Source organism: Methyloglobulus sp. (assembly GCF_040079455.1).
Lineage (GTDB): Bacteria > Pseudomonadota > Gammaproteobacteria > Methylococcales > Methylomonadaceae > Methyloglobulus.
In genome coordinates, this window is record NZ_JBEBKJ010000011.1 from 1 (window position 1) to 57,671 (window position 57,671).

The 57,671-nt window shown below is 44.6% G+C and carries 57 protein-coding genes, 1 tRNA gene and 1 pseudogene (1 of these 59 running past the window's edge); 25 read left to right on the plus strand and 34 right to left on the minus strand.

The window, feature by feature from the left end; translation table 11 throughout:
- Nucleotides 1-493: Tn3 family transposase (locus ABL924_RS04205; protein WP_349025817.1), on the plus strand; the 493-nt coding region annotated here is incomplete at its 5' end.
- 118 nt (nt 494-611) lie between these two features.
- On the opposite strand, the gene pth is transcribed toward ABL924_RS04205, so the two are convergent.
- The 7 genes from pth to ABL924_RS04240 form a co-directional block, all read right to left on the minus strand.
- A complete protein-coding gene (gene pth / locus ABL924_RS04210) occupies nt 612-1,178 on the minus strand; it encodes an aminoacyl-tRNA hydrolase (RefSeq protein WP_349025876.1) in 567 nt (188 codons plus the stop codon).
- Between the two features lie 16 nt (nt 1,179-1,194).
- Nucleotides 1,195-1,827: a 50S ribosomal protein L25/general stress protein Ctc gene (locus tag ABL924_RS04215; RefSeq protein ID WP_349025818.1), complete on the minus strand. Its 633-nt coding sequence runs from the start codon at nt 1,825-1,827 to the stop codon at nt 1,195-1,197.
- A 72-nt stretch (nt 1,828-1,899) separates the two neighbouring features.
- Nucleotides 1,900-2,838 (minus strand): ribose-phosphate diphosphokinase, encoded by a 939-nt coding sequence (locus tag ABL924_RS04220; protein WP_349025877.1) that lies wholly within the window; start codon nt 2,836-2,838, stop codon nt 1,900-1,902.
- Nucleotides 2,839-2,893: 55 nt separating this feature from the next.
- Nucleotides 2,894-2,968, minus strand: a tRNA-Gln gene (locus tag ABL924_RS04225).
- Entirely contained in the window at nt 2,969-3,847 is an 879-nt protein-coding gene (gene ispE, locus ABL924_RS04230; RefSeq protein WP_349025878.1) for a 4-(cytidine 5'-diphospho)-2-C-methyl-D-erythritol kinase, read from the minus strand.
- Nucleotides 3,837-4,430, minus strand: a complete 594-nt coding sequence (lolB, locus tag ABL924_RS04235; protein WP_349025819.1) for a lipoprotein insertase outer membrane protein LolB — start codon at nt 4,428-4,430, stop codon at nt 3,837-3,839. The genes ispE and lolB overlap by 11 nt, the downstream gene beginning before the upstream one ends.
- A gap of 1 nt (nt 4,431) precedes the next feature.
- Nucleotides 4,432-6,183 (minus strand): tetratricopeptide repeat protein, encoded by a 1,752-nt coding sequence (locus ABL924_RS04240; RefSeq protein ID WP_349025820.1) that lies wholly within the window; start codon nt 6,181-6,183, stop codon nt 4,432-4,434.
- Between the two features lie 302 nt (nt 6,184-6,485).
- Here ABL924_RS04240 and hemA point away from each other — a divergent pair, with 302 nt between their 5' ends.
- The 8 genes from hemA (at nt 6,486) to ABL924_RS04280 (ending at nt 13,325) form a co-directional block, all read left to right on the plus strand.
- Nucleotides 6,486-7,742 (plus strand): glutamyl-tRNA reductase, encoded by a 1,257-nt coding sequence (gene hemA, locus ABL924_RS04245; RefSeq protein ID WP_349025821.1) that lies wholly within the window; start codon nt 6,486-6,488, stop codon nt 7,740-7,742.
- An 83-nt stretch (nt 7,743-7,825) separates the two neighbouring features.
- Nucleotides 7,826-8,911: a peptide chain release factor 1 gene (gene prfA, locus ABL924_RS04250; RefSeq protein WP_349025822.1), complete on the plus strand. Its 1,086-nt coding sequence runs from the start codon at nt 7,826-7,828 to the stop codon at nt 8,909-8,911.
- Between the two features lie 5 nt (nt 8,912-8,916).
- The gene (gene prmC / locus ABL924_RS04255; protein WP_349025823.1) at nt 8,917-9,765 is read left to right on the plus strand and encodes a peptide chain release factor N(5)-glutamine methyltransferase; all 849 of its coding nucleotides are present in this window, start codon (nt 8,917-8,919) and stop codon (nt 9,763-9,765) included.
- Nucleotides 9,766-9,838: 73 nt separating this feature from the next.
- Complete coding sequence (locus ABL924_RS04260; RefSeq protein ID WP_349025824.1) at nt 9,839-10,261, plus strand: M67 family metallopeptidase; 423 nt, start codon at nt 9,839-9,841, stop codon at nt 10,259-10,261.
- A gap of 100 nt (nt 10,262-10,361) precedes the next feature.
- Nucleotides 10,362-11,528 carry an ATP-binding protein gene (locus ABL924_RS04265; protein WP_349025825.1) on the plus strand — a complete coding sequence of 389 codons (1,167 nt, stop codon included), beginning with the start codon at nt 10,362-10,364 and terminating at the stop codon, nt 11,526-11,528.
- On the plus strand, nt 11,521-12,219 hold the full coding sequence (locus ABL924_RS04270) for a hypothetical protein (protein ID WP_349025826.1): 699 nt from the start codon (nt 11,521-11,523) through the stop codon (nt 12,217-12,219). Before ABL924_RS04265 ends, ABL924_RS04270 begins: the two co-directional genes overlap by 8 nt.
- A 117-nt stretch (nt 12,220-12,336) precedes the next feature.
- Nucleotides 12,337-12,858 carry a lipocalin family protein gene (locus ABL924_RS04275; protein ID WP_349025827.1) on the plus strand — a complete coding sequence of 174 codons (522 nt, stop codon included), beginning with the start codon at nt 12,337-12,339 and terminating at the stop codon, nt 12,856-12,858.
- An 11-nt stretch (nt 12,859-12,869) separates the two neighbouring features.
- Entirely contained in the window at nt 12,870-13,325 is a 456-nt protein-coding gene (locus ABL924_RS04280; RefSeq protein ID WP_349025828.1) for an SRPBCC family protein, read from the plus strand.
- 13 nt (nt 13,326-13,338) lie between these two features.
- Here ABL924_RS04280 and ABL924_RS04285 read toward each other — a convergent pair whose 3' ends face one another.
- The 3 genes from ABL924_RS04285 to ABL924_RS04295 all read right to left on the minus strand — a co-directional run bounded on the left by ABL924_RS04285 (nt 13,339) and on the right by ABL924_RS04295 (nt 14,645).
- Complete coding sequence (locus tag ABL924_RS04285; RefSeq protein ID WP_349025829.1) at nt 13,339-13,566, minus strand: hypothetical protein; 228 nt, start codon at nt 13,564-13,566, stop codon at nt 13,339-13,341.
- Nucleotides 13,567-13,603: 37 nt separating this feature from the next.
- Nucleotides 13,604-13,918 carry an H-NS histone family protein gene (locus ABL924_RS04290; RefSeq protein ID WP_349025830.1) on the minus strand — a complete coding sequence of 105 codons (315 nt, stop codon included), beginning with the start codon at nt 13,916-13,918 and terminating at the stop codon, nt 13,604-13,606.
- 103 nt (nt 13,919-14,021) lie between these two features.
- Nucleotides 14,022-14,645, minus strand: coding sequence for a DUF2914 domain-containing protein (locus ABL924_RS04295; RefSeq protein ID WP_349025831.1), 624 nt, complete (start codon nt 14,643-14,645; stop codon nt 14,022-14,024).
- Nucleotides 14,646-14,967: 322 nt separating this feature from the next.
- On the opposite strand from ABL924_RS04295, the gene ABL924_RS04300 reads away from it, so the two are divergent.
- The 3 genes from ABL924_RS04300 to ABL924_RS04310 are packed head-to-tail and all read left to right on the plus strand — an operon-like array spanning nt 14,968 to nt 20,437.
- Nucleotides 14,968-17,796 carry a 2-oxoglutarate dehydrogenase E1 component gene (locus ABL924_RS04300; protein ID WP_349025879.1) on the plus strand — a complete coding sequence of 943 codons (2,829 nt, stop codon included), beginning with the start codon at nt 14,968-14,970 and terminating at the stop codon, nt 17,794-17,796.
- A 1-nt stretch (nt 17,797) separates the two neighbouring features.
- Nucleotides 17,798-19,012: a 2-oxoglutarate dehydrogenase complex dihydrolipoyllysine-residue succinyltransferase gene (gene odhB / locus ABL924_RS04305; protein WP_349025832.1), complete on the plus strand. Its 1,215-nt coding sequence runs from the start codon at nt 17,798-17,800 to the stop codon at nt 19,010-19,012.
- Nucleotides 19,013-19,015: 3 nt separating this feature from the next.
- On the plus strand, nt 19,016-20,437 hold the full coding sequence (locus ABL924_RS04310; RefSeq protein WP_349025833.1) for an FAD-dependent oxidoreductase: 1,422 nt from the start codon (nt 19,016-19,018) through the stop codon (nt 20,435-20,437).
- Nucleotides 20,438-20,813: 376 nt separating this feature from the next.
- On the opposite strand, the gene amoB is transcribed toward ABL924_RS04310, so the two are convergent.
- The 3 genes from amoB to amoC all read right to left on the minus strand — a co-directional run bounded on the left by amoB (nt 20,814) and on the right by amoC (nt 23,790).
- Entirely contained in the window at nt 20,814-22,058 is a 1,245-nt protein-coding gene (gene amoB, locus ABL924_RS04315) for a bacterial ammonia monooxygenase, subunit AmoB (protein ID WP_349025834.1), read from the minus strand.
- Nucleotides 22,059-22,167: 109 nt separating this feature from the next.
- A complete protein-coding gene (amoA, locus tag ABL924_RS04320; RefSeq protein ID WP_349025835.1) occupies nt 22,168-22,911 on the minus strand; it encodes a bacterial ammonia monooxygenase, subunit AmoA in 744 nt (247 codons plus the stop codon).
- Between the two features lie 126 nt (nt 22,912-23,037).
- The gene (gene amoC / locus ABL924_RS04325) at nt 23,038-23,790 is read right to left on the minus strand and encodes a bacterial ammonia monooxygenase, subunit AmoC (protein WP_349025836.1); all 753 of its coding nucleotides are present in this window, start codon (nt 23,788-23,790) and stop codon (nt 23,038-23,040) included.
- A gap of 302 nt (nt 23,791-24,092) precedes the next feature.
- Here amoC and ABL924_RS04330 point away from each other — a divergent pair, with 302 nt between their 5' ends.
- The gene (locus tag ABL924_RS04330) at nt 24,093-24,518 is read left to right on the plus strand and encodes a hypothetical protein (protein WP_349025837.1); all 426 of its coding nucleotides are present in this window, start codon (nt 24,093-24,095) and stop codon (nt 24,516-24,518) included.
- Between the two features lie 6 nt (nt 24,519-24,524).
- Here the strand turns inward: ABL924_RS04330 and ABL924_RS04335 are convergent.
- From ABL924_RS04335 to ABL924_RS04365, 7 genes and pseudogenes are all read right to left on the minus strand, one after another.
- Nucleotides 24,525-24,868 (minus strand): annotated as a pseudogene (locus ABL924_RS04335) (transposase); the annotation flags it as partial.
- Nucleotides 24,869-25,499: 631 nt separating this feature from the next.
- Nucleotides 25,500-25,871, minus strand: a complete 372-nt coding sequence (locus ABL924_RS04340) for a PilZ domain-containing protein (protein ID WP_349025838.1) — start codon at nt 25,869-25,871, stop codon at nt 25,500-25,502.
- 247 nt (nt 25,872-26,118) lie between these two features.
- Complete coding sequence (gene ylqF, locus ABL924_RS04345) at nt 26,119-27,051, minus strand: ribosome biogenesis GTPase YlqF (protein ID WP_349025839.1); 933 nt, start codon at nt 27,049-27,051, stop codon at nt 26,119-26,121.
- A 290-nt stretch (nt 27,052-27,341) separates the two neighbouring features.
- Nucleotides 27,342-29,084 carry a DUF6880 family protein gene (locus ABL924_RS04350; RefSeq protein ID WP_349025840.1) on the minus strand — a complete coding sequence of 581 codons (1,743 nt, stop codon included), beginning with the start codon at nt 29,082-29,084 and terminating at the stop codon, nt 27,342-27,344.
- 141 nt (nt 29,085-29,225) lie between these two features.
- Nucleotides 29,226-29,942, minus strand: a complete 717-nt coding sequence (locus tag ABL924_RS04355; RefSeq protein ID WP_349025841.1) for a nuclease-related domain-containing protein — start codon at nt 29,940-29,942, stop codon at nt 29,226-29,228.
- Between the two features lie 234 nt (nt 29,943-30,176).
- On the minus strand, nt 30,177-31,016 hold the full coding sequence (cysE, locus tag ABL924_RS04360; RefSeq protein WP_349025842.1) for a serine O-acetyltransferase: 840 nt from the start codon (nt 31,014-31,016) through the stop codon (nt 30,177-30,179).
- Complete coding sequence (locus ABL924_RS04365; RefSeq protein ID WP_349025843.1) at nt 31,016-31,765, minus strand: RNA methyltransferase; 750 nt, start codon at nt 31,763-31,765, stop codon at nt 31,016-31,018. Before ABL924_RS04365 ends, cysE begins: the two co-directional genes overlap by 1 nt.
- A gap of 78 nt (nt 31,766-31,843) precedes the next feature.
- Between ABL924_RS04365 and ABL924_RS04370 the strand changes: the two genes are divergently transcribed.
- On the plus strand, nt 31,844-32,638 hold the full coding sequence (locus ABL924_RS04370) for an inositol monophosphatase family protein (protein WP_349025844.1): 795 nt from the start codon (nt 31,844-31,846) through the stop codon (nt 32,636-32,638).
- Nucleotides 32,639-32,885: 247 nt separating this feature from the next.
- On the opposite strand, the gene ABL924_RS04375 is transcribed toward ABL924_RS04370, so the two are convergent.
- From ABL924_RS04375 to ABL924_RS04410, 8 genes are all read right to left on the minus strand, one after another.
- On the minus strand, nt 32,886-33,554 hold the full coding sequence (locus ABL924_RS04375) for a hypothetical protein (RefSeq protein ID WP_349025845.1): 669 nt from the start codon (nt 33,552-33,554) through the stop codon (nt 32,886-32,888).
- A 9-nt stretch (nt 33,555-33,563) separates the two neighbouring features.
- Entirely contained in the window at nt 33,564-33,755 is a 192-nt protein-coding gene (locus ABL924_RS04380) for a succinate dehydrogenase assembly factor 2 (protein WP_349025846.1), read from the minus strand.
- 15 nt (nt 33,756-33,770) lie between these two features.
- Nucleotides 33,771-34,550, minus strand: a complete 780-nt coding sequence (locus ABL924_RS04385; RefSeq protein WP_349025847.1) for a succinate dehydrogenase iron-sulfur subunit — start codon at nt 34,548-34,550, stop codon at nt 33,771-33,773.
- Complete coding sequence (gene sdhA, locus ABL924_RS04390) at nt 34,550-36,334, minus strand: succinate dehydrogenase flavoprotein subunit (RefSeq protein ID WP_349025848.1); 1,785 nt, start codon at nt 36,332-36,334, stop codon at nt 34,550-34,552. The genes ABL924_RS04385 and sdhA overlap by 1 nt, the downstream gene beginning before the upstream one ends.
- 25 nt (nt 36,335-36,359) lie before the next feature.
- Complete coding sequence (sdhD, locus tag ABL924_RS04395; RefSeq protein WP_349025849.1) at nt 36,360-36,722, minus strand: succinate dehydrogenase, hydrophobic membrane anchor protein; 363 nt, start codon at nt 36,720-36,722, stop codon at nt 36,360-36,362.
- Nucleotides 36,723-36,725: 3 nt separating this feature from the next.
- A complete protein-coding gene (sdhC, locus tag ABL924_RS04400; protein ID WP_349025850.1) occupies nt 36,726-37,103 on the minus strand; it encodes a succinate dehydrogenase, cytochrome b556 subunit in 378 nt (125 codons plus the stop codon).
- Between the two features lie 514 nt (nt 37,104-37,617).
- On the minus strand, nt 37,618-39,363 hold the full coding sequence (locus tag ABL924_RS04405) for a hydrogenase maturation protein (RefSeq protein WP_349025851.1): 1,746 nt from the start codon (nt 39,361-39,363) through the stop codon (nt 37,618-37,620).
- A gap of 208 nt (nt 39,364-39,571) precedes the next feature.
- Nucleotides 39,572-40,588: a GlxA family transcriptional regulator gene (locus ABL924_RS04410; protein ID WP_349025852.1), complete on the minus strand. Its 1,017-nt coding sequence runs from the start codon at nt 40,586-40,588 to the stop codon at nt 39,572-39,574.
- Between the two features lie 471 nt (nt 40,589-41,059).
- Between ABL924_RS04410 and hslV the strand changes: the two genes are divergently transcribed.
- The 3 genes from hslV to ABL924_RS04425 are packed head-to-tail and all read left to right on the plus strand — an operon-like array spanning nt 41,060 to nt 43,231.
- Complete coding sequence (gene hslV, locus ABL924_RS04415; RefSeq protein WP_349025853.1) at nt 41,060-41,605, plus strand: ATP-dependent protease subunit HslV; 546 nt, start codon at nt 41,060-41,062, stop codon at nt 41,603-41,605.
- 4 nt (nt 41,606-41,609) lie between these two features.
- Nucleotides 41,610-42,932 (plus strand): ATP-dependent protease ATPase subunit HslU, encoded by a 1,323-nt coding sequence (gene hslU, locus ABL924_RS04420; RefSeq protein ID WP_349025854.1) that lies wholly within the window; start codon nt 41,610-41,612, stop codon nt 42,930-42,932.
- Nucleotides 42,933-42,949: 17 nt separating this feature from the next.
- Complete coding sequence (locus tag ABL924_RS04425; protein WP_349025855.1) at nt 42,950-43,231, plus strand: antibiotic biosynthesis monooxygenase; 282 nt, start codon at nt 42,950-42,952, stop codon at nt 43,229-43,231.
- Between the two features lie 113 nt (nt 43,232-43,344).
- Here ABL924_RS04425 and ABL924_RS04430 read toward each other — a convergent pair whose 3' ends face one another.
- Nucleotides 43,345-43,659: a hypothetical protein gene (locus tag ABL924_RS04430; protein WP_349025856.1), complete on the minus strand. Its 315-nt coding sequence runs from the start codon at nt 43,657-43,659 to the stop codon at nt 43,345-43,347.
- 374 nt (nt 43,660-44,033) lie between these two features.
- Here ABL924_RS04430 and ABL924_RS04435 point away from each other — a divergent pair, with 374 nt between their 5' ends.
- The 3 genes from ABL924_RS04435 (at nt 44,034) to ABL924_RS04445 (ending at nt 46,082) form a co-directional block, all read left to right on the plus strand.
- Nucleotides 44,034-44,471, plus strand: a complete 438-nt coding sequence (locus ABL924_RS04435) for a GNAT family N-acetyltransferase (protein ID WP_349025857.1) — start codon at nt 44,034-44,036, stop codon at nt 44,469-44,471.
- 108 nt (nt 44,472-44,579) lie between these two features.
- Nucleotides 44,580-45,128, plus strand: coding sequence for a formaldehyde-activating enzyme (fae, locus tag ABL924_RS04440; protein ID WP_349025858.1), 549 nt, complete (start codon nt 44,580-44,582; stop codon nt 45,126-45,128).
- Between the two features lie 57 nt (nt 45,129-45,185).
- Nucleotides 45,186-46,082: a class I SAM-dependent methyltransferase gene (locus tag ABL924_RS04445; RefSeq protein ID WP_349025859.1), complete on the plus strand. Its 897-nt coding sequence runs from the start codon at nt 45,186-45,188 to the stop codon at nt 46,080-46,082.
- 54 nt (nt 46,083-46,136) lie between these two features.
- Here the strand turns inward: ABL924_RS04445 and recQ are convergent, their stop codons facing one another.
- Nucleotides 46,137-48,275 (minus strand): DNA helicase RecQ, encoded by a 2,139-nt coding sequence (gene recQ, locus ABL924_RS04450; protein WP_349025860.1) that lies wholly within the window; start codon nt 48,273-48,275, stop codon nt 46,137-46,139.
- A gap of 89 nt (nt 48,276-48,364) precedes the next feature.
- On the opposite strand from recQ, the gene gshA reads away from it, so the two are divergent.
- From gshA to ABL924_RS04465, 3 genes are all read left to right on the plus strand, one after another.
- Nucleotides 48,365-49,957, plus strand: coding sequence for a glutamate--cysteine ligase (gene gshA, locus ABL924_RS04455; RefSeq protein ID WP_349025861.1), 1,593 nt, complete (start codon nt 48,365-48,367; stop codon nt 49,955-49,957).
- Nucleotides 49,947-50,672, plus strand: coding sequence for a phosphoadenylyl-sulfate reductase (locus ABL924_RS04460; protein ID WP_349025862.1), 726 nt, complete (start codon nt 49,947-49,949; stop codon nt 50,670-50,672). Before gshA ends, ABL924_RS04460 begins: the two co-directional genes overlap by 11 nt.
- 221 nt (nt 50,673-50,893) lie before the next feature.
- A complete protein-coding gene (locus tag ABL924_RS04465; RefSeq protein ID WP_349025863.1) occupies nt 50,894-51,838 on the plus strand; it encodes a GGDEF domain-containing protein in 945 nt (314 codons plus the stop codon).
- On the opposite strand, the gene ABL924_RS04470 is transcribed toward ABL924_RS04465, so the two are convergent.
- The 4 genes from ABL924_RS04470 to hslO all read right to left on the minus strand — a co-directional run bounded on the left by ABL924_RS04470 (nt 51,835) and on the right by hslO (nt 55,695).
- The gene (locus ABL924_RS04470) at nt 51,835-52,476 is read right to left on the minus strand and encodes a response regulator transcription factor (protein WP_349025864.1); all 642 of its coding nucleotides are present in this window, start codon (nt 52,474-52,476) and stop codon (nt 51,835-51,837) included. The genes ABL924_RS04465 and ABL924_RS04470 overlap by 4 nt on opposite strands.
- Nucleotides 52,473-53,798: a histidine kinase gene (locus ABL924_RS04475; protein ID WP_349025865.1), complete on the minus strand. Its 1,326-nt coding sequence runs from the start codon at nt 53,796-53,798 to the stop codon at nt 52,473-52,475. The genes ABL924_RS04470 and ABL924_RS04475 overlap by 4 nt, the downstream gene beginning before the upstream one ends.
- A gap of 209 nt (nt 53,799-54,007) precedes the next feature.
- On the minus strand, nt 54,008-54,766 hold the full coding sequence (locus tag ABL924_RS04480; protein WP_349025866.1) for a hypothetical protein: 759 nt from the start codon (nt 54,764-54,766) through the stop codon (nt 54,008-54,010).
- Between the two features lie 56 nt (nt 54,767-54,822).
- Nucleotides 54,823-55,695: an Hsp33 family molecular chaperone HslO gene (gene hslO / locus ABL924_RS04485; RefSeq protein ID WP_349025867.1), complete on the minus strand. Its 873-nt coding sequence runs from the start codon at nt 55,693-55,695 to the stop codon at nt 54,823-54,825.
- An 87-nt stretch (nt 55,696-55,782) separates the two neighbouring features.
- On the opposite strand from hslO, the gene msrA reads away from it, so the two are divergent.
- Together msrA and ABL924_RS04495 are read left to right on the plus strand one after the other, a co-directional pair.
- Entirely contained in the window at nt 55,783-56,415 is a 633-nt protein-coding gene (msrA, locus tag ABL924_RS04490) for a peptide-methionine (S)-S-oxide reductase MsrA (protein WP_349025868.1), read from the plus strand.
- Nucleotides 56,416-56,876: 461 nt separating this feature from the next.
- Nucleotides 56,877-57,671 carry the 5' portion of an ATP-binding protein gene (locus tag ABL924_RS04495; protein WP_349025869.1) on the plus strand. It continues 585 nt past the right edge of the window, so the window shows 795 of its 1,380 coding nt (coding positions 1-795); its start codon is at nt 56,877-56,879; the stop codon falls past the right edge of the window.

Here is a 57,671-nt window from a genome sequence, read left to right on the forward strand (position 1 = left end):
TTTCAGCCGAATACCGCCCATTAAGGTGAATGCCAATTCAAAAAAATCGGCTTTTGACCAGTCAGCCGGAGTTTCTGCTGTTTGTGCAAAGGTCTCAGACGATATTTCGTTGAGACAAAATGTTCAACGGGCACTCAACCGGGGCGAAGCGTATCACCAATTGCAAAGGGCAATCACCCATCCAAATGGCGGACGGTTTAAAGGCACAACCGAATACGAAATTGCCATTGAAAGCGACTGTAGCCGCCTCATTGCGAACGCGATCATTTATTACAATGCCAAGATGCTTTCCGTGCTATTGGCCCGTTTGGAATCAGAGGGAAAAGAAGATGAGGCGGCGCTAGTAAAACGCCTATCGCCAGTCGCATGGCGGCATATCAATCTGTTTGGTAGATATGAGTTCAATGGTGATCTGCAACTGCCAGATATTGACGAAATTATCCGTCATATTCACTTAAAGAAGAAATCCAGTCCGGTCACAGTAGATATATAGCTACAACCTTGACAGCGGCTACGAACTCAGGCTACTGGTACTTTTGGAGGCGTTTCACACAAAACCCCTTCATGTGCTTTGTTTATGGGAAGCTCAAAAGATAATTAAACCGCCTTATTTAGCTATTGAGCTTATTCATCACTGCCGCTATGTCGCCAGCAATTATTTGATCGATAAACTCTTTGCCTTGGTCTATCGCTGAGAGCATAAGCTGACCTTCATTTTTGGACGGAGCGGATAATACGTAATCCGCAACGACCACTCTAGCAGGAGGACGACCTATTCCTATGCGCAAACGGTAAAAATCCTTAGCTCCCAGGTGCGCGATAATATCTCTCAAGCCATTATGTCCGGCGTGACCACCATCTTTCTTAAGCCTCACAACGCCAGCATCAAAATCCAGCTCATCATGGGCAACGAGAATCTCTTCTGGCGCAATTTTGTAATACCGCGCCACCTTACCTACCGACTGCCCACTGCGGTTCATAAAAGCCTGGGGCTTAAGCAACAAGACTTTTCCATGGGCAATAGTGCATTCCGCCATTAGCCCTTGAAACGCAGGTTTATTTGACCAAACACCCGACCGTTCCGAAGCCAGGCTGTCTAAAAACAAAAACCCGGCATTGTGCCGGGTTTTTTCGTATTGTTGCCCTGGATTCCCCAGGCCAACGATAAGCTTTATCATGCCTGAACTTAACGCATTACTCGGATTCTTTGTCAGCGGCATCTGCATCATCAACAGCGTCTTCTTTACTGGCTTTTGATGCCATCATAGAAACCACTGGCAAATCGTGATCAGCACCTTGATTCAAGGCAACAATTTCGACACCCTTCGGCAAAACCAAATCGGTTAGATGCAGCGTTTCGCCAATATCAAGCTTTGCCAGATCAACCTCTATATACTCAGGTAAAGCAGCAGGTAAGCAGGTAACTTCAACATCAACCATGGAGTGGGTAGAAATACCACCTTTCTTACCGCCGATAGAGCTATCTTCGTTAATAAAGTGTAACGGAACATGCACTTTAATCGCTTCTTTCATGCTGACACGTAAAAAATCCAAATGCAGGATCTGGAATTTTGCAGGATTACGCTGTACGCCCTTCAAAATGGCCTTTTCTTTTTTGCCGTCAACGGTGACATCCAGGACGTGCGAATATACCGCCTCATGCTCAAGGTGTTTCACGACCTCGTTATGGCTTAGCATTAGCATTTTTGGCTTGGCATGGCCACCATAAATCACCGCCGGCACTTTACCTTGACGGCGCACATTTCGCGCCGCGCTCGTTCCTGACTGCCCACGACTTTCAGCGACAAATTCAAATACGTTTGACATTTCAACTCAACCTCGCGCCTCAAGCGCTCTATAAACTCTAAATTACTTCAACAACTTTAAGCAGCCGCGAGATCAGTCAACGTAAAGCGAACTCACCGACTCACCTGCTGCAATGCGCCTTATGGTTTCTGCCAGCATTTCTGCAACGCTTAACTGCCTTATTTTTTCCGACCTGCTGCCTTCTACGTTAAGCGGGATAGTGTCGGTTACCACCAACTCATCTAGCACTGAGCCGTTAATATTTTTTAGCGCGCCACCTGACAACACGGCGTGGGTGCAATAAGCAACCACTTTAATCGCACCATCTGCTTTCAAAGCCTTGGCTGCGTGGCATAAGGTGCCGGCAGTATCTACCAAGTCATCAATCAACACACAGGTACGACCTTCGACATCACCAATAATGTGCATAATTTCGGACACATTGGCTTTTGGCCTGCGCTTGTCGATAATAGCAAGGTCAGCATCGTCCAAACGCTTGGCAAGCGCCCTAGCTCGAACCACACCGCCCACATCCGGCGAAACTACGATTAAATCTTTATACTGCTGCCGCCATACATCGCCCAATAACAGCGGTGATGCGTAGACATTATCAACAGGAATATCAAAAAATCCCTGGATTTGGTCAGCATGTAAATCTACTGTCAACACTCGATCTGCACCAGCTTGCTCTATCATCTGAGCAACTAGTTTGGCGGTTATCGGCACCCTTGCTGACCTTGAGCGCCTATCTTGCCTGGCATAGCCATAATAAGGCAACACTGCGGTAATTCTGGCTGCGGAGGCACGCTTAAGCGCATCCATCATCACCAGCAACTCCATCAAATTTTCGTTAGTGGGCGAACACGTTGGCTGTATGACAAAAACATCCTTACCACGGACATTTTCTTCAATTTCTACAGCAACCTCACCATCACTAAAGCGCCCAACATCCGCCATACCCAAGCGCATGTTTAGCTTTTTAACTATACCCTCGGACAAAGCCAAGTTAGCATTTCCCGAAAACACCATCATTGCGGTGTCGTTCATCCGAGCTCTCCTAAATCTTTCTTAGTCCATACGGAAATAGTGGCTGGGTCGCTAGGATTCGAACCTAGGTATGCGGAGATCAAAACCCCGTGCCTTACCGCTTGGCGACGACCCATCAATTCACGATATTAGTATGATAAACATTAAGCTTTGTAAACAAAGGCGATTCATTGACACCTTTTGCCAAATAAACAGTCCACTTGCTTTTCAGCTTGCGGTAAGCATCGGCGGCTGCATCATATGAATCAAACTGTGCAAACACACATGCACCTGTCCCCGTGAGCCTTGCTTCCGAAAACTCCGACAAGTCTTGCAACACTTCTTTAACGAGCGGATAACGCTCACAAACCACTTGAAGACAGTCGTTTTGATGATCGCCCCCAATAAAGCCCATCATTGTGATGGATTTACTATTACGTGTCAAATCTTTAGCGGAAAAAATTTCCCGTGTTTCCACATGGCAATCTGGTTTTATGATTACAAGCCATTGCTCAGGAATGCTTATTTCACTAAGCCTCTCCCCAACACCTTCGGCCCAGGCGGAATGCCCGTAAATAAACACGGGGACATCAGCCCCTAAAGACAAACCCATCATGAGCAATTTTTCTTTGGGAAGGTGCAATCCCCAAAGTTCGTTCAACACCAGTAAAGTGGTCGCGGCATCTGAGCTACCACCACCTAAACCACCACCCATAGGGAGGTTCTTTTCCACTTCGATTCGCACACCCAAATCGCAACCCGTCTCGGCTTTGAGCAGCTTTGCAGCGCATACCGTCAAATCATCCGCTTCTGCTACCCCAGGAATAGTCTTTAGCAGCCGGACTTCACCATTATCAACCGGATGAAATATCAACCAGTCGCATAAATCCACAAACTGGAACACGGTCTGCAGAAGGTGATAACCATCTTCTCGCTGCCCAATAATACGTAACATCAAATTCAATTTTGCAGGTGCAGGCCATCTTTCTGCCCAAACGGCCTGTTTACTTAGCATTTCCGCCATTCAAATCCCATTGATCGACAATCAGTTTCAATCTCGCATGACCATCCGAAACTGCCATTTTATATGGCATGGTCTCATTACCTGTTTTCAGCATTTCTTTATAAGAGATCAACCATCCGTTTTGCACAAAACCATCGACAGTTTCCTGAAAGGAATTTTCTGACTCCGGCAAGCCCACCGCCCAAAAACGCAATGACTGCAACGGCACAAATAACCCTAATTGCTGATTGATAAACTGCTCTGGCCGACTCGATGTCTGTATATTACCTCCACCTCGGTCTATTTTGACGACATCTCCAGTTAACTCAATAACCACAGCACCTTGACCTAAAGGCCCGGACAGTTTTATTTTTTCGGAATTAGGCAGATGACTCCACTCAATATTTGCCGACCATGAATCTTTTGGCGACGTTATTGCTACCCGTCCGTCCAGACGCCATTCCTGCATACCATATAGATGCACCCTGGCAGCATGAGAATATGCGCCACTCGGTACGGTCGATACGCTGGCGCATGCAGGCAGCAACAGCACAAAACAAGCTGCGCCTAGCTGTTTTGATAGTTGGAGAAACACTTTATTTGCTGGAATCTAATTTCAGGAATTTATTTTTAAATCCAAGTAGATAAGGGTCATCAGGTGAGTTACCTAAGGCATCCGCAATTAGTTTTTGGGCTTCTTCTTTTTTACCTGAAACCCATAAAACTTCCGCAAGATGTGCGGCAATCTCATTTTCGGGCTGCTTATCGTATGCCTTTTGCAGAAAGCCCAAGGCGGCTTGCCGATTGCCCATTTTGTACTTTAACCAACCATAACTGTCCAAGATTACCGCCTCGTCGGGCTTAACCTTTAAAGCATGAACCAGATAGGTTTCCGCTTCCGCATAACGCGTAGTTTTATCCGCCAAACTGTAACCCAATGCGTTTAAGGCCTCCACATTATCTGGAGCCTTGGTCAATATCCTCTTTAAATCGTCTTCCATGACATCAAGCTTACCCATCCGGTCAGCTATCAGTGCTCTGGAATAAAGCAATTCTTCTTGGTCTGGATAATTTCTCAACTCCCCAGTCAAGTAGTTGAACGCTTTTTCATGCTGCTTTTGTTGACTGTACAATTCCGCTTGAATCAACACTATACGCAGCTTTTGTTTTGGAAATTTACTCGGCAGAGTTTTTAATCGTTGCTCAGCCTTGTCAAACTGATTGTCTTTAGCCAGCAAGGAAATAGCCGTTACCGCCGCTTCAAACTGGAATGGCCCATCAGTGACTTTATCAAACCAAGCCACAGCATTTACTGTGTTATCACGCTTTTCTTCTATCTTTCCCAGATAAAAATTCGCTTGATTGTGCCATTCGGCTTGCCCAAGCAACTGCTTGAAAATATCTTCTGCTTTGTCGTCGCGGTCTAATTGCAAATGCACCAAGCCTAGAGAAAATTGGCTTTCATAATCTTTGGGATCATTGGAAATGAGCGTTTCGTATACCTCACCTGCTTCTTCATATTTAGCCGACTTGATAAGCACTTGCGCCAACATTTTTTTGAATTTTTGATTATCGGGATACTTAAGTGCGGCATTTCTCAGCAAAGTTTCAGCACGTTTAAAATCTTCTGCGTAGACAGCCATCTGCGCTTGCAGCATCAGTGCTTTATCCCAATCTGGCTGTAATTTTAAGGCGCGTTCAATTTTTCTATCAGCCAATCCTTTGTTTTTCATATCCGAAGCCAACAAGGATTGGATAAAAAAAACCGACGCTTGATCGGGATGCTTTACCGACAAGGTTTCCATCACTTCGTAGATAAATGGGACGCTGCCGTCTTTTTGTAACGCACCGGCCAATTCAAATAAGGTTTTTTCAAAACCAGCAGGATCTTGCTTTAAAAGCCCGTCCAACTGCTCGACAGACTGTTGTTTATCTTCAGATTTTAGCGCCGAAAGTGCGGCAATTTTTCTGGCAGAAAGATTTTTTGGATCTTGTTTCAACCATAAGGAAACGGCTTCATTGGTCTTATTGCCGTCTTTCATGTACATGGCGATCATTGCTGCGCGTTCAGTCAGCCGTGGATCGTGGACGCGCTTTGCGGCTTCCAGATAGCCTTCCAAGGCAACATCATACTGGCCTCGTTGTCCGGCGATTTCCGCCGTCATCAACATAAACAGCACGTCAGGATCAATGGAGGCTTTATCTTCCTTATGTTCACTTTTACTCTGGGGTTTGGCCAACCCAATCGGTTTTACAGCCGCTTTAGGTGTAACAGCCTGTTCCGGTGCAGTCGCACAAGCAGTAAGAAAAACGAGGGAAATAACTGAAAACAATCTTAAAATTGACACAGACGATCCTATCTTTAATTCACAAAATATCTCGCATAGATTAGCAGAAATCCCAATTGGTTCAGACTGTTAATTTATTTTTACACTATTGTACAGTTAATCAGATAGTTACTAAATATTTAAAATACTACTGCCGTACATAAGCAATAATTTTATCTTAAGTAGATCATCGTATACTTTTTCGATTAAGCAATACCTTTTTGTACAATAGTTTGCTGATAACACTAGCCCTATTGGAGTCCAACTCAATCCTCTTTTTCAAATCTGTTACAATTTGCATAACCCGTTCATTTTTTTAGCTCATGACACTTTTAGCCGTCGGAATAAATTATAACACCGCGCCAGTTGCGATTCGTGAGCGCCTGTCATTCCCTGCTGACACCTTATTTACGTCCTTAAAAGAATTACGGCAAGTCCGTGAAATCAGCGAAGCCGCCATTCTTTCGACCTGCAACCGCACTGAATTCTACTGCACGACCACGACCGCCAATGAGCAATTCCTGATTGATTGGGTTGCAGAAACCAAAAACATTGATGTCGCTAGTTTTAAGCCCTATCTGTACACCCATGCCGATAATCAGCTAATCCGGCACATGTTTCGCGTCGCCTGCGGCCTGGATTCCATGATCTTGGGCGAGCCGCAAATACTCGGCCAGATGAAATCGGCTTACCAATCAGCCTGTGAAGCGGGTACTTTAGGAAAACATTTAGGCAGACTTTTCCAGCAAACTTTTACTGCTGCTAAGAAAGTCCGCACCGATACCGCAATCGGCTCCAGCCCAGTTTCGGTTGCATTTGCCGCAGTCCAACTTGCACAGCAGATCAATGACAACCTTAAAGAACAAACCGCATTATTAATCGGTGCTGGCGAAACTATCGAGCTTACTGCGAGACATTTACGCCAACAAGGCATAGGCCGCATTATTATCGCCAACCGAACCCTTGCCAAGGCACAAGCCTTAGCAGAACAATTTAACGGGGCAGCGATCACCTTAGCTGACATCCCTTTGCATTTGGTAGAAGCGGACATCGTCATTTCATCCACGGCCAGCCAATTGCCCATTTTGGGCAAAGGCAGCGTCGAAAGTGCTTTGAAAAAACGCAGGTACAAACCGATATTCATGGTGGACCTTGCCGTTCCACGGGACATTGAAGCTGAAGTCGAGCAGCTTAGAGACGTGTATCTTTATACCGTCGATGATTTGCAAAACACCATCGACCAAAATATGGATTCGCGCCGTCGTGCCGCCGAGCAAGCCGAAGAGATTATCGACACCCAAGTCGATTATTTTTTGACCTGGTTACGCGCCGAGAACGCACAAACGACGATACGCGACTACCGCTTGCAATCCGAACAACTCCGCGACGAAGCCTTGCAGAAAGCACTGGCCTTATTAAAAAACGGCAGTACGCCCGAAGAAGCACTGACACGTCTCGCTTACGGTCTGACTAATAAACTGATCCACACCCCCAGCACCCAAATTCGTGATGCTGCTGCTAATGAAAGACATGATGTGATTGCAGCTGCACACGAAATTTTTAAACTGAACAAAAAGTAAGCCGCAAGGCTAAAGGCACAAAACAGCAAAAAAACCTTGCGCCTTTAGCCTTGGGTCTACCTACAACACAATGATTTATTACAATGAAGCCTTCGATACAACTCAAATTAGAAAGCCTTTGCGAACGCTACGATGAAATAGCGGCGTTATTATCCGAGCCAAGCATTCAAAATAACCAGAACAAATTTCGTGCCTTAAGCCAGGAATACGCGCAAATTACACCACTGGTTGAAGTTTACAAAAAACGTGTCGAAGCCCTAACCCAGAAGGCTTCTGCCGTTGAAATGGCTAATGATAGTGATTCAGAGCTACGAGAATTAGCTAAGGAAGAAGTTGCCGAAGCAGAGCAAACCATTAGCGACCTTGAACATGAGCTGCAAGTCCTGCTGTTACCTAAAGATCCTAACGATACCCGTAACATATTCCTTGAAATCCGTGCGGGAACGGGCGGTGACGAAGCCGCGATCTTCTCCGGCGACTTGTCCCGCATGTACCAACGCTATGCGGAAAGAAAAGGCTGGCAGACTGAAATTATCAGTGAAAACCAAGGTGAGCACGGCGGTTATAAGGAAGTTATCCTGCGTGTTTCTGGGCGTGACGTGTACTCCCAACTAAAGTTTGAATCCGGCACTCACCGCGTGCAGCGCGTACCAGAAACCGAATCACAAGGCCGTATCCACACCTCGGCTTGTACCGTTGCCATCATGCCAGAAGTCGAGGAAGTCGATGCCATCGACATTAATCCAGCCGATCTCAAGGTGGATACTTACCGTTCATCAGGCGCGGGCGGCCAACACGTCAACAAGACCGAATCTGCCATCCGCATCACCCATATACCAAGTGGCGTGGTGGTCGAATGCCAGGATGAACGCTCCCAACACAAAAACCGCGCACGGGCAATGTCCCTGTTGGCTTCCCGATTGCTGTCTGCCGAGCAAGAAAAACATCACGCCGAACAATCCCTCACGCGCAAGCTGCAAGTCGGCAGCGGCGACCGTTCTGAACGCATTCGCACTTATAATTACCCACAAGGCCGCTTGACTGACCACCGCATCAATTTGACCTTATACAAGCTGGAAGATATCATGCAAGGCGGCCTGGAGCATGTGGTTCAACCTTTGGTCAGCGAACATCAGGCAGAACTCCTCACGCAACTGGGTGATGAATAAACGCCGTGCAGAGCATCAAAACAGTTCTAGCAGACGCTGTAAAGTCGCTAGAAATAGTATCAGATTCAGCACTACTGGATGCGGAAATCCTGCTTTGCAATGCATTGGGTAAAGAACGAACCTATTTACGCGCTTGGCTGGATAAAGACCTTCACCCTGAGCAGATAGCCGCTTTTAATCTCTTATTGCAGCAAAGACAACAAGGCAAACCCATTGCTTATATCACTGGCAAGCGAGAATTTTGGTCGCGGGATTTTCAAGTGACACCGGATGTGCTGATTCCAAGGCCTGATACCGAATTGCTCATCGAACTCAGCTTGGCACTGATACCGGCAAGCCAGCCTTACAAAATCATTGACTTAGGCACAGGATCCGGCATTATCGCCGTCACGCTTGCCGCAGAACGGCCTCATGCCCACATCAGAGCAACGGATATTAGCGCAGCCGCCTTAGCTTGTGCGAAGGCCAATGCAGCTAAACATAACGTCGAACATATCAAGTTTCACCAAAGCAGCTGGTTCGATAGCATTCCCGATGGCAAATTTAACCTCATTATTAGCAACCCGCCTTACGTGACTGAGGACGACGAACACTTACAACAAGGTAACTTGCGTTTTGAACCGCTTACAGCCCTCATTTCTGCTCAGCAGGGCTTAAGCGATATAAAAACGATTGCCGAAACTGCCTGCAATCGACTCGAAAACGGCGGTTATTTACTAGTCGAACATGGCTATAATCAACGCGAAGACGTACAAAATATTTTTAGAGCGCTCGGTTATCAACAGGTACAAACCCATACCGATTTATCAGGACAACCGCGTGTAACTTCTGGACAATACCTATCGCAGCCTTGAAAAGGCTTTTACAATGCTATCCCTAACCTTGTCCCCAAGAGAGAAAGTTACGTTTGCAAAATAAGGAATCGAAATGACCCAAACCACAGAAACCCAAATACCCCGCAAACTAACCAACCAGTTATTGCATCTGGCGCAATTATCGCCTGACCTTGAAGTTTGCGGACTTGTTGGCAGCAAAAACGGTATTCCCCGCACTTGCTACCCCATAACCAACACAGCCGAACATCCCCAACAACGATTCTTACTTGATGCCAAACAGCAAATTACCGCGATGGCAGACATGCGTAATCAGGGTGAAGAGCTGTTCGCCATTTACCACTCACACCCGAAAGCACCTGCCCAACCCTCCATTTACGACCTGGAAGCCGCCGCTTACCCTGATGCGCTGTATCTTATTATCTCGTTGAACATCAAAGGCGTATTGGAAATGCGCGGATTTAAAATTAACCAGCAAAAAGCGCAGGAAGTTGCGTTGTCGTTGTTGGAAAAATGATCTTACCTAGGCAATAATAGTGGTCACACAACGCCAAACTCTTCAATCTTCCTTATTTGAGGAAGACTATTTGCTTCGCGAACTTGGTCAGGTGGCGCACGTGCCGCAAGTTGCTTTGACTGAACTAGTTGCCAACGCTTGGGATGCCGGGGCATCCAGTGTTGACCTGCGACTTCCAACTGAAATTGGCGGAATGTTAACTGTGTCTGATGACGGTCATGGTATGACACCAAACCAATTTATCAAGCGTTGGATGACATTGCGCTATGACCGATTAAAACACCAAGGGTCTAATGTGGAGTTCCCTCATGGAAGAGTCGCACACCAACGTAAAGCCTATGGTCGTAATGGTGTCGGACGACATGGTTTATTATGTTTTGGTGACGAATACCGTGTAGAAACTTGGCGCGATGATAAGCTAGCGACCTTCGTAGTCAGTACGGAATCCGGACCAAGCCCCTTCGTGCTTCGCCAACAAGAAATCGGTGTCCGCAAAGGGAGCGGAACCCAACTGACTGTAAAAGTCGAGCGTCATCTCCCAGAAGCTGATGAAATCTTGACTGTGCTGTCGGCTCGTTTTATTCATGATCCCGAATTTGTTATTCGCGTTAACGGTGTTTCACGTACTTTCAGTGAAATTGAGGGAAAAGTCAGTGAAACTCCGCTCGAATTAACTAAAGGTTATATGGCAACTGTTATTGTCATCGATTCAACCCGCGTTAATCACTCTGCCTTACACCAAGGTGTGGCATTCTGGGCAGGTCGTCGTTTGGTTGGCAACCCTTCTTGGGCTATCGGGCAGGTCGCTAATTTTGATGGACGGACGCGATTCGCCCGCCGTTACAAAGTGATCGTCGACACCCAAGGATATGAAGACGAAATTGATCAGGATTGGACTGGATTCAAAAGCTCGGATCTGGTGCGCGAACTATACCAAAAGACCGCCGAACTCATCCGCGAAGTTGCACAGACTCTTGCCGCCGAGATTGTTGAGGAATCTTCTGCAGATGCTTTGTCTCAGAACCGTTCGGAACTCGCCACCCTTGGGCAGGGTGCACAACGCGAGGTGGCTGAATTTACAAAAGCAATTGCTCAGGCACACCCAACCATCTCTCCAGAATTCTTAGTTACTGCTGTAAACGCAGTCATTAACTTAGAAAAGTCCAAAAGTGGTGCGGCCTTATTGCAGAAATTATCTTCCCTTCCAAGAGATGATATTGAAGGATTGGATATGCTACTGGCCGAATGGACGGTAAAAGATGCTTAGAGTACTCGATGAAATCGACAGTCGACTCAGCGTCGTTGAGACGATCAGAAGAATCGCAGACGACCCTGCTACCGATGAACTACATACGCTGCACCCACTGATTCTTCGTTCACGTTGGCTCTTTGGACCTGAATTTGAATCTGAAGAGTACTGTTCCAATGTAACTCTACAAACGGTGGCGCGGGAATTGTTCAAAAAGCAAGATGCTCAATTTATCAATGACAAGCATCGACCAGACATCGTAGTGCTTCCCGACACAACCACAGTACAACTGACTGGAATCGAATCGTTTGACCGTACTGATTCAACTTTGCTTCGGCTAGAACACATTCTTCTGATTGAGCTGAAAAAAGGAGGCTTCAAGATCACCCGTTCCGAGGTTAATCAAGCAGATGGTTACGTTCAAGACATAGCTTCATCGGGCGCTATATCTGGAACACCTTACATTTGTGCGTGGGTCGTTGGGCAGAGCGTCGCCTCTGGGGTAGCAAGCGATAAAGAAGTTGGCGATCAGAACCGAAAGTATGGTCGTGTCCGGGCAACCACATTCGGCACGCTAGTTGCCACTGCAAATCGGCGGCTGTTAAAACTCAGAGATCGTTTATCAACACGTTATGGAAAGATTCCTACTGATGTTCTTTTAGAACGGGTACTATCTAAACCTCAGCAGGATGATGTTCCATTTCGTTAAAGCTAGGTTATGAAGTAGGCTATGCGTACCATTAAACCAAGCCTTAAACCCTGCCTTTACCTCCCTACCTGTTACATTTAAGGTCAACTCTAATCATGAAAAAACACCCATAAACCAATGAAATACATAACCTTACTAATATTTACCTTCCTCACCGCCTGCGTCGGAATCCCCGAAGGCATTAAACCCATCAGCAACTTTGATGTTAACCGATACATCGGTGTGTGGTATGAGATCGCCAGGCTGGACAACCGTTTTGAACGGGGTTTGAGCCAGATTTCGGCAGAATACCGCTTAAGGGACGATGGCGGATTAACCGTCATCAACAGTGGTTATAATATCGAATCAGGCAAACGTGAGTACGCTGAGGGCAAGGCTTATTTTACTGGCAACCCCGATGTCGGCAGCCTAAAAGTGTCTTTTTTCGGACCGTTTTATGGCGGCTATCACATTATCGAGTTGGATAGGGAAAATTACAGCTATGTGATGATTGCGGGTTCTGACCGCGACTATTTATGGATTCTTTCGCGCACACCCAAGCTGGACGAGATAGTTTTAAACGGCCTGATAGCTAAAGCGAAAACCTTGGGCTTTAAAACCGAGCAATTGATTTTTCCCGAGCAATTACCCACCAATTGATCTCGCTTTCTATGAAAATCTACCAGTTGTATCACCGTCAAGCGTTAAGTTTGCCGATACAGGAGGCGTGGGCTTTTTTCTCGTCACCTTACAATCTTAACGACATTACGCCGGATTTTTTTCATGTTACCGTCACCTCCAAAGTACCGGAAAAAATTTACAGCGGCTTAATGATTAGTTATGAGATGAAAGCAGTCTTTGGTATTTCAATGGCTTGGCTGTCAGAAATCAGCCACTGCGATGAACCCAAACGCTTCGTCTACGAACAACGCATCGGCCCGTTTAGACTCTGGAGTCATGAGGTCTGCTTAACTGAACAAGACGGCAGTATCGTGATGGAAGACATTGTTTTTTATGCGATGCCGCTGGGGCTTATCGGTCAATTACTCAATAAGTTTTTGATCGCCGATAAGCTAGACAGGATATTTACTGTTCGGCATAATTACTTGGAGGCGCGTTGGGGTTAAGGGGCGAAAAGCCTTAAAGGCCAGTGACTGGGCTGGAAGTAATGGCCTTTAGGTGCTTACCTAGCAGCAAACCTTTGCAACGCCCATACCCTTGCACATTCAAGTGGCACACATAGCCATAATCGTTTTCGGTAAGCTCCAAGGCTTGCCTGCGCCATGCCTCCCCAAAATCATTAGATCTCCTGCTGCTGTTCTGTAGAAAATAACTGCATTGGCTTGGGCAAGATTGGGTTTTTGGCAATCTAATGTGTTCGTTTTTCCATGTGTTGTAGCTTTAATTACACCTTAAACTCAGAGCGGTCATGTCCTTTATCGAGTAAGGCTCGCATCCACTTAGGTGTCATCCCTCGCCCTGTCCAGGTTTTTTCAGCATCTTGGGGGTGGCGGTATTTAATAGCGACTTTAGAAACAGTGCGAGGGGATTTTTTCCCATTCTCATGTATTTCCACAGTAGCATCGATAGATGCGGCCAACTCTTTAATCTTGGCAATAATTTCTTTTCGCTTATTAACTTGCTTGTTTTTTAACGCAACTTCCGCCCGTTCAATAACTGCTTTCAGCTCATTTTCTGAAAGATTTTGATAATCACTCATTTTGCTATTCCTGGATAAATATAAATCGACAACGTCCTATCATTCCCTTTTTAAGAGATATCGCAATAGTTATTTATTACTAATAGATTACCGTAAGCTAAACTTATTTTAACTCCAGATTAAAGCTTTGCTCAGCCAGTTTATTTCTTGATTCGTCGACCACTCTGACTATCCAATCATTATTTGTCGTATAAGTAATGACTTGTTTACTTGCAGTACGCCAGGGATCAGCAGATATATTCACTTTTTTTCGTGATATAAGCTCACCATTTAACCACCATTCATGGAAGACGGCTTTACCTTTCATGCCTTTTAATTCAATAAAATAATGAATCCATAAGGTTTCTTTTTTGTCTATTTTTAGTGGTAAGGCTATAGTATCAACAGGTTCGCTTTTCTTGATTTCACGAGTTAATTGAGCCCTAACGACTAGATTACTATTATCTACTTTAGGGTTTTCTGCAGCGTTAATAACCGTATCGGGCTGGCTTTTAGTTTCAGGCGCTTGCTTTGGCAAAGCTAACTGTGCGCTGCCATCACTCTTTTTGTCATCACTGTCGGTAAAATAAAATATCGATAAAAGCACCATCAGGACACTACCTAACGCCAATCCTATTCGTTTAAGATTCCATTCCGTTGTTATCCCTGAAGCCGAAAGTGACTTTCCTGATGTTTTCCCAGCTGCGGGGTACTTAACTTTGATGACGATATTTTTGTTTTCTGGCATAAATATACTGACCCTATCAGGTGAACCCAAACGATAATGCTTTAAAATCAAACTATAGCATAGTTTTTGTCGAATAAAATGTTATACCTTGTTAATATACCAGCATAGGTTTAGCTAGTGAAAGTTTGTTAGGAATAGTCTTTATCTGCTTAAATGGGCAAGACTTTTTCTGCTAGTCTCAGAATCATAAGAATGGATTTGAGACTATTTAAACTGACATAATCTGTTAGCCAAGTCTTTCCGTATGTTAAAAACATTAAAAGGAACTTTTTTGGTTTTTTGAAGTTCTTTTCGTAAGTAGCTTTCGCAGAATTATGTGGATATTTTAATGTCACTACTTAAATTTTTTCAAGACTCCTCTTCCCTTAACGGTGGTAATGCCACTTTTATTGAAAACCTCTATGAGCGATTTCTGGAAGATCCAGAATCAGTTGAGCCGGGCTGGCGAGCACAATTCCGCGAAATACATAACGGAGCTAATTATGAGATTGCACATAGCCCCATCGTGGAACGTTTTGGGCAACTGGCATTAAAACCGCAAAGCCGAATTGCACAACTCCAAGGCTTTACTGAAGTAAGCGTAAAAAAACAGTCAGCCGTCGCACGGTTGATTAATCATTACCGCGTTCGTGGTCATCAAATTGCCAGCAATAACCCACTTGGCTCTGACATTCCATACCCTACTGACATGGATTCCGCTTATTATGGGCTGTCCGAACTGGATATGGACACTTTGTTTGACACTGGCGCACTCTATGGCGCTGACCGACTGCCATTACGAGAAATTATCAGCCGTCTCCAGGAAATTTATTGCGGTAGCATTGGCTCTGAGTACATGCACATTGTCGATACCAATATTAGACGCTGGGTGATTACTCGTATTGAAAGCTACACGGCTGATTTAAAAATAGAGTCAGAAAAAAAACTGTGGCTTTTACAATTACTAACTGCTGCGGAAGGCATTGAACATTATCTACAGAATAAATTTGTGGGTCAGAAACGTTTCTCACTTGAGGGTGGCGAATCACTGATCCCGATTTTAGATGAACTTATTCAAAACTCCGGCACTAAAGGGGTAAAGGAAATCGTTATGGGTATGGCGCATCGTGGCCGCCTTAACGTTTTGACTAACATCTTAGGCAAAAGCCCTTCCAGCTTGTTCAACGAATTTGCCGGAACAACTTCACCCTCACCCGGCGTTAGCTCGGGTGATGTGAAATACCATATGGGCTTTTCATCTGATATTGATACTCCGGGGGGCGCTGTTCATTTAACGTTGGCATTTAATCCATCACACTTGGAAATCATCAATCCGGTGGTCGAAGGTTCGGTAAAAGCCCGCCAGGATCGTGCAGGAAAAGACGGTAAAAACACGGTAATCCCAGTGCTAATTCATGGTGATGCTGCATTTTCTGGGCAAGGCATCATCATGGAAACATTAAATATGTCGCAAACCCGTGCGTTTAACACGGGCGGCACTGTCCATATTGTCATCAATAACCAGATCGGTTTTACAACCAGCAATCCACTCGATGCACGTTCAACCCTTTATTGCACCGACGTAGCCAGTATGATCCAGGCACCGGTTTTTCATGTCAACGGCGATGATCCAGAAGCAGTCATGTTTGTAACCAAGCTAGCACTTGATTTCAGGATGACCTTTAACAAAGATGTCGTGATAGATCTTATTTGCTATCGCCGCTTGGGTCATAATGAGGCGGACGAACCAGCTACTACCCAGCCGTTAATGTACAAAAAAATCCGCAGTCACAAAACCACCCGTAGGATTTATGCTGAAAAGCTAATCAAGGAAAATACGATTACGGATAAACAATCAACCAGCATGGAATTGGCTTATCAACAACAGCTTGAGGCCGGCGTTATTGTTTCGAGACCCGTCCTTGACAGCAATATTTATTCATATAGTGCCCAATGGAATAACTTCCTGAATCAAGATTGGGACGCTCCAGCACATACGGCGGTTTCTATTGACCACTTACGTTTTTGTAATGACCGAATGCTGCGTTTACCGACAGGTTTTGAATTGCATCCAAGAGTTGCTAAGGTGATGGATAATCGCCGCAAAATGGCAGCAGGCGGAATGCCTTTAGACTGGGGTTTTGCTGAAAATATGGCGTATGCTACTTTGCTCATGGACAAATTTCATATTCGGCTGACCGGACAGGATGTTGGACGCGGAACTTTTGTTCACCGTCATGCTGTACTACACAACCAAATAAATAATAAAACTTATAAGCCACTTAAACATCTTGATAAAGATCAGGGGCGCGCACAAATTTATGACTCATTGCTTTCTGAAGCAGGTGTTTTGGGTTTTGAATACGGTTACAGCACGACAATGCCCAACACGTTGGTAGTCTGGGAAGCTCAATTCGGTGATTTTGCCAATGGCGCTCAAGTCGTGATCGACCAGTTTATCAGCTCTGGTGAAACCAAATGGGGACGTTTATGTGGACTTGTGATGTTGCTACCCCACGGCTTTGAAGGCCAAGGCCCGGAACATTCTTCGGCTAGACTGGAACGTTATTTACAACTATGCGCTGAACATAACATCCAGGTGTGTAGTCCGACTACGCCAGCGCAAATTTTTCACCTATTACGCCGTCAACTCATTCGTGTATACAGAAAGCCGATTATAGTGATGAGTCCAAAAAGCTTATTACGTCATAAACTAGCGATCTCAACACTTGAGGATCTGACCAACGGAGAATTTCTACCTGTTATCGGCGAACAGGACGCTATTGATTCTAAGGAGATTACGCGCTTAGTATTTTGTGCCGGCAAGGTTTATTATGATTTACTAGAAACGCGGAGGCAAGATGGGTTAAAAAATGTCGCTATTGCGCGTATCGAACAGCTGTATCCTTTTCCGGCAGAACTTTTTAAGACGGAAATTGCAAGATACCCAAATTTGAAAGATTTTATTTGGTGTCAGGAAGAGCCTCAAAACCAAGGCGCTTGGTATCAATCAAAGCATCATTTTACCGACAATCTGGAATTCCATATCAGTGTAACCTATGTTGGGCGGGAGGCATCGGCATCACCGGCTGTGGGGCATTTTCATGTCCATATAGAACAACAAAAAACTGTCGTACAAACTGCCTTATACGGAAAACCTTCAGGAAAATAACATGAGCATTTCAGTCATAACCCCTAATTTACCGGAGTCTGTTTCAGATGCAACTGTGGTTGTCTGGCATAAACAGCCTGGCGATAACGTCCAGAAAAATGAAAATCTTGTCGACTTAGAAACGGATAAAGTTGTCCTGGAAGTGCCTGCACCTGAAACGGGCATCCTATCAACCATTCTCAAGGAAAGTGGCTCGATTGTAACTGGCGGTGAACTCTTGGCTACCATTGAACTGCAAGCAAGTAAGGCTAGCACTGCTGAGAAAATAATACCCACCACACAAAGCACGGCAATCCCACTAAGTCCTTCCGTACGTCGGATAGTCCATGAAAATACACTCGATCCAGCTTTAATCAAAGGCAGTGGCAAAGATGGTCGCCTTACTAAAGGGGATGTTTTAGATCATCTTAATAAGCAACAACCTGCAGAAACAAAAGTATCTGAATTAGCAACGTCTGAAGTCAAACAAAAGCCTATAGAAACCATTGAGCCAATCATTACAATTTCTACAGGTCATCGCCCTGAACAGCGCGTTGCAATGACTCGATTAAGGGCAAAAATTGCCGAACGACTACTTCAGGCGCAACAAAATGCAGCGATGCTGACAACTTTCAATGAGGTCAATATGCAAAATATTATTGATCTTCGCAACCAATACAAAGCTCGATTTGAACAGAAACATAATGCAAAACTTGGCTTTATGTCATTTTTTGTCAAAGCGTCAATCGAAGCCTTAAAACGTTTCCCTGCAATCAATGCTTCGATTGATAATACTGACATTATCTATCACGGTTATTATGATATTGGCATTGCCATCAGCACACCTCGTGGATTAATTGTCCCTGTCTTACGAGATGCAGATCAGCTCGATTTTGCAGGCATTGAAAAAGGTATTGTTGATTTTGGCGAAAAAGCCCGCTCAGGTGCTTTAAGTTTTGATGACTTGAAAGGAGGAACTTTCACAATCACAAACGGTGGGGTATTTGGTTCCATGCTTTCAACTCCGATACTTAATCCACCTCAGTGTGCAATTTTAGGTATGCACGCCATTAAAGATCGAGCAGTTGTAGAAAATAGCCAAATAATTATAAGGCCTATCATGTACTTAGCTTTATCGTATGATCACCGTCTTGTTGATGGTCGCGAAGCCGTGCAATTTTTAGTCACTATAAAAGAGTGTCTTGAAGCACCAGCCCATTTGCTTTTAAACATATAGCGCATGTCTAAAATCAAAGCTAAATATGATGTCATCATTATAGGTGCCGGTTCTTCTGCTTATGCCTGTTCAATTAGATGCGCCCAACTTGGTTTAAAGACGCTTTGTGTTGATAACTTAGACACTAACACCTCAAGCGGTGCGTTTTGCAATGCCGGAAATGTTGGCATGATAACCTTATTAGAGTCTGCAAAACTTTATGATACGTTGCTGAACGACATCGATTCACACGGGATTTTTGCTGAAAACGTATCACTTAATTTGCCTAAAATGATACTTCACAAAAATAAAATACTCGATGAAATAAACCACAATGTTATAAAAATATTTGCAGAATACAAAATAGATTTCATCAATTCAAAAGCATCGTTAATCGCACCAAAAATAATAGAATTGTCTTCAGCCCATTCCCCAAGCCAACAAATTCATGCAAAATATATTATATTAGCAACAGAATCCATTCCAATAACTATACCTTGCACACCGATCGACAATGAATTTATTCTCGATTCTACGGCTGCTTTAAATCTTACTAAATTACCAAAACGTCTGGCAATACTTGGAGCTGGCGTGATTGGGCTTGAATTAGCTGCAATTTGGAACAGGCTCGGTGCAGAGACTACATTATTAGAAGCACAAGAGACATTTTTAGGCTTATCAGATAATCAAATATCTCGCCAAGCCTATCAAATTTTTACAGAACAGGGCTTAGAGCTGCGCTTGGGAGCGCGTGTTATTTCAACAAAAATAATCAATAAAAAAGTACTAATTGAATATCAGGATGCTGATGGAACACATGCTATTCGCGTCGATAAACTTATCGTTGCGTCTGGTCGTAAGCCAAACTCAGAAAGCCTTTCTGCCCCCGAAGCTGATTTATTGCTTGATGAGAACGGCTACGTCCACGTCAATGAAAATTGCAAGACTAATTTACCGGGTGTCTATGCCATTGGCGATTTGACCTTGCATGGGCCAATGCTATCTCATAAAGGCATGGCGGAAGGAGTTTTTGTTGCTGAACACATAGCGGGTATTGGTAGTTCGTCCATAAACTATAACATTATTCCGAATGTTATTTATACCGAACCTGAGATTGCTTGGATTGGCCAAACTGAACAAGCGCTTAAGGCAATAGGAGATCGAATTAACATTGGAATTTTCCCGCTAAGTATTAATCACCAACCTAAATCTGTAATTAATGCAAATGGAATGGTTAAGGTTATTGCTTGCGCTAATACTGACACCATACTTGGTGTCCATATCATCGGCTGCCATGCGTCCGAATTGATAGCTCAAGCTGTTCTTGCCATGGAATTTTCAGCGAGTAGCGAAGATATCGCAAGAATCATTCATTCACACCCTAGTTCTGCTGAGGCTCTTCGTGAAGCCGCTTTAGTTATAAAAAACAAAGGATTGAATTCCTAATTAGAATTTTATTTTGTTAAAATGGTTTTCTTCACTTTTTTCCCTCCAAATAAAGGGTTTTTATTAACCAATGATTAACTGGCTATTTCAGCATCACCTTTACTAATCTCAATTCTATCAATTGTTGTTAAATATTAACATTCACATTGATTTAATACTCATCAGATAGGCAATACCAATCCCAATAAGTTCTCATTGATACCTTCTCCAAAGGGAGAAGAGGATGAGGGGATTTTATATAACAACTTATTGGGATTGGTATAACTATTTATCAAATAGATCCTAAGATTTATGCAATAAAAAAACCCCCATCACCTTGCGATGATGAGGGTTTCAACCCAAATATGTAACAAGCTTACCTGCTACATATTATTTATTAGATAAATGATGGGATTAATGGAGCATCGATGGTAACCATTTGACGGTTGCCAGCTTCATCAGTGAAGAACAGTAAGCCAGCAAAACGGCTATCTGGGTCATAGATTAAGTCAGCTAAACGGTATACTTCCCATGCTGCATCAGAAGCAGTTACTTCAACCGTTCTTGTTTGGCCTGGAGCAAGCGGGCTGTTATCGCTAACAGTCAAACCTTCTTCAGCCAACAAGTCATCTGGGTAACCTGTATCGTCTTCATGTACAGCTGGATCCAAGAAGCGGACTGAAGCTGTCATGAATTCACCTAAGCGTACTGATGAATCACCATTGTTAGTGATAGTCAGTGTCATTTGCATGGCACGACCCGGCACACGATATGTTGCGCTATCTACCTTAACAGCAACTGTTCTTGCTGGCATTTCAATAGGTTTCATACCACGTAACAAACCAGCCTGTAATGGCGTTGTAATTGGATACGCAGCATTTGTGGTTTCCATACTAACAGCAACAATTGCCAAAGTAGCTACCATGAAGCCAATACCAACTTTCTTGTCCATTGGAGAGATCAGTGTGTCTGCTTTTCCAGCATCCATAGCAATCAAACGTGGAACAAACACTGGTTTACGCGCCCAATAGGCAATATAGGCAATACCAAAAGCATACCAGAAAGCATGCCAGAAATAGATGTTGCCTAAATTCCAATTTTCAAGGTCGATAGTTTGACCTGTCAAAGTGGTGATTGGGTTGGTGAATTGACTCATAGAGCCAGTAATGGTTACCCATTTGCCTGGACCAATGATTGGACCACCGTCTTTCACGTTCATCATAGAGTGAACGTGCCAGTCACCAGGGCGACGAGCTTTCAACAATACTTTAAACTCGTATGTTTCGCCCAGTTCCAGAGACACAGAACGTGGCACCAATTGACCGCCAATCCATGAACCAGCACGGATAAATACAGGACCTGGAATACCAATGTTTAAGAATGATATTTCTGGTTTTGCAACGGTTTCTGGCCATCCAGCGAATACGTGGAATTTACCGGTTACAGTCATTGTATCGTTTACAGGGACTATATCTTTTGACCAATTAAGATCATACCAGTGAATTGTACGCATACGCATGAACGCAGCCTGTGACTTCTCACCATGAGCAGACGCAGTTGGAGCATAAAACATCGCCGCTGTTACAGTAACCAGCAGTGCGACAAAGGATAATTTCGCTATCCCGTCTTTTATTAATTTCATATATCCTCCTCTATAATAGAGAATCTATAGTTTTTGAGTATCTAGCGACGACAGAACTACACCTATCGCAACCAGCTTTTTTTTATTATTTATTCTAGAACAATTCTTCTTAAGAACCTTTTGTGAAGGCGGTTTGTCCAAACCATCTTCCGAAGAAATGCCACAAGAAGTAAACGATGATACTCACGAAACCAGAGAAGAACGCTGATACTGGAGCAACGTCTTTACCGAAAGTTCTCAGTGTACCTTTTTCAACCATACGGATGTATTCGGGCATGCCGGTTCTCACATAGTGATAACCTGATAAGTCAGCCAAAGTCATCATCATACCGTTGTATTCAACAGGCAAATGCAATGGAGCCATAACAGGCCAATTACCAGGGTAGAACAACAAGCCAAACCCTAAACCACCAATTACCGCTGTCAGCTGCATGCTGTTAGACACCAACAATACAACGTCCAGAACGATAGCACCTGGAACTAATTGTGATGGGAATACGAAATTAATTGGGAAGTATGTCCAGCCCCAAAAATTGAAGTATCTATTTACCCATTCACCAAACAAAAGACCTAGCACACAAAGAGTTGCACCGAACGCTATACGATAACGCCACCACAAAACTGCTTGAACTGCTGCTGGAAAAGTAATACCCATAATAGGTAAAACAGTAACCCACAACCGCCTATCTTTCCAGTCTGTCCAGAAATCCCAGTCACCCGCAACTAACATAAAGTGAACGTGATAACCGCCCAGAATAACAAAAAACAATGTGAACATAATTAGCCAATCGAACGTACGCGAAACTTTTACTGCTTCGGCGCGTGAACGTACAGCTGATTGAGATGCGCTCATTAGCTTACCTCCTAAAGGATTTAAATTATTTTTATATTAACTACTATCTATTCCTAAGACTGCTTCGCTCCAAAAGCAAGAACAAAGCAGTCAAGGAGATAGTAATTACAACCAAACTTTAGCTTATTACGCCAAGTCTTTTTTCAGCAACTTAGCAAGTGCTGCGATTTCGATGTTCAATACACCTAACACACCCAAAGCTGACCATCCGAAGAATACGAAGCCGTAGTGTAAAGGAGCAACAAACAATTCTTCCATAAACCAGAATGTATGACCCCATTCATTTAAGCCAACATTTGGCAAAATCATGAATGGACCAACGGTGGCAACCATATACATGATTGAGTTACCTTGTTGGTAAGTCGGCAATCTAGTCTTTGCGTACAAGAAAGCAGCACCACCCGTAATGATATAAATCGGGTAGCTCAAATAGAACTCGATAACATGACTTGGTGTAAAGTCAGTATCGCGAACGATTGTTTGATGCCATGTGCCATCTTGCTCTGTGAAGTAGCTAGCACCGAAATAGATCGCTGTACCGTAGCACACCAACCATGTCCAATGTGTGAAGTGTCTTCTCAACTCTTCTCTTGGTGTGATTGACATAACCTTACGGTCACGAGATTTCCAGAGATAACCCCACAGAATACCTGCAGTACTTACTTCTAAAACGAACTCGATGTAAAGAAAGTTCATCCAATATGTTTCGAATTCAGGTGCGAATGAGTCCATACCGGCTGACCAGCCATAAACACCTTCGTACCAACGAACCCACGCATAAAACACGCAATACAACGCAACACCGAGAAACAAATTTCTTTTGTTCAACAACGGTGCTTCCGCAGCATCAGCTTTTACTGATTCAGTTGTAGCTGCCATTTCTACCTCCTAAAAATTATCAAATCCCCAGATCCTAATTAAAGAACTGGGAGTCAATTGTCACCATCCATCTGCTCACCCCTAATAAAAATCTAGTGATGCCACTAGATCCATCCAGTGAGTTCTAAGTCTACCAGTTCGAATAAACGTGTCAAGTCTAAATTAGGCTCAATCATACCAATTTCAGAACTTTAAACTTGCATGGATAACTGCCTTCGCTAAAAACTTTGATAAACTTAGATTTCTGATACACTGCCTGCTGACCTTATCTCATTAACCTTTGAATCTAGATAGCTATCACCATGAAAAAATATTCTCTGCTATTTTTGATCGCTGGCATCGGAATTTTAATTTTGATCACCCAGAAGGTCATACTTCCACTAGTCAATGATGTCGTCAAATCTGACGCATTTCTTGTTGACAGCAATGATCAAGGAAGTCAATTCCCAATCTCAAACACAATGAGTGACCTTGCTTTCACGCATTGCAATACCTATATTAAGTCTGAACTTGGCTCAGATTCGTCGGTGACATTTTCAGAAAAACCTCTCAAAGCATGGAGCCTTGGAAACTATCAATATGTGGTGAATGCTGAGATTAACATAACCAGCGGTTCTAACACAGCCACCAAAAAATATGCATGTAGAATTACCTACGAAAACGGCGACGATCTAGAGGGATCAAATGACTTCAGTAACTGGTCGATAATTGGAATAGACGGAATTTAAGATTGCTCAAAAGATTACCTGATACCCATAAGCCTCATCTAATTTCATTAAAGACGACCCCTGGCATAGGTGGTGTTCTCATTGCAACATTAAGCAAAGCGAGAGCATGTCTTTCAGTTGGAATGGTCGATTATGCCGATAGCGGAATTCGGCCAGGTAACGCGGCAAATGTCTGGGGTTGATCGTATGGTAAGTGTTCGTGATCGAACAATCACATTGCCTATCATGGCATTGATCCAAGCAAAACCATCTTTGGCTACACCCCACCCTGTGACAATGCTGACATGGCTGCACCCAGCATCTGTTAAGGCTGAAAAACAAGGCCATCCGTCCGAAATGACTGTACTGCCGGGCTCGATGTCGGAATGCTTTGCATTTTCACTCCGCAAAAAACGCTCCGTAAAAACGCCCAGCCCTATCGCTTCTGGGGACTACTCGGCTTCCCGCCTCGTAGCGGTTGAATCCGCCGATTAATAGAGATACCCTTACTTACCCTTTAGAGTCTTTCTTAGTTTTCTTCGCAGCTTTCTTTTCTTTCGGACTCATAGCAGGTTTTTTCTTGTCTTCTTTATTGCTTTTTTGTTCTTTGCTCATGGTATTTGCTCCAACATAAGTGAGTGGTTTTGAAAATTCAAGTGAATGACAGCACTATGCCAGTGTTTGGAATACTAATCCGTGAAGTTTGACTGCCAAATACAATGGATTAAGCATACTCTGATACAACAATAAGAACAACTTATCGCAAAACGCACTTCCGCTGCTAAAGACCTAACCCCAAAAAACTGAGGAACTTATGGGGATCTCTAAAAATCCCCTCTCCCTCTGGGAGAGGGCTAGGGTGAGGGTTGTAAATGCTTGTTTTTAAAGCCCTCATCCCAACCTTCTCCCAGAGGGAGAAGGAGTTTTTTGAATTTTTAGAGATCCCCTTATCTTGATCGCCTACATAGGTACTGTAACAAGCATCTACAAGCTTGCATTGATTCAAGTCTCATGGACGTCGATATAATAGGGCTTTGCCAACTTAATGCACTCAAACATAAAGCTATCTAGAGCTGCTACACCTGGAGTATCCACGTAATGAAGACCTAATTCTCTTGAATTAAATTGGTGCTTGAGGATTCCACTGATTGAAAACGGGATGCCTGATTCCGGTAAAAAAAGTTGTATCTTGACCTTGCCTTCCATATCTGCAGGCATTGGCTTATTAAGCTTTATTTTGATACCTGTATAGCTAATATCGACAACCTCACCTTCTAAGCTTGCTGGCGCCTGTGGTGGCTCAAGCATAATGCTTGCTTTTAAATCACGCGGATTAAACCGAGGGGACTGCCGTCTTTCTGCTGCTTCTGCCATAGCAAAGTTCCAAATAATATAATTAGGGAATCTCTAAAAATTCAAAAAACTCCTTCTCCCTCTGGGAGAAGGCCGGAATGAGGGTAATAAAATCAAGCAATTATATCCCTCACCCTAGCCCTCTCCTAGAGGGAGAGGGGATTATTAGAGGTTCCCATTAGTTGATTATAGGCATTTTGTGAACAACAGCAAGATTGAACGAGTAGTTGATCATCGCTCATGTTGCCGCAGCATTCCTGCCTCGGAATTACGGCTTAGGAGTATTAGACAACCCCCGTTTGGCCTTACGCATCTGATTTTTCTCGGCTTTTAATTGTTGGATAATCGCCAGTTCGACCAATTCCGTCTGCATCAGGTCGGGCGTCTCCAAACTGATACGACCAAGCGTACCTGAACGTAATTCGTTCAGGAGTATTTTAGCGACCCTATCCACATCAATCAGCCCACCTGCGCGCAGGCATCCCCGCTGCCTTCCGATTACAGCTATCAATTCCTGCGCGGTAGTAGGCAATGTATCAAGCAGGAAACGGGTTTGTAGAGCGTCTAGATAATTATCTAATAAATAATCTAGCACAAAAACAGCAATATCGTCGTGACTAATCGCGGTATCTTTGATAGCGCCCGTGGCGGCTAGGCGGTAACCGCTGTTCTTATTTTCAACATTCGGCCAGAGCATACCCGGTGTATCTAGCAAAACCACGCTATTCCCGATAGCAATGCGCTGTTGTCTTTTGGTGACGGCTGGCTCATCTCCAGTCTTTGCGATGGTTCTGCCTGCCAACACATTGATTAATGTAGATTTACCAACATTTGGAATACCCATAATTAGGGCATTTATCAGTTTACCTTCGCTTTTATCCGGTGGGGCAAGTTTGTGGCAAAGATCAGTTAACTGTTTGATTTTGTCGGTTTGATCCATGGACAATGCCAAGGTTTTTACACCTTTCTGCTGTTCCAGGTAGGTCTGCCAGCGTTGCGTGATGTCGGGATCGGCAAGGTCGCTTTTATTTAACACTTTGATGCAAGGCTTGTCGCCTCGCAACCTCGCAAGCATCGGATTTTCACTGCTGAACGGAATCCGCGCATCCAGGATTTCAATCGCCACATCAACCTGAACGAGAGTTTCTTTGATCTCTCGACCGGCTTTGTGCATGTGGCCTGGATACCATTGAATGGCCATGATTTATTTTGTAAACTGAAATTAAGAATCGGTAGTGTAACAGTTCTATTTATTTTAGTACTTGATGATGACTCACAAAACGGCAGTGGATGCCTTTTTTAGGCAATGGCGTGCTAATTAGGTTTATTCAACAACCCACTTAATCTACTCTGTTTACTGGTTAAGTTTAAAGAGCACTACACTCGGTGTTTTGAAAAATGAAGAAACCAAAAATTTGTGTAAATAGCGTCGGTTTTTAGACTTTTTGTAATCCTAACAATTTTTCTCAATTGAGAACCCATCTGAATTTTTTACATAGACCCATCTAAGAGCTTGATGAAATTCCTTTTCGCCTTGAAGCGCATACGCAACTCGGCCACGTAATATCCAAAATCCCGATGACGTTCTTGCGCATCCATTATTACACCAACTTTGCGGATCAACTTCGCCGCATCGGCATAAGCGGTGTTATTGGTTTGTTCAACTAAAAGAGGAATCACCCGTTTATAAAGGGTTATGGCATCATTCCCGCGTTTGGTTTCCAGCTTGCCAGCCAGTGTTACCAGCAAATCATGGGCGCACACACCAGCATTGACTGCCGCCCAAGCCGCATCAAGATCGTTCTCCCACAGGGCAATCTCAGCTCGCAAAGAGCAATTGGGAGTAGACGGTTCTGGATTCCAGCGATCTGTCGCAGCCGCTTTTCGCGCAATCACCTCAGCAACCCAGGCCAGCGCACGTTTACGCTGCTCAGGCCATGCTCCTAACTGCTTAGCGACCTTATGCAGCTTTTGATAATGCTCCAGCGTCGTTCGTTCTTCAAACTGCACCCAGGTCAATTGTAAAGCTTCTTCGTTGCGTTTACGTTTCAGATAAGCCGCCACGAGAAAATCCCGCAACCGGCTATCTGTCATTTTAGGGAAAGCCTTCAAACCCTGCTCAGCCCACTCCAACGCCTTATCGTCCTGCCCTGCTTTAGTCCATATCTCCGCAATATTGAAATAATCATAAGCTGAGGTCAAATCCTGCGCTTTAATGGCGACCAGTTCCTCCACATCACCGCTAGCTCTTGCCAAGGATTCCATAATGCGCGTAATACGCCAACGATGATCCTCGAAATTATCGCCAGATTGTTTAGGCCTAACCTTTTGCCATTCGATATCGGCTAACTCACGATAACGCCGAAGACCTTGCTCACCCAAAACATGACTGTATGTCGTAGCACTGAAACTACAAATGCCGATGGGCAAAGTCATTTCCATACGAAACAGCCGTTCAGCCAAAACACAAGGTACTGGCTGTGCCAGTTCACACGCCTTAAGGTGCATATCACTGAGGGCATCCGCAATACTGCCGACTTCCCCATTGGAATCATCGATATTCTGCATGGCATCTTCCACGCGCTCGATAGCGTATTCAAGTAATTCAACCAGTATTCCGGCACTATCTGGCGTTAACAACTCCTCCAATGATTCTACAAGCTGTTCGAGATCACCTGCAAAATCGCCCGCCTCGCGCCAGTCAACAAAGCCGTGGATACGGGTCGCCTTGTTGATCGCTTTACGGAAGATTTGCTGTACATTACTGCCTGCCCCGTCGCGTTCTGCTTTCAATGCCAACGATTGATATAAGCGGTCATCGCGCTGCGCCGCTTCAAGCACCATGTTGATTAGCACCTCCGGCTTTTGTGTCGCCAAATAATCACGGATGTCCTGCCAAGGGTCGTGGCGTTTTTTCTTGGCTTGTGATTGACCAGCCACGCTTTCAACTCGCTGCTCAGCTAACCAGGCAAATCCCACCGCCACGCAATGCTTGCAAAAATAACCATCGGCGGCGCGTGGACAGGTGCAGTCATAGCTAAGATCACCATCATTCTCATCAGCCCACAATTTCACCCGATAAGTTTCCGTCCCCGCCACCCTGGCACTGACTTTTTGCCTGGCAGTAAGCAGCCGTTCCACAAATCCAGAAGCAAAATATTCCTCACCTCGCTGGAATGCCATTGTTCCGGCTAATTTTTTTAGGTTGTTGGGGGTTATTACCTTATCTAACATGGAAATATGCTCGTGAGTCACTTGCTCGCCCCCAAGCTGGAGCTTGGGAACAAGCAAAGCAATTCATGCTAATTGCTTGACCGTTCTGCATTTCGGATAAGCTGAACAGCCAAAAAACTGCTTGCCTTGGCTATTCCCATTTCATGCTGTTCTTAAAACCATTGGCATGCCGCATTTAGGACACGAGTTATCATGAAAGTTTGATTTCTTTTCGACAATGGTTTTGACATGCTGAACATGATCAAGGTGAGTTCTGATAGAGGGTTTTAAGCGACCAGATTGAATATTGCTGCATATTTCCTGAACTTCGCTTTCACTCAAGACTATTTGCACTTTACTTTTGATAAATCGGATATAGCCACCGGTATAAACAACATTATCCGGCATAGCAGTTTTAAATGTGCTATCGCCGACAAAGACAACGACCGAAAATACTTTTTCGGAATCAATAACTAAAGCATCCTGCAATGTTTTTGTGTGCTTATAATTTTGGTGTAAAGGATTCTGGAATTTAGTTGTATGCCGATATATTTTTTGAGTCCAGGTTTTTTGTTGCACACTGCCGAATATCCAGCCCTTCATGTTTTTGGTTTCGATCACGAAAACACCGAACCTGGAAACAATAACGTGATCGATTTGAGTTGTACCGTCTTCAGTTCGAAGCGTCACATTCTTAAATAGCGTATAGAGATGCTTATCAAGGAAAAACTTGGCCGCTAAATTAACCTGAAACTCACCCAATGCGCCTTTCATAAAAGGCGACTTCAAAAATGCAAGCAGAATAAATAAAGGAAATACCCACCAATAGGCAGCTACTACTTGAATCAGCATTTGGTTAACGATTGTCGATGGGTTCATTTCAACCTTAATTTTATGGTCATGTATTTAGAGTATTGCGGATCAACAAGTGGATATGCATCTATCATTAGGGTTTAACATAGTTGAGTACGCTCTCACTAACGCCCGTAACCATAATCTGCTGAAGTGTAGCTTAACATGTCTCTTTGTCAGCGCTAATTTTGTGGGTTAGTTCACATAACAAAAAATCTTGCTAGTTTCCAGGCTCTGGCTTGGGAGCTAGCATAACCCCATCTACCCAACCTTTTCCCGCTTCACCGAACCATCCGCAATCTGACAATCGTCCAACGAACACATGGGGGTTTTCGCGCAGTTAATCCCTGCTTCATTGATGGCTTTTTGCATGGCTGCTATTTGTTCATCAAGCGAATTAATATGGTCGAGCATGTGGTTGATGGCGTAGGCAACCGGATCGGGCATGTCGGATGTTGCACCATAGGCATCAAAACCCATTTTGGTGGCGATTTTGTCGCGTTCGGTTTTTTTCATTTGCGCTTCGGGTTCTTTTGCCAATTCAGGATTGCTGTCCAGCCAGCCATACTGTGGTTTGTCTGCTTTGGCTTGCATATCAATGACGTGACCTGGAATGCCAACGACCGTTGCTCCCGCCGGTACGGCTTTAAGGATCACTGAATTTGAACCAATACGCGCTCCTGCCCCGATTTCAATTGGCCCCAAAACTTTAGCGCCTGCGCCAATCACCACGCCATCATGTAGGGTAGGGTGGCGTTTACCTTTGTTCCAGGTTGTTCCGCCCAAGGTTACGCCATGATATAAAGTGCAATCGTCACCAATCACGGCGGTTTCTCCGATCACCACGCCCATGCCGTGGTCGATAAAAAAACGCCGTCCGATTTGTGCGCCGGGATGGATTTCAATACCTGTCAACCAACGGCTGATATGGGAAATTATCCGCGCCAATAATTTAAAACCCGCGTTCCAACATACATGGCTGATCCGGTGTATTTGCACGGCATGAAAGCCTGGGTAAGCTGTGACCACTTCCAGCACCGATTGAGCTGCGGGATCGCGCCCGAAAACACAGGCAATATCTTCTTTTATCCTTTCTAACATTATTGGCTCCGCTTGATTTTAGCTTTATTGCCTTGCGACATCCTCAAAATACCCCTGAGAATATCCAGCTCCTTGGTATCCAGGTGTACCCGGTTGTAAATTCGGCGCAATCGCCGCATGATTGAATTTGATTGGTCGGGCTGCATAAAGTCAATATCAACTAAAGCCTGATGAAGATGACCATAAAAAGATTCCATTTGTTCAGTCGTTGCTAATGGCACGTCGCCTTTATCACCGATTTGGCTTTTTTCCTGTAACCCAACTGCCACAAACAATTCATAACAGACGACTTGCACGGCGGCAGCGATATTCAAGGAACTGTATTCGCTGTTACAGGGGATTCTCAACAAGTAGTGGCACAAATCCAATTCATGGTTTTTTAGCCCAGAATTTTCCCGCCCAAATACGATAGCCACTTTATTGTCGGGTTCATGGATTACGACTTTTTCGGCACATTCACGCGGAGTAAGCTCTGGCCAGCTAATGGTGCGGCAACGGGCGCTAGCTCCTAACACCAACTGGCAATCGGCAATCGCTTCGGGCAAAGTTTCGTAAATCTTGGCAGCAGCCAAAATATCATCCGCACCTGAAGCCCTTGAAGTCGCATCGGCACTCGGAAAAATTTTGGGATTGACCAAGCACAGGTTGTCCATCGCCATGTTCTTCATCGCCCTGGCAACAGCGCCGATATTGCCGGGGTGCGAGGTTTCGACCAATACAATCTTGATATTAGATAGAAACGCTTCCATTGTTTAAAAAAGCGGTAAGTTTATCAAAAGATTTGTTATCCTAATCAGGTTTCTAACCGCTCATTATACAATCAACTTATGCAACCCATGCTCAATATCGCCATACGTGCTGCCCGTAGCGCTGGCGACCTTATACTCCGTTCCTCCGACAACATCGGCCAGCTCAATATCGACCAAAAAGGCAAGAATGACTATGCCAGCGAGGTAGACCGCGCAGCAGAACGGGAAATCATCAATATCATCCGAACGGCTTACCCTGACCACGCCATTCTCGCCGAAGAAAGCGGATTACACCAAGGCAACGATTTTGTTTGGGTAATTGACCCGCTGGATGGCACCACCAATTTCCTGCATGGCTTTCCACAATATGCGGTTTCCATTGCCTTAAAATATAGAGGCAGATTGGAAGTTGCCGTTATTTACGACCCCTTGCGCGACGAGCTATTTACCGCTAAACGTGGTGGCGGTGCGATGTTAAATAGCCGCCGGTTGCGGGTGACCAACCAAACTAGCATGAAGGGGGCCTTAGTTGGCACAGGCTTTCCGTTTAAGACTGACCTCCATTTGGATGCTTACATCGGAATGTTCCGCGCCATAACCACGGAAGCCGCCGGCATTCGCCGCGCCGGAGCGGCAGCACTGGATTTAGCTTACGTTGCCGCCGGACGTTTAGATGGCTTCTGGGAAATCGGCATCATGGAATGGGATATGGCGGCGGGTATTCTATTAATTAAGGAAGCTGGCGGCGTGGTCACCGACTTTTCTTTTAATGACAATTATCTAACATCGGGCAATGTTATTGCTGGTAGCCCGAAAATGCACCAAATGTTGTACCATTTGATAGAGCCGCATGTGACGGACAATTTGAAATAATTCCTACGATTTGACATTATTCCAAAACTAGATGGATTATATCGTGCGTTAATATGGTTGTAACTTAAATAGAGGCTAGGCAAATTGCCGTCGGTTTTTGGAAGCTGAAGAACTCAGTCATGGCGCATCAACCAAACCTTTATGCCTAATCTACCAACTGACCAGGTTAATTCACTTAGGCACTATTGGCAGAAGGCCGTTAACAGGGCAAAAAACTGGGCTGAATAATTTTCCAACGTTAGTGTTATTAATCACCACCGCCACATCCGCCAGTATCACCGGAATCGCTGGTTGATGAATCATCAAAACCATCTGTGCCACCATCAAAGTCGGTACTAGAAATATCGCCACCGCAATAAATAGCTGATCCTGTCGAATCTTCCCGCTTACCCATTCCTTTGCAATCGAGGATATAATGAAAACCGTTAGGAATTTTTAGCTTTGCATCGATGGCAAACAACAAGGGCAATCGCGTTGCCTTTTTAGGGTTGATATTCTCGTCCAAGCAACTGTGCCACCAAACTCGCCTTATCCCTGCGTTGTTACTGCGATTTGCACCCAGCACAACGGCTGGAGTGTGATGTAGAAACCGGCCAAAAGCCTTCTGGCAAAACCGCTCGTATTGCTGAGTATAGAGGATGAACTCATGCCACAAGTCGTCAACCACTTGCGATGGCATAGATACAAATTTTCGACCGCTTGTTAAATATGCCATAAAAAACTGCCGCAATGCACGAGCTACTAGCTGGCGGTCTTTGGCTTCAAGTTCTGGTCGTAAAGCCGCTAACTTATCAAACAGGCCGGATGGAAACATGAAAGTGCGAATATATTCAGCTCTTTCAAAAGCTAACTGCCGTGACCAAAAAACAGCGATTAACACAATTAGAATGATAAAAACTGCAATCAGTATAGGCATATACTGACTTTAGTTAAATGTAAACAACTCATAACTTCGTTGCAATAACTCGGAATCATCCAATTTGAGCATTTCCTCAAAACGGGCCTTTTCTTCCTTGTTGGTGATTGGATAACGTGTTTCGAGATAATTAAGCAATATTAAGTCCAGCTCTTTTGTTCCCCGTCGGCATTGCCATCGTAATCTAGCTAGGTCGCCCATATCAATAATTGCAGCTTATGCTTTTCGATTCACCAAAAGTTTTTTGGTTTCTGCGATGGCTTTGGCTGGGTTTAATCCCTTGGGACAGGTATCGGTGCAATTCATAATGGTATGGCAACGGTAAAGCTTAAAGGCATCGTCTAGCTGGGTTAGCCGTTCATCAGTGGCTTCGTCACGGCTATCAGCCAACCAGCGATAGGCTTGCAATAACACGGCAGGCCCTAAATACTTATCAGAATTCCACCAATAGCTTGGGCAACTGGTGGAGCAACAAGCGCATAGTACACAGTCATATAAGCCGTCCAACTTGTCGCGATCTTCTTTTTTTTGTAAGCGCTCTGTTGTAGGCGGCGCAGTCTTGGTAGTCAACCACGGTTTTATTTCCGCATATTGGGCGTAGAAATGAGTCATGTCAGGCACTAAATCTTTGACTACATCCAAATGCGGCAGCGGATAAATCTTGATCGTGTCGGGATAATCGGTGATCGCCTTAGTACAAGCCAGGGTATTCTTACCATTCACATTCATGGCACACGAACCGCACACACCTTCACGGCAGGAACGCCGGAACGTCAAACTGCTGTCGATTTCGTTTTTGATATAGATAATAGCATCCAGCACCTTGGTTCCGCACAGGTCAGCATCCAGTTCGTAGATGTCGATGCGCGGATTTTCGCCCGCGTCTGGATCCCAGCGGTAAACTTCAACACGACGTATATTAACAGTGCCTTCTGGCGCTTTAAACATTTTACCTTTAGTCAATACGGAGTTTTTAGGTAAGGTAAATTCAGCCATTAGTAGACCCTCTCTTTGGGCATGACCACTTCCACTTCGTCGGTTAACGTATATAAATGCACGGGGCGGTAACCGAATGTGACCTTATCTTTATCTAACCACGTCAAGGTGTGTTTCATCCAGTTGACATCATCGCGTTTGGGGTAGTCTTCCCGCGCATGTCCGCCCCTGCTTTCCTGGCGATTGCCGGCGGCAGAGATAGACACCATTGCTTGACCCAACAAATTGTCAAGCTCCAGGGTTTCGACTAGATCAGTGTTCCAAATCAACGACTTGTCCATAACCTTAACATCGTTCAATGATTGAACGACATCTTTCATGGCTGATATGCCTTCGTCCATAGTCTTTTGAGTTCGAAACACAGCTGCTTTGCTTTGCATGGTTTTTTGCATATTCAGTCGAATTTCTGCTGTTGAATGATTACCATTGGCATGACGAAATTTATCAAAACGAGCCAATGCCTTATCGCAAGCATCTTTGGGCAAAGGCTTGTGTTTTGTATCGGGTTTGATAAGTTCCGCGCAACGTATCGCAGCAGAACGGCCAAATACAATAAGGTCTAACAGCGAATTGGAGCCCAGACGGTTTGCACCATGTACGGAGACACACGCGGCCTCACCTATGGACATGAGTCCAGGCACAACTTTATCAGGGTTGCCATCGGTGAGCGTTACGACTTCTGCTTTATAATTAGTTGGAATACCGCCCATGTTGTAATGCACTGTCGGCAGCACCGGAATGGGTTCTTTAGTAACATCAACGCCAGCAAAAATCTTTGATGTTTCGGCAATGCCAGGCAAACGCTCGTGGATTACTGCGGGATCGAGGTGCTCTATGTGTAAGTGCACATAATCTTTGTGTTCGCCGATGCCACGACCTTCGTTAATTTCAATCTGAATGGCACGGCTGACGACATCGCGTGAAGCCAGATCTTTCGCGTGAGGCGCATAACGCGCCATAAATTTTTCGCCTTCGGAGTTAGTCAGGTATCCACCTTCTCCCCTTGCGCCTTCGGTGATTAAACAACCTGAGCCATAAATCCCAGTTGGGTGAAATTGAATAAATTCCATATCCTGCAAGGGTAAACCTGCACGTAATACCATTCCGTTGCCATCCCCAGTAACCGTATGCGCGGATGTGCAAGAAAAGTAAGTGCGCCCATAACCGCCCGTCGCCAAAACGGTCATGTGGGCTTTAAATAAGTGTATCGAACCATCATCCAGGCACCATGCCAACACGCCACGGCATTCGCCATTTTCCATAATCAAGTCCAAAACGATGTACTCGATAAAAAATAGCGCGTTGTGTTTCAATGATTGCTGGTACAGGGTATGCAGTATGGCATGACCGGTCTTATCTGCGGCTGCACAAGTGCGCTGGGCTTGGCCTTGACCATAATGGGTTGTCATCCCGCCAAAAGCGCGCTGATAAATCTTGCCATCTTCCGTCCTGGAAAACGGCACGCCATAATGTTCGAGTTCGATAATTGCCGGAATGGCTTCCTTGCACATGTATTCGATAGCGTCCTGATCACCTAACCAGTCCGAACCTTTAACCGTATCGTACATGTGAAAACGCCAGTCGTCTTCGCCCATATTGCCAAGCGCAGCGCTGATGCCACCTTGTGCGGCAACTGTATGGCTACGGGTGGGAAAGACTTTGCTTATGCAGGCTGTACGCAACCCTTTTTCAGCCATACCAAGTGTCGCTCGTAGCCCCGCACCGCCCGCACCAACCACGATGACATCATATTCGTGTTCGGTAATCTTATAATCTCCAGCCATGCCTCGTCCTGATAAGTTTTGTGGGTTACATAATGCGAAAGATAAAAAATAATGCCGCCACTGCCAAAAATAGAAAACTCAAATTGATTACTTTGATTAGCTTAACTTGAAGTTCTTGGTTGGCAACATAGTCCTCAATGACAACCTGCAAGCCAATCGCCGAATGATAGAAAACGGCAAGCAGCCAAACTTCTATACAGATCGTATTTAAAGGTGATTTTAACCACGCAACAGTCTGCTGAAAAGGCGCAGTCATGCATAGGTTAAGGAAAACAATCAGTTGGAAAGACAAAGGAATCAGGATAACCGCCGTGATTCGTTGCATCAACCAGTGCCAAGTTGCCGATTTCGTAGCACCGTTCCCAAATATCGCTAGTTTATTAATCATGGGCTAAATGAAAATCCATGTGGCCAGTGTGAGGGTGAATGCTGCTGCCAACTCAATTTTGGCATACTTATTCAGTTTGTCAGGCTCAAAGCCATCGCCAACATCCCAAAATAAATGCCGAACACCGTGGCATAAATGAAAGAATAGCGCGTAAATAAAGCCCCAATAGATTAACTTTACCAACCAGAAGTTAACCGTACTTTGCATGGCAGCATAAGTACCCTCACCTTGTGAAAGCGCATAAAAAAGCATGACAACCAGGAGCAATCCTGCCGACAACAGAACACCGGTAATACGGTGTGAAATGGAGATAATGCCGGTAAGCGGCAATTTATAGACTTGTAGATGGGGTGATGTGGGTCTGGAATGTTTAGCCGTCATATTTTCCCGCACAGGTTGGTATTGTCGCCAAAATCTACATTTCGTATGTGAGTTGAATCGCAGATTACATCATGCGAGTATAGCAATTAAACTGTTTTATGGACAACAAACACTTAGCCTGATGATTTGACTTCAGTGCAAAGTTAGCTGGACAAATAGAATTGTTTCAAAATAAGAAACTATTAGTTAATAACCAGCTATATTGTTAACCAATAAAGCCTTCTATATAATACGCTCCAAGTTGTTTATTTTTTGTTTTTACCTCCTAAGCAATCACTGAAATTAAACGATTTTACCTTTATATTCAAAAGTCCGGCGTTTCTCGCGCTCTATCGTACTTTTAATTCAAGCGTAGTTATTCTTTTGTCGTCATGTGGACTATCCGTTCAACCTGCGTTTTTAACTAAAACGTACCTCAGTTCCTCCAAACATTGAATCCTCCTGATGTGTTTGTTCTGTCACTCCCAGCACTTTTTAAGTCTGGGAGTTTTTTTTGCCTGAATTTTCCTTAGCGTTAAATGATGCTTTTAATTAGTGGCAAGACACCATTATCGCTACGATTCGAACGGCGATGGTGCGCCAACCGTTCAGGTGTTTCCGTTGCAGGAATTTTGTACACAAATTGCTTGCGTGCCGGATGGTAAGGCATATTGGGCTTGTAGAAATCTTCCCGCATGTGCCTTAATTCTTCCTGGCGATACACCTTTAGCGGTTTAACAAACTCGTCATGGCTGCGCCTTAGCACCTTGCTCTCTAGTATTCTTGCGTAATTATTGCTCTGTGCGAGGGTTTCCACCATCAATTCTATTTTGCTATCAAACGCCGCAAACATCTCAGGAATAACAAAATCAACTAAGCCAATTTTTTTGGCTTCTTGCATCCCTATCGGCAAGCAAGCTTCGGTAATTTCCAAAGCTTTATCATAACCGACGCGTTTAGGCAGGGTGTAAGTCCAATATTCAGAGCCATACAATCCCATGCTTTTGTAATGTGGATTAAATACCACACCCGACCGTACACAGACCTTATCACACGCCAACGCAAACGGTACGCCGCCAGCCCCCGCATTACCGTGAACTGCGGCAACCGTTATTTTGGTGGTGGTATTGAGAACAGTCAAGATAAGGTCATCAATCGCATTAATATTATGCCAAGATTCCTCAGCGGGATTGTGCGCCGCTTCAATAATATTGAGATGAACACCGTTTGACCAAGTAGTCCTCGCCCCAACCAGCACCAGCACACGGGTTGGGCGATTGCGTACTTCGATGACCGCATCGCGTAAGCGCAAGCATTGGTCGGTGCTCATCGCACCATTATGAAAATCAAAATGCAAATAGCCAACCGCATTTTTTTCTTCATACCAGATTTCCTTGAAAGTATTAGCTGTGCTGTGGTACATACTCATCGGAATTTCCGGCAAATCCTTTATCCGTTCACCCAGAACACTTGCGGCTGGTAATTTAAAGTAAGGTTTATCGCCATTATTGGCTTTGCGCTTAAGATGCGATAACCAGATAGCACCATCAACCGTGGCTCGACATACGGCACCTAAGCAAGTGGCAATCAACTCTCCTGGCACACCGACAAGATTATCTTCCTTGGTAGGGCCATACAGATAATACTCATTGCCAAGAATGGTGTCAGCAACCCCAGGACTACCATCAGCAGCATATATCTTATCAAGGATAATGGCGGTGGAATCGACCCGCCAATCAATGCGGCGATCTTTTTGCTTCATTGTTGGCCTTAGCTGTCCTAGCACGTCCGGTTTGCCATAATCCAAAGGTTTCGGTTTAAAACTGGCATCCTGAAAATGCTCAAGTGCTTGCAAAACCACTTTAACAGCAGCTTCAGTGACTTCAATTGTGTAGATACTGCTTTTGCTACCAGGCCGCATTTTAAAAGTTGCCGTTGCCCAAACATCGCCTGCATCCATTTCTTCCACAGCCTGCAATGCCGTTACGCCCCATTGCGTTTCTTTGTTTTGTATTGCCCAGTCAAGGGAGGATGCACCACGATCACCTTTAATACCTGGATGCACAACAACACACACATAATGCCGCCAAATACTTTCGGGTATCCGATGGCGCAGGAATGGGCAGAAAATAATGTCGGGGTTAAACAACTGTACACCTTCCAGCATGGTTTGTTCATTAATGGCAATTTCAATAGACACCGCATGCCCACGCTGTAACAACTCAACGTGAACCCGCTGTGTTAGCCCGTTATAGGCTGATGACAACAGTAAAATTTTCATAGTAACCACCCTCTTTTTTTATTAGCATTTTTTTAAAGCTTTCTGGAAGTTACATCGTAAGGGCATTCAATAACGGTATCTATGAGTTAGTTCACACTTTGGGTGTGAACTAATTCACTATCCATGCCCACAACGCTTAAGTTGAAATCCATTACAACAAGTCCAACAGTTTTCCCTGGCTGGATACCTCACCTCTAAATCAATAAACTCATCCTGCAATCTTAAAATAAGACCGATGCTCCTGCGGCGTGGTTTTTAACAAGCGTTGAAATGTCCGCCGCATCTGTTCAGCATTACTGAATCCGCAATTGGCCGCGACACTTTCCATGGGCAAATCAGTCTGTAACATCATATTCCTGGCGGCTTCCATACGAATCCCTTCGACAAATTTTGCGGGGGTTACGCCTATCTCCTGACAAAACAACCTGGAAAAATTACGTGGACTCATCGCCATTCGTTCAGCCAGTTGTTCAACGCCTAAGTCATTATGCGGGTTACTGACTATCCAGGCCTGTAAATCACGAAAATCTTTACGGGTTTTTGCCTCATTAAATACATAGCTGCTAAACTGTGATTGCCCACCGGGGCGGCGCATAAAAATCAACATCGCACGAGCCACTCCAGCTGCAATTTCCCAACCCCAATCTTCTTCGACCAAACTCAAGACCAAATCAATGCCAGCGGTTACGCCACCGGATGTATACATATTGCCATCACGGACAAATATCTTATCGGGTTCAACCCGGATATTTTGATACTTCTTCGCCATTTCTTCGCAATACAACCAATGGGTAGTCGCTTTGCGGCCATTCAGCAGACCGCTTTCAGCAAGTACCAAAGCACCTGAACAAATAGAACCCATCCTTCTTACTTTGGGCATCATGTGCAATAACCACGCTCGCATTTTGGTATCTTGCACGGCTGAATCAATAGATGCCGATCCAGTTACTAGCAACGTATCGATGTCCTCATCCAAATCTTCGTAGCCTTTATCGGCAATAATACAAATCCCTGACGACGTTTTAACTGGCCCGCTATGTTCAGCAACAATCGTCAATGTATAAGCTATTTCGGACGGAGAAATCCGACCTAGAATTCGTAATGCATGATTGGCAAAATTAAACACATCCATCGGGCCGCATACATCTATCAACATGCAGTCTGGATACGTTAACATCGCAATATGCCGATGTTGCTGAATGTATGTAGGCTTGACGTGATTCATAACAAGCTCCAATGGGTGAACTTAGCAGTTATTCTGCGCTTTTTATTTGCAGATACAATGACAATAATCCCACTTTTTCGGACAACTTTTAGGTTATTTGGCTAAGAGATAGGGAGCTTTGGCCATGGGAGGAAAATTACTGCATAGCCACTCCATAAGACTCCCGAACTTACGCAACAGCCAAGGACGTAAAGTCACAGGTTCATTCCGTTGGTCGTAAGCAGCGACTTGATCAAATAGTCAAGCCATGATCGGCATCAAGCTGTTCTGAGCTTTCTAAAAGGCATCAGTTCGAAATAAACCTTCCACTAATCTTATGAAAAGCAGACTTTAGCCGTGCTCATTCGTTCCAATAAACAATTACAGTGAATAAACAAAAAATCCTAAACTCCTAACACAATGATTTTTTCCTACATCATGACCGCAGACAAGGTAAAATTGGGTGCTAATTCGGAAATTTAGGATACGAAAGTGTTTAGAGGAACCACCATACTCTCAGTGCGCCGTGGCGATAAGGTCGTCATCGGCGGTGACGGGCAAGTCACCATGGGCAATACCGTGATGAAAGGCAATGCCCGTAAGGTCCGTCGTCTTTACCACGACAAGGTCATCGCCGGATTTGCTGGTGCAACCGCCGATGCCTTCACCCTATTTGAACACTTTGAAGGTAAGCTGGAAAAGCATCGCGGCAATTTGACCCGTGCCGCCGTAGAAATGGCTAAGGATTGGCGCACAGACCGCGCATTACGTAAGCTGGAAGCCCTGCTTACTATTGCCGATGCCAAAACCTCACTTATCATATCCGGCACAGGCGATGTAATCGAGCCGGAATTTGACTTGATGGCGATAGGCTCAGGTGGCTCGTTTGCTCAAGCTGCTGCACGGGCACTGCTGGAAAACACCGACCTTAGCGCACGCGAAATTGTCGAACGATCATTAAGGATAGCCGCCGACATCTGCATTTACACTAACCATAATCTGCGGATTGAAGAATTAGACACGGAACCCAACGAGTAAACGCATGAACCAAATGACCCCGAAAGAAATAGTTAGTGAACTGGATAAGCACATTGTCGGTCAGGCTGATGCCAAGCGGTCTGTGGCGATTGCCCTCAGAAACCGTTGGCGCAGGCAGCATGTTGACCCAATCATGCGTGACGAAATCACTCCGAAAAATATCTTGTTGATTGGCCCTACGGGCGTGGGTAAAACTGAAATAGCCCGCCGTTTGGCGCGTTTGGCAAACGCACCGTTCATCAAGATAGAAGCCACCAAGTTTACCGAAGTTGGTTACGTGGGCCGCGATGTCGAGTCGATAATCCGCGATCTTGCCGATACCGCAGTCAAGATGATGCGGATGTCAGAAATGGAAAAAGTCCAAGTCCGCGCATTTGATGCTGCTGAAGACAGGATCCTTGATATTTTGCTGCCCGAAGCGGATGGCGGCATGATGTCGGATACAGCTCAGTCCACCCGCCAAAAGATGCGCAAAAAATTGCGTGAAGGCGACTTGGATGACAAAGAAGTTGAAGTTGATGTCAATATGATGCCAATGGGTGTTGAGATCATGGCCCCACCTGGCATGGAAGAAATGACCAGCCAATTGCAAGGCATGTTTCAAAATATGGGATCCGGGCGCACCAAACCGCGCAAGATGAAGATAGCGAAAGCCATGAAAGTCTTGCAGGAAGAAGAAGCCGCCAAACTGGTCAACGATGAGGATATTAAGGTAAAGGCCGTTGAAGCCGTCGAGCAAAACGGCATCGTCTTCTTGGACGAAATCGACAAAATCTGTAAACGCTCAGACCACGGCAGTGGAGGCGAAGTGTCGCGTGAAGGCGTACAACGCGACTTATTACCCATCGTGGAAGGCAGCATCGTCAGCACCAAATATGGCGTTATCAAGACCGACCACATCTTGTTTATCGCTTCTGGTGCGTTCCATCTGACCAAACCTTCCGATTTGATCCCGGAATTGCAAGGGCGTTTCCCGATTCGCGTCGAGCTTAGTGCCTTATCGGCAGATGACTTTGTCCGCATCCTGACCGAACCCAATGCTTCACTAACCGAACAATATGTCGCTTTGATGGCAACGGAAGGCGTTAACCTGAGCTTTTCCACCGACGGCATTAAACGCATCGCCGAAATGGGCTGGCAGGTGAATGAAAAAACCGAAAACATCGGCGCAAGGCGCTTGCATACGATTTTAGAACGCTTGCTGGAAGATATTTCCTATAACGCCCCAGATCTGATGGATAAGTCAATTGTGATAGATGCGGCTTATGTAGACAATCATCTGGCGGAGTTTGTCGAAGATGAAGACTTAAGCCGCTATATCTTATAGTTGCCATTATATTTTTTATGGAACACGTACTCATAATTCATGAAGTCGAAGACTATGAAGCCTGGAAAAAAATATTTGACGATGCGGCGGCTATTAGAAAACATGCAGGTGAATTGAGCTATCAGGTCTTAAAATACGACAATAACGCCAATAAAATCGTCCACTTTTCCAAATGGACATCCATTGTTAAAGCCAAAACATTCTTCGAATCGCCCAAGTTGGTTGAAATAAGGAAACAAGCTGGCGTTAAAACACCTGAATTTGTGTATTTGGAACTGTTGGAAGCAGGTATGTTGTAAGGTGGCAATCATCTCCAACCCAAAAAAATCGTAAGTTGCTGAAGTAACGATGACAGCACATCGAAGTTGTTGGGGCTTGCACGCTCACCCCAACTTTGTGTTATTGTTCCCACCTATGTGTTTGGCCCTTTATGGGTAATTTCCAATGCCTGTAATGAATAGACACAATTTTCCGTTGTTTTTAATTGCGGATTGTCGTAGCACTCTTTATTTTTTGCGAGGGCTTCTTTTTGGTTAGCCATGTACCATGCAACGGATTTAATTTCCGGTGTTTTAGTCGCTTGGAGTTTTTCAATAGCTAAGACACCTGCCGTTAAAATAATCGCTAAAGCGATTAGACTTGGCAAATTAGTCGGTAGCCAATTAAGCTGAAAAATTGGTTTAAAACTACTCGTTGTGGGCAGGGTTAGAAGGTTACTTCGTTTCATAGGAATATCTCCATGTTGAGATTAATTTTTAGGCGGGCAAAGCGTTAACTTAGAAAGCAATGCCTATTTGAAGCCCGTAACCGCATCAGTGTATCCACGGTGGCTGATTTGCTCGACGGCAAACCAGAATTACGGGTTGAATATAGACTAACAACTAAATTGAGCATTGTAAATGCGGCAAATTGTCGCACCTTGATGACCCCATAAATCTAAAAATAATCAATCCGTTAGATGACTATATAGACACCAAGGTATGCAAATTTTCCCCAACATATCGAATTGGGGCGACACTGATTCCCCGCCTGCTGCCGCACTTCCGCCATCTATGGCGGTCGTACACACACTCACAACTAAGTTTGACAAGATGATAAATTATGGTGGCTTCTATAGAAATCAAATTGATTGCCAGCGATCAAATATTCTCAATCATCCCATTATTGCAAACCCTCAACTCGTCTATTTCTGAAGCCATATTGCATGATCGGCTTAATGAGATGGTAGATCAAGGCTACCAATGTGCAGGAGTCTATTCCGATAATAAGTTAATTGGAATTTGCGGCTTATGGATCATAACGAAATATTATGTCGGCAAACATATAGAACCTGACAACATGCTAATCCTTGAAGAACATCGATCTAAAGGACTGGGTAAACAACTGATGGCTTGGGTGTATGACTATGCAAAGTCACAAGGCTGTATAGCAAGCGAACTAAATTGCTATGTGACGAATGAAAAGGGACAGCAATTTTGGGAAAATGAAGGCTACAAAAGAATTGGCTATCATTACCAAAGACCGATTGAACCCACATAAGGGAGCCTCTAAGAACCAGCCCTCCCTCAGGGAGAAGGCGGTTTTTGAATTTTTAGAAGCTTCTATTACACATTCGATTTCAACCACACCTTAAAGGGGGAAAACACCATGAGCGAAAGAATCATTATGCGTACCGGAGAAGCATTAATTGCTGGTGGGCCACCCGGCACAGCCGCCGAACCGGAAGTCATTATCGGCGAACTTGACGGGCCTGTCGGCACAGCGATAGCCAGTATGACCGCTGGTCAAGTCAAGGGCCATACCCGTGTATTTGCTATTTTAAACACCGACATTCAGGTTAGGCCGGTGACTTTGATGGTAAGCAAAGTCACCGTAAACCATAGCCGTTACACTAATATTTTAATGGGAACTGTACAGGCCGCTATTGCCAATGGTGTATTGGATGCGGTACGCGTGGGCGACATTCCCAAAGGAAAGGCCAACGATTTAGGCATTATCGTCTCGGTGTGGCTCAATCCGAGCGTAGCGACTGATGATGCGTTGGATCATAAAATCCTATTCGATATTCACCGCAAAGCCATGGCAACCGCTATCCACAAAGCGATGAACAACCAGCCAGATATCGATTGGTTACTGGAAAATCAGGATAAAATTACCCATAAATATTACCAAATGGGCTTGGACGGAAAAATTTAGAGTGCGCACAAAAAACCTAACAAATATTATCAACTAGGCAGTTTAGAGCCAGCATAAATGGCAAAATTCCCTCACCATTCGCCTGAAAAGCATAGCGGCACAGATACAATGCTACGTGAATACGGCTTACCCTGGCTTGATTACGAACTGCTTGATGCGGGTGATGGTAAGAAACTGGAACGATGGAGAGAAATCATCACCATTCGCCCAGACCTTCAAGCTTATTTCGCAACGGGGTGGCCTTACGCTCAGTGGCGAAAAATGGCACATTGGGAATTTGAAGAACAATCCCCAACCCAAGGTAGCTGGAAAAAAATCAAAGCTCATTCTCCCGAACAATGGATTATTGAATACGGTAAATTAAACTTCTGCTTGAAATTAACCAAATTCAAACACGTCGGTCTTTTCCCAGAGCAACAGGCCAACTGGCGTTTTATTCAAGAGCAGGTTCGAGCTGGCCAAAAGATATTAAATTTATTTGCCTACACGGGTGCAGCATCGCTGGTCGCTCGTGCTTGTGGCGGGGAAGTAGTGCATGTGGATTCCGTAAAACAGATGCTCACTTGGGCTAAGAACAACATGGAATGCAGTAAGCTTTCCGACATCAAATGGGTGCTTGAGGACGCGTTAAAATTTGCCCAGCGTGAATTAAAACGGGGTAATAAGTACGATGGCATCATCATGGATCCACCTGCTTGGGGATTAGGCACTAAAGGCGAAAAATGGATATTGGAAAACCATCTGCCCGGCTTGATAGAAGCAGCGCACGAACTAATGAACCCGAAAGCTTTTTTAATTCTTAATACGTATTCACCCAAAGTAGAATTAGCGGATTTGGCAAGGTCTGCTGAGCGGATTTTTTCAGTAAATCAAATGCAAATAAAACAACTCTGGATGCCAACAAAAACCGGTAACGAGCTGTTTTGTGGGAATTTATTACGGACGATAAAGTGAAGTTATACTCACCAATACATCACTGATATGGTTGGCGGATTTAATTTTTGAGTATCAAACCGATTGAGATTGCAAGGCCGCCCTAATGCAACGCAAAATGCCGTAGTTATACGCGCCGTCTAGCGACTCGAAAACCGGTTTGAGGGCATTTCTTTGGTCTTCGGGTAGGTTGAGGATAATTTCTTCAATTCGTTTAATTTCGTGTTCTGGTAATTTAACGACATCGGCCAATACTAACTGTCCTTGTTCTAGGTATTGTGCTAAGTGACCATAGATAGTGGATTCCTGCAGTGTTCTTTTCTGGGCTATTTGTGGGATGTTAAAACCCAGCTTGAATAATTCCACCGACTCGCTTGCCGTATCGGATGTTGTGGTATTCATATCTCTGTATTCATCAATGACTGCCAGAAATTGTGCGCCATAAAGTGCCAGTTTACGTTCGCCTACGCCGGGTAGCCGGCTCAATTGCTCCAACGTAGACGGCTTGCGTTCCATCATTGACATCAAACAGGCATCATGAAAAATGATGTAAGGCGGGACATCTTGAAGCTCCGCGAGTTCGCGGCGTTTGTTACGCAAGGCATCCCACAACAAGCTGTTGATATTTTTGTTTTTATGGGCTGTTTTGGCGAGTTTTCCGCCTTTTATTTTTTCAACCTGGATGTCTTTACGCAGCATCAATTGTTGTTCACTGCGAAGGATGGGGCGGCATTCCTCAGTCAGCCGCAACGCGCCGAAGTTTTCAAAATCGACGGCAACCAAGCCGCGTGCGACCAATTGCCTGAATACCGAATGCCATTGTTTTTCCTCCAACTGTTTGCCGATGCCGTAGGTTGATTGTTTATCATGTCCAAAACGGATGATGCGTTCCGTCGATTTTCCCAGCAGGACATCGACCAGATACGCCACACCAAAGCGCTGTTCCGTACGGTGGATACACGATAAGGCTTGCTGTGCCGCCAGAGTGCCGTCCCAGGTTTCTACGGGTTCCAGGCAAGTATCGCAATTGCCGCAAGGCTGTTCTAAGGTGTCGCCGAAATAGCCAAGCAAGGCTTGGCGACGGCAATGTACTTGCTCGCACAACGCGAGCATGGCATCCAGCCGATTGTATTCAATACGTTTTTGGATCTCATTGGCATTGGACTCAGCTAACATCCGGCGCAGAGTGATGACATCCTGAAGCCCGTAAGCCATCCAGGCGTTAGCGGGTAAGCCGTCACGCCCGGCACGCCCAGTCTCCTGGTAATAGCCTTCGATACTTTTGGGTAAGTCCAGGTGCGCGACGAAACGTACATTGGGTTTGTCTATACCCATGCCGAATGCGATAGTCGCCACCATCACCAAGCTGTCCGCCATTAAAAACTGGTGTTGATGTTGTTGTCTTTGCTCGTTTGCCATGCCGGCATGATAAGGCAGGGCGTTTATGCCTTTGCTTGTTAACCACTGAGCAGTTTCATCGACTTTTTTACGCGACAGGCAATAAACGATACCGGCATCGCCTGAATGTTCCGTCTCAATAAAATCAAGCAATTGCTGCCGGGCATTTTGTTTTTGTACGATTCGGTAGCGGATGTTGGGACGGTCAAACCCACTTAGGAAAAGCTGGGATTGCTCAAGCCCGAGTCGAAACTGAATCTCCTTACGGGTTTTTTCGTCCGCTGTTGCCGTTAAAGCTATGCGTGGGACATGTGGGTAGCGCTCATGCAGTAAGGATAAACGCAAATAATCGACACGAAAATCATGTCCCCACTGGGAAACACAGTGCGCTTCATCAATTGCAAATAAGGCAATAGTCAGACGATCCAGCAAGTCCAAAGTGCGCTGATTAGCCAAGCGTTCCGGTGCAATATAGAGCAAATCTAACTCGCCGTTGAGCAGTTGCCGCTCAGTTTGCTGCACTTCTTCAAAGGATAATGAAGAGTTCAGGAAAGCCGCTTTAATGCCCAGTTGTAGTAAGGCACTGACTTGGTCTTGCATCAGTGCAATCAGCGGTGAAATGACAATACCGATACCCGGCCTTATGAGCGCAGGAATCTGGAAACACAGGGATTTGCCGCTGCCAGTCGGCATGACGACCAAGGAATCATGTCCGTTAATCAGATGGTCAATAATCGTTTGCTGCTGACCACGAAAGCACTCATAACCGAATATCGTATTAAGCAGTTCAATGGCTTTGTTATCCCGTGTTTCCATTGTGATGATTTGTTTATCGAATGGGGTAATACCTTTATAATAATCGGATTATACAGGACAGTAAGAGCAGTTACCCACAATGGCTTATCATGAATAACACGGATTCAGCACGTCTTGACCGACTTATAGCAAACAACCAGCAACATCTCATGAGTGGTGGCCTAAAAGGGATAGAAAAGGAAAGCCTACGGATTTCCAAAGATGGCGTGATTAGTCAAACACCGCATCCAAAAGACTTGGGTTCGGCCTTGACGCACCCTTACATCACCACGGATTATTCCGAAGCGTTGATTGAATTGATTACTCCGCCTTTTGCCGACATCAAAGAAACGCTGGGCTATTTACAATCCATCCACCAGTTTGTTTATCAACATCTCGATAACGAAATTTTGCTATGTACCAGCATGCCCTGTGGGATAAAGGGCGATGAAAGTATACCGATTGCTGAATACGGCACATCCAATATCGGCAGGATGAAGCATGTATACCGACATGGTTTATGGCATCGGTATGGTAGGACGATGCAAGCGATTGCCGGTATCCATTTCAATTTTTCCGTGCCGGAAATACTTTGGTCTGTGTTGCACCGCCAAGAAAATAGTGGGGTAAGCCTTGAGGAATTCACTGCAAGCGGCTATTTTGGCTTAGTCAGGAATTTTCAGCGGATGGGTTGGATAATTTTATACTTGTTTGGCGCTTCGCCCGCAATCTGCAAAAGCTTCTTCAACAGCCGTCCGCAATTGATGGCGCAGTTTGAGGAGTTCGACCAAGGCACTTTGTACCATCCATATGCGACTTCCTTACGGATGAGCGACATCGGCTACAAGAGCAAAAACCAGGCGAACCTCAGGATTAATTACAATTCGCTGCCCGAATATGTCGGCAGCTTAGGCCAAGCCATCGCCACGCCATATCCTGAATATGAAAAAATCGGTGTGGAAGTTGATGGCGAATACCGTCAACTCAACACCAATGTACTGCAAATCGAAAATGAGTTTTACAGCATCATACGTCCCAAGCAGATTGCCCAATCCTGCGAAAAGCCCACCGTGGCATTGAAACGGCGCGGCGTACGTTATGTGGAAATGCGTTCATTGGACTTGGATTTGTTTAATCCGATTGGCGTAGATGAAGGCAAAGCCCGTTTTATTGAGGCCTTATTGCTGACCTGTTTATTGCAAGATAGCCCACCCATGACGGAATCGGATTTCCAGACCAACAACCGCAATCAATTGCAGGTGGCAAATTATGGACGTAAACCAGGACTTGAACTGGAACGAAACGACAAAAAGATTCCCTTGCAAGATTGGGCTAGTCAAATCCTGGATTCTATGCGGGAAGTGTGCGCTATTCTCGATAAAGATGATGAAAATAGCCCTTACAGCAAGGCATTGCTGGCGCAACAAAAAGTAGTGCAAAACCCCGATTTGACCGCATCTGCACGGATGTTGGCAGACATGGCACAAACCGGACAGCCATTCAGCCGTTACGCACTGAATAAGTCAGCGGAACATGCCGAATGTTTCAAGGATCATAGGCCGAGCGAGGCATTTAACCTGCAATTCAATGAATTGGCGCAACAATCGCTAGCCAAACAGGCGGAACTGGAAAACAAGTCGCAGCTACCGTTTGATCAATTCCTTCAGCAATATTTTACCCAGCAGTGTGACCATGACGATTGATATGGACCAATTACAAACCGAACTGGCGCAAAAGAACCCTCGGTTCATACTGAAAAAGGCACTGTCCTTATTCGATAATATCGCCATTTCCTTTAGCGGTGCGGAAGATGTTGCTTTGATTGATATGGCGGTCAGTATACGGAAGGATATTCAGGTTTTCACCCTCGATACTGGGCGTTTGCACCCTGAAACCTACCGTTTTATCGAAAAAGTCAGGAAACATTACCAGATAGATATTGAGATTTTAACGCCAGACCGGAATGTGTTAGATGAATTCGTCAAGCGTAAAGGCTTGTTCAGCTTTTACGAAGACGGACATGAAGAATGCTGCAAAATCCGTAAAGTAGAACCGCTTAGGCAAAGACTTGCATCTGTAGATGCTTGGATTACCGGACAGCGCAAAGATCAAAGCGTTGACACTCGCCAAGATATCCCCGAAGTGCAGATAGATACGGTATTTTCCCCAGCTAACAAGCAGTTAGTTAAATTTAATCCGCTGCTTAACTGGAAATCAGCCCAGGTTTGGGATTACATTGAAGCCAATCAAGTGCCTTATAACGAACTGCATAACAAAGGCTTTACGAGTATAGGTTGCGAACCATGCACCCGCGCCATATTACCTCACGAGCACGAAAGGGCGGGGCGCTGGTGGTGGGAAGAAAGCACCAAAAAGGAATGTGGTTTGCATGTAAGCGGTTCTAAACAGGACAATTAGCTCAAAGACGGCTGACCTTGCGTTATCGGTCGAATGTTACTCTCAAAAAACGGCATACATAACGCGCTAAGCGTAAAGAATCGTTTTTAACTATGCGATTTGGATGAAATCATTCAAACATCCGGCGTATCATTATCAGGCAGGAAAAAACATAATGAATGACCAGCTATCATTCTCATGGTTTCTACAGTAACATCACGATCAACAAAACAGGACGTTATATGGCTGATCTTATTCAAGAGTTAGCGAAAACTGAATTATTCCAGAATGTATCAGATGATTTGCTGAAACAAGTGCTAGCGCATGCTTTTCCTGTGGAGCTAAGCCCCGGCGAATTGCTGCTCTCACCTAAGCAGGACAATCATCACATATATTTATTGCTCTCAGGAGTGCTTACGGTGCATTTTAATTCACCAGATTCGCCCGTATTTAGGGAATTAACCCAAGGTTATTCCGTTGGTGAAATGTCAATTATTGATGATGCTGTTCCATCCGCCTACGTAAAAGCCAAAGTGCATTGTCGTGTATTTCCCGTACACCGTGATTTTCTGCTCGGCCTCATTCAAAACACCCATCCGATTGCATATAATTTGCTGCGGATACTCACACAGTGGATTAAAGTCAATACACAGAAAATCATCAGTGACCAATTCCAAATATCGGAACTGACCAGCCAAGCAAATATTGACGTTCTGACTGGACTCTACAATCGCCGCTGGCTGGATAACGCACTCCCGCGCATCCTATCGCAAATGATTAAAATTGAGCAACCACTGTGCATTCTAATTATTGATGTCGATCATTTCAAAAAATACAATGATCGTCACGGACACCAGGGCGGGGATCTCGTGCTTGTTTACATGGGGAATGTTTTAAATTCCAATATCCGACCTTATGATTTCGCTGCACGTATCGGTGGGGAAGAATTTATGGTTTTATTGCCTAATACCAATGAAGCTGATGGCATTGCACTGGCGGAACGGATACGCTTGGAAATAGAAAAGCAAATAATTACACACCCTGATAGTTCCGTCCTGCCTAGTATCACCGTGTCTATTGGTCTTGCCTTAAGCGATGTAAATTCTACGGCCAAATCACTTTTTTCGGAAGCCGATAAGCAGATGTATTTAGCCAAACAAAGTGGGCGAAACTGCGTGAAATATTAACTTTTAAGGATACCCAAAGCGGTGGCAATATGTGCCAATTCCGCTACGGTTGAGGCGTTGAATTTGTTTTTGATTTGGGTGCCATAGTTGGCTACCGTTTTATAGCCTAAACACAGCTCGTCAGCAATTTTGTGTGTGGTCAGACCTTTAGCCAGCAGGCAAAATATGTCGAATTCTTTGGGCGTTAGGGTGGATATGAGGTTTTTGTAATCGACCTCGTTTTGATGGATTCGGAAAGTTTTTTCTAAACCTGCTTCAATGTAATTGTCCCCAGCAGCTATTTTCTGGATAGCATCTACTAGAATTTCAGGGGCGCTATTTTTGGTAATATAACCTTTTGCGCCTGCTTCCATGGCGCGACTCACGTACACGCTTTCGTCGTGTACGCTAAAAACCAAGATTTTGGCATTGGGATCACGGTTACAAATACGGCGAATGCATTCCAAGCCACCAATTCCTGGCATGGATAAGTCAAGTACGACAACATCAGGCTGTTTTTCCATAAAAAGTTGGCAGGCGGCTTCGCCTCGGTCTGCTTCGGCGATAATTTCAATACTGTTTTCAGAGGCAAGCAACATGCGAAAACCCGCGCGGACAACGGCGTGATCGTCAATCAGGATGACGGAAATTTTTTTCATGCTAAAGGAATACTCGCCGTAATTTTCATGCCTTGCTGCTGACCAGTTTGGATATTGAGTTCTCCGCCCAGGCTTTTAATCCGCTCCCGAATGGCGAGCAGCCCAAAACCTTTCTTGGTTTCAGTCAACGTGCAGCCTTGTCCATTATCAGTAATTTCTAAGTGCAGCATTTTTTCTGATGCCATTTCCAAATGGATGGTAGCTTCAGAGGCTTGAGCGTGGCGGATAATATTGGTCAGACATTCTTGTACGATTCTAAATACCTGGATGGTTATTTTATGTTCAATATTATCAACAGCATCAGGGCACAAAAGTGTTAACGATAGTTCTGGATGACGCTGCGACCAGTGGTTAAGCAAGTCCTCTAGGCTGGCTTTCAAGCCCAGCTCGGTTAAAACTAAGGGGTGCAGATTCCGCATCATCGAGCGCACCACGGTGATCAAATGATCGCACACGGAAATAATGGTATCGGCAATTTGTGCGGAATTGGCTTTGTCGTTTTTGGTCGTGGTCGCCATGACTTTGATCGCGGTCAGTGATTGTCCTAGTTCGTCATGCAGTTCTTTAGCTAAATGCTGCCGCTCGTCTTCCTGAATTTGAAGGCTATGACGGGATAATGCGCTATTTTCCTTATGGGTTGCATCCAGAACATCGGCGGTATGATTGATAGCCTTGGCGATGCTGTCGAACTCTTGGGTGGAAAAATCCGGTAATTTTTGCTGGTAATCGCCTTGTTCTATGGCTATTAAGCTATCGACGATGATCCCTATTGCTTTTAATGTTTTGTTAAACAATAAGTTTACGGTAATGAATGTGATGGTCGTCATGATGAACAATGTAGCAAAAAATGCACAGCTTTCTTTCCATGCCTCGCTAATTTCATCAATGGGATTGGCTTGAATAATCAGGCTGATTGGCTTGGCATCAGCATTAGTGAGTTGTTGTTCGATTTTGGGAGATTGTGCCGAGATCAACTGCACAAACCATTGCGGTGGAGTAGTGTTGCTAACTGGCGTTGCCTTAGCGGCAAAGTTAACGATGTTACCTGTTGGCTGTTTTAATTGTATGGTCAGATGTCGAGTTTGCTCTAACGAAACAAAGCGTGGTAACCAAGCATCCACATCAACTGTACCGTGTTGAGGTTCGCTTTGAAAATTGAGCTGTATCAGTTGCGCGGCAAGGTTTAGTGATGAATCCAGTTCTGTTTTTACCGATAGGCGGGCTTGCCAGATAGCAATGACACCGCCAAATATCAGGATGATAATGCTCGTAAGTACAATCCTGAGATTGATCTGGTAACGCAAACTCAAGGTGTTTTTCATTACAGAACCACTAAGAAAGCCGACCCAACATTAGATTGTTCTCACAAGCGCCTTCTCCCTTGAGGGAGAAGGTTGGGATGAGGTAATTTAAATAGTTGATTTTTATACCAATCCATTTCGGTAATGGCTCTTGTGTTGTCTACTATCTGCATCCGTGCAGGCATCCAACCGGTGTGGGAATTTTTGAATTTATATAGACTTCCATTACATCAAGACTCGTCAGCGGATTTTTCTTGAAACTTTTTGTAATTAATTGAGATCTTCAGTCCTGCAAAGCGGCCTGCCATTCTGATTAACTCTTGAGTTTTGTTGTCGAAACTCAGTTTAACCTCACTTATCGCACGGTCTTCATAGCCTTCGTCGATAGTTTTGGTGTCCAATAAAAACCGGTAAATATAAACTTCTTTATCTTTTTCCTTTTTTATTTCAAAAGGTTGGCCTAGTTTTGCGACAACGACTGATTTTTTGGGTAAGTCGGCGGCAATTTTTTCAATCGCATCGGTATTGCCTCGTAACTGCATTTTGTCCTTGTTGATTTCTCCACCACCGATTGAACGCAGTGACGCTTCCAAAAACTTGGGCGGTGCAATTTCTAAAAATAGCGACGAAAATGACCAAGCAGCTAACTTATCTTTCTTATTGAAATTTAGGTCGGAATGAAATTCGACCTTGGGCGATACTGGCTTGTTGTAACCGTTAATCTTGTGAAACCAGTAACGCCAATGTTTTCCATCTGGGGTCGGTGTTTCTTCCGTAGGCCTTAGCCGCGCCAAGGAAACAAAATCGTCACTCAACATAATCGGTTCCTTGAATTTTAAAGTGAAGTCTTCAGCCGCCACCACAGAAAAATATTTATCAAACTCCCCCATTTGCTGATAGGTTTGATAAGCACGCCACCAGTAGGCGCAGCCCGTCAATGTGGCTACCATTAAAAAGAGACAAATAATTCGAATGGTTTTTGTTTTCATGGATTTATTTGATTATTGATGATTAATAGGAAATTCTTAGCTTTGGTTAACCCTGATTAGTGCTTTATATGCGGATCAGCAGGGATGTTTTTGTCTACGAGCAAAAGTTGTTCTACATCAATTCTGTCGAATTGGTAGTGTTTATTGCAAAATTCGCAGTTTACTTCAACATGGCCACGCTCATGCAGTACGCTTTCCAATTCTTCGCGTCCCATCATTCGCAGGGCATTCTCAATCTTTGGGCGCGAGCAAGAGCAATCAAATTTAATAGCTTCACCATCAAACAAGCGGACTTTTTCTTCATTGAACAGGCGGTGTAATAATTCTTCGCAATCCAATTCCAGCATCTCTTGTTCAGTAACCGTGCTTGCTAACATAGCAATGCGTTCCCAGTCGGCTTTATCGTTGCTATCATTGGGCAGTTCTTGCAACAGTAAGCCAGCAGCATGGGTTTCGTTGGCAAACAGCCATAATCGGGTGTTGAGTTGTTCTGATTGGATAAAGTAAGTTTCCAGTGCCTCTGCTAAATTCTTGCCCTGTAAACTGATGATACCTTGATAAGGATGTGCGTTTTCTGAATCTATGGTTAATACTAAACGGCCTTCCCCAAACATTTCCTGCAATGAGCCTAAGTTGGCGGCATCACTGCCTCTAATCAATCCCCTGATTTTATGGTCATGCGTAGCCTGTGCCACAAGGGTTTTAAGCGGGCCGTCGCCCTGTGCCTGGAGGATCATGGAACCATTGAATTTGATGGTCGCAGATAATAAAACTACAGCCGATAAGGCTTGCCCCAGTTGTAACTGTACGGCATCAGTGCAGTTCTGATGCCGTTTTGCAGTTTGCCAACTGCTAGACAAGCTAACCCATAGCCCACGAACACCAAGCTCATCAAATAAAAAACGACGTAATACATCTTGTTGTGACATGCTGATCCAAGTAGGGTTTTATTGCACTTTATTATAAGGCAGAATTATAGTAGGCTTCGGGTGAACATAACCTGAATATCAATAAGCATGATTTTTTCAAGCAAGAAACTTGTTCTACCTGATCCCAAAGACGCATTGCCAGGGCGGGATACGGCTATGGTTATCATCAATAAACATTACGTTCTTGGTAATCCCATTGCGCCGCCATTTCCAGACAATATGGAACTTGCCCTATTTGGTTTAGGTTGCTTTTGGGGGGCAGAACGAAAATTTTGGCAACATCCCAAGGTATTTAGCACAGCTGTTGGTTATAGCGGCGGCTACACGCCCAATCCGACTTATGAGGAAGTTTGCACTGGCTTGACCGGGCATAATGAAGTAGTTCGGGTGGTTTACGATCCGTCTTTAATTGAATTTCAAGAACTGCTTGAGTTGTTTTGGCAGTCGCATAATCCCACTCAGGGTATGGGGCAGGGCAATGATAAAGGCACTCAGTACCGTTCTGGCATTTATACTTACAACCAAGAGCAGATGGACGAGGCTATCAGGTCGAAAGGTCATTACCAGCAACGCCTTGCCGAGTCAGGTTTTGGGCAAATAAGCACTGAGATATTACCTGCTGAAGAATTTTATTATGCTGAGGATTACCATCAGCAATATCTCGCCAAAGAACCCCAAGGTTACTGTGGTATTGGTGGATTAGGTGTGGCTTTTGATTGAGCAGAAATGGCTTAGTCAAAAAGGCCAGGCAAAAAAAAGGCGGTTAAAAAACCGCCTTGTATAGATTTTAGGAAGTACATACGCAACTCTCAGCTATCGAGGCTCAGGAAGCCTCTTAAAAGTTAGCAATATGATAGCAGTGGTTAGCGCAATATGGAATGCGACAAATTGTCGCACCCCCAGAGCCATTTTTCAGGTCAATAAAACTCATTCAATTATTTGATTTATATAGTTAATATTTATTTTTTTCCAAAAATAATAGGCAAAAATACAAAACAAATGAGAATTTTTTCGCGATTTTTCCAAGGTGGACATTGCCACAAATGGCAAAAAAACAAGGGGCTACTTGTTAGAAAATAGACTTATAATGGATTCCACATTGAAAATTAGTCGGCAACCATCGAGTGTTGTTTGACAGTTGTCATTTCTCTGCCCAGATATTAACTCAAAGCCTTAATAATATGCTTTCACACGTATTACCCAAGTCTGAAATTTCCACCCTCCAAAACTTAAAATGGCTGTTTATCCTAAGAAATATGATGATCTTAGGCGAGGGCTTTTTGATCGTGATGTTTGTCTATGGCCTGAATATCCAGATACCTGAGCAGCAGCTATGGCTGATTATCGTTGCCATCATAGCATTTAATGCCTATACCTCGATGCGGTTGCAGACGGACGATCTGGTGACCGAGCTGGAGATTTTTTCGCAGATTTGTATTGATGTCTTTTCCATCGCCGCGCTGTTGTACCTGACCGGAGGCGCATCAAACCCTATTACTTGGGTATTCCTGTTACCCGTGATTATTACGGCGATCATGCTGCCTCAATCTTATGCTTGGTATATGGTAATTTTAACCACCTCCATGTATTCCATGCTCATTGCTTTTAACGTACCTTTGCCTTCCATAGAACCGCACATGGCTGATTCGGGCATGTTGCACCACAGTTCAAATATTGCGAACGATAAGTTGTTGCAGAAGGCACATGAGTTAAGTGACAACCATTATTACAATTTGCATATGTTCGGTATGTGGTCTGGCTTTGTATTTAGCGCGGGGCTGGTAGCATTTTTTGTGGCAGAATTAGCAAAAACACTTAAGAATCAAGAGCGTAGCCTTTCTGAAGCCCGTGAAAATACACTTAGGGATGAGCGGGTTGTGGCTTTAGGTACACTAGCTGCCAGCGCGGCTCATGACATGGGAACCCCCCTAGGGACTATCGCGATTATCGTACACGATTTGATACAGGATTTTCCG

Excerpts from the sequence above, each read along its gene's own strand:
- ABL924_RS04460 (WP_349025862.1), top strand. The coding sequence starts at position 49,947 with ATGACGATTGATATGGACCAATTACAAACCGAACTGGCGCAAAAGAAC.
- ABL924_RS04295 (WP_349025831.1), bottom strand. The coding sequence starts at position 14,645 with ATGCCAGAAAACAAAAATATCGTCATCAAAGTTAAGTACCCCGCAGCT.
- sdhD (WP_349025849.1), bottom strand. The coding sequence starts at position 36,722 with ATGATTAATAAACTAGCGATATTTGGGAACGGTGCTACGAAATCGGCA.
- amoC (WP_349025836.1), bottom strand. The coding sequence starts at position 23,790 with ATGGCAGCTACAACTGAATCAGTAAAAGCTGATGCTGCGGAAGCACCG.
- ABL924_RS04445 (WP_349025859.1), top strand. The coding sequence starts at position 45,186 with ATGGCAAAATTCCCTCACCATTCGCCTGAAAAGCATAGCGGCACAGAT.
- ABL924_RS04340 (WP_349025838.1), bottom strand. The coding sequence starts at position 25,871 with ATGGCAGAAGCAGCAGAAAGACGGCAGTCCCCTCGGTTTAATCCGCGT.
- ABL924_RS04350 (WP_349025840.1), bottom strand. The coding sequence starts at position 29,084 with ATGTTAGATAAGGTAATAACCCCCAACAACCTAAAAAAATTAGCCGGA.
- ABL924_RS04260 (WP_349025824.1), top strand. The coding sequence starts at position 9,839 with ATGACCCAAACCACAGAAACCCAAATACCCCGCAAACTAACCAACCAG.
- fae (WP_349025858.1), top strand. The coding sequence starts at position 44,580 with ATGAGCGAAAGAATCATTATGCGTACCGGAGAAGCATTAATTGCTGGT.
- amoA (WP_349025835.1), bottom strand. The coding sequence starts at position 22,911 with ATGAGCGCATCTCAATCAGCTGTACGTTCACGCGCCGAAGCAGTAAAA.
- ABL924_RS04270 (WP_349025826.1), top strand. The coding sequence starts at position 11,521 with ATGCTTAGAGTACTCGATGAAATCGACAGTCGACTCAGCGTCGTTGAG.
- ABL924_RS04365 (WP_349025843.1), bottom strand. The coding sequence starts at position 31,765 with ATGGAAGCGTTTCTATCTAATATCAAGATTGTATTGGTCGAAACCTCG.
- pth (WP_349025876.1), bottom strand. The coding sequence starts at position 1,178 with ATGATAAAGCTTATCGTTGGCCTGGGGAATCCAGGGCAACAATACGAA.
- ABL924_RS04280 (WP_349025828.1), top strand. The coding sequence starts at position 12,870 with ATGAAAATCTACCAGTTGTATCACCGTCAAGCGTTAAGTTTGCCGATA.
- ABL924_RS04385 (WP_349025847.1), bottom strand. The coding sequence starts at position 34,550 with ATGGCTGAATTTACCTTACCTAAAAACTCCGTATTGACTAAAGGTAAA.
- ABL924_RS04380 (WP_349025846.1), bottom strand. The coding sequence starts at position 33,755 with ATGGGCGACCTAGCTAGATTACGATGGCAATGCCGACGGGGAACAAAA.
- ABL924_RS04435 (WP_349025857.1), top strand. The coding sequence starts at position 44,034 with ATGGTGGCTTCTATAGAAATCAAATTGATTGCCAGCGATCAAATATTC.
- hslO (WP_349025867.1), bottom strand. The coding sequence starts at position 55,695 with ATGTCACAACAAGATGTATTACGTCGTTTTTTATTTGATGAGCTTGGT.
- ABL924_RS04375 (WP_349025845.1), bottom strand. The coding sequence starts at position 33,554 with ATGCCTATACTGATTGCAGTTTTTATCATTCTAATTGTGTTAATCGCT.
- ABL924_RS04215 (WP_349025818.1), bottom strand. The coding sequence starts at position 1,827 with ATGTCAAACGTATTTGAATTTGTCGCTGAAAGTCGTGGGCAGTCAGGA.
- hslU (WP_349025854.1), top strand. The coding sequence starts at position 41,610 with ATGAACCAAATGACCCCGAAAGAAATAGTTAGTGAACTGGATAAGCAC.
- prfA (WP_349025822.1), top strand. The coding sequence starts at position 7,826 with ATGAAGCCTTCGATACAACTCAAATTAGAAAGCCTTTGCGAACGCTAC.
- sdhC (WP_349025850.1), bottom strand. The coding sequence starts at position 37,103 with ATGACGGCTAAACATTCCAGACCCACATCACCCCATCTACAAGTCTAT.
- ABL924_RS04480 (WP_349025866.1), bottom strand. The coding sequence starts at position 54,766 with ATGAAAACAAAAACCATTCGAATTATTTGTCTCTTTTTAATGGTAGCC.
- ABL924_RS04405 (WP_349025851.1), bottom strand. The coding sequence starts at position 39,363 with ATGAAAATTTTACTGTTGTCATCAGCCTATAACGGGCTAACACAGCGG.
- ABL924_RS04220 (WP_349025877.1), bottom strand. The coding sequence starts at position 2,838 with ATGATGGTGTTTTCGGGAAATGCTAACTTGGCTTTGTCCGAGGGTATA.
- sdhA (WP_349025848.1), bottom strand. The coding sequence starts at position 36,334 with ATGGCTGGAGATTATAAGATTACCGAACACGAATATGATGTCATCGTG.
- ABL924_RS04355 (WP_349025841.1), bottom strand. The coding sequence starts at position 29,942 with ATGAACCCATCGACAATCGTTAACCAAATGCTGATTCAAGTAGTAGCT.
- gshA (WP_349025861.1), top strand. The coding sequence starts at position 48,365 with ATGAATAACACGGATTCAGCACGTCTTGACCGACTTATAGCAAACAAC.
- odhB (WP_349025832.1), top strand. The coding sequence starts at position 17,798 with ATGAGCATTTCAGTCATAACCCCTAATTTACCGGAGTCTGTTTCAGAT.
- ABL924_RS04470 (WP_349025864.1), bottom strand. The coding sequence starts at position 52,476 with ATGAAAAAAATTTCCGTCATCCTGATTGACGATCACGCCGTTGTCCGC.
- ylqF (WP_349025839.1), bottom strand. The coding sequence starts at position 27,051 with ATGGCCATTCAATGGTATCCAGGCCACATGCACAAAGCCGGTCGAGAG.
- recQ (WP_349025860.1), bottom strand. The coding sequence starts at position 48,275 with ATGGAAACACGGGATAACAAAGCCATTGAACTGCTTAATACGATATTC.
- ABL924_RS04475 (WP_349025865.1), bottom strand. The coding sequence starts at position 53,798 with ATGAAAAACACCTTGAGTTTGCGTTACCAGATCAATCTCAGGATTGTA.
- ABL924_RS04310 (WP_349025833.1), top strand. The coding sequence starts at position 19,016 with ATGTCTAAAATCAAAGCTAAATATGATGTCATCATTATAGGTGCCGGT.
- cysE (WP_349025842.1), bottom strand. The coding sequence starts at position 31,016 with ATGTTAGAAAGGATAAAAGAAGATATTGCCTGTGTTTTCGGGCGCGAT.
- hemA (WP_349025821.1), top strand. The coding sequence starts at position 6,486 with ATGACACTTTTAGCCGTCGGAATAAATTATAACACCGCGCCAGTTGCG.
- msrA (WP_349025868.1), top strand. The coding sequence starts at position 55,783 with ATGATTTTTTCAAGCAAGAAACTTGTTCTACCTGATCCCAAAGACGCA.
- amoB (WP_349025834.1), bottom strand. The coding sequence starts at position 22,058 with ATGAAATTAATAAAAGACGGGATAGCGAAATTATCCTTTGTCGCACTG.
- ABL924_RS04425 (WP_349025855.1), top strand. The coding sequence starts at position 42,950 with ATGGAACACGTACTCATAATTCATGAAGTCGAAGACTATGAAGCCTGG.
- ABL924_RS04330 (WP_349025837.1), top strand. The coding sequence starts at position 24,093 with ATGAAAAAATATTCTCTGCTATTTTTGATCGCTGGCATCGGAATTTTA.
- ABL924_RS04465 (WP_349025863.1), top strand. The coding sequence starts at position 50,894 with ATGGCTGATCTTATTCAAGAGTTAGCGAAAACTGAATTATTCCAGAAT.
- ABL924_RS04275 (WP_349025827.1), top strand. The coding sequence starts at position 12,337 with ATGAAATACATAACCTTACTAATATTTACCTTCCTCACCGCCTGCGTC.
- ABL924_RS04290 (WP_349025830.1), bottom strand. The coding sequence starts at position 13,918 with ATGAGTGATTATCAAAATCTTTCAGAAAATGAGCTGAAAGCAGTTATT.
- ABL924_RS04370 (WP_349025844.1), top strand. The coding sequence starts at position 31,844 with ATGCAACCCATGCTCAATATCGCCATACGTGCTGCCCGTAGCGCTGGC.
- ispE (WP_349025878.1), bottom strand. The coding sequence starts at position 3,847 with ATGCTAAGTAAACAGGCCGTTTGGGCAGAAAGATGGCCTGCACCTGCA.
- ABL924_RS04410 (WP_349025852.1), bottom strand. The coding sequence starts at position 40,588 with ATGAATCACGTCAAGCCTACATACATTCAGCAACATCGGCATATTGCG.
- ABL924_RS04430 (WP_349025856.1), bottom strand. The coding sequence starts at position 43,659 with ATGAAACGAAGTAACCTTCTAACCCTGCCCACAACGAGTAGTTTTAAA.